General features: G+C 52.1%; 57 protein-coding genes (2 of these 57 only partly in view). 16 read left to right on the top strand and 41 right to left on the bottom strand.

What is annotated here, in order from left to right; all coding sequences use genetic code 11:
- Positions 1–328, top strand: partial view of a PA2169 family four-helix-bundle protein gene (locus tag GOC95_RS04925; RefSeq protein ID WP_194748504.1) — the 3' portion only. Its footprint begins 140 nt before the window's first position; only the last 328 of its 468 coding nucleotides appear in the window; its start codon lies beyond the left edge, outside the window; its stop codon occupies positions 326–328.
- Between the two features lie 201 nt (positions 329–529).
- Here GOC95_RS04925 and GOC95_RS04930 read toward each other — a convergent pair whose 3' ends face one another.
- A complete protein-coding gene (locus tag GOC95_RS04930; protein ID WP_275356121.1) occupies positions 530–766 on the bottom strand; it encodes a DUF2171 domain-containing protein in 237 nt (78 codons plus the stop codon).
- Positions 767–1,063: 297 nt separating this feature from the next.
- On the opposite strand from GOC95_RS04930, the gene GOC95_RS04935 reads away from it, so the two are divergent.
- Complete coding sequence (locus GOC95_RS04935) at positions 1,064–1,267, top strand: hypothetical protein (protein WP_275356122.1); 204 nt, start codon at positions 1,064–1,066, stop codon at positions 1,265–1,267.
- A gap of 117 nt (positions 1,268–1,384) precedes the next feature.
- On the opposite strand, the gene pqqA is transcribed toward GOC95_RS04935, so the two are convergent.
- From pqqA to GOC95_RS04960, 5 genes are all read right to left on the bottom strand, one after another.
- A complete protein-coding gene (pqqA, locus tag GOC95_RS04940; RefSeq protein WP_081624291.1) occupies positions 1,385–1,456 on the bottom strand; it encodes a pyrroloquinoline quinone precursor peptide PqqA in 72 nt (23 codons plus the stop codon).
- Between the two features lie 138 nt (positions 1,457–1,594).
- A complete protein-coding gene (gene nhaA, locus GOC95_RS04945) occupies positions 1,595–2,752 on the bottom strand; it encodes a Na+/H+ antiporter NhaA (protein WP_275356123.1) in 1,158 nt (385 codons plus the stop codon).
- 40 nt (positions 2,753–2,792) lie between these two features.
- Positions 2,793–3,908 (bottom strand): phospholipase A, encoded by a 1,116-nt coding sequence (locus GOC95_RS04950; RefSeq protein ID WP_275356124.1) that lies wholly within the window; start codon positions 3,906–3,908, stop codon positions 2,793–2,795.
- Positions 3,909–3,933: 25 nt separating this feature from the next.
- Positions 3,934–4,992, bottom strand: coding sequence for an aldo/keto reductase (locus GOC95_RS04955; protein ID WP_275356125.1), 1,059 nt, complete (start codon positions 4,990–4,992; stop codon positions 3,934–3,936).
- Complete coding sequence (locus tag GOC95_RS04960) at positions 4,992–5,549, bottom strand: hypothetical protein (RefSeq protein WP_275356126.1); 558 nt, start codon at positions 5,547–5,549, stop codon at positions 4,992–4,994. The genes GOC95_RS04955 and GOC95_RS04960 overlap by 1 nt, the downstream gene beginning before the upstream one ends.
- Positions 5,550–5,846: 297 nt before the next feature.
- Here GOC95_RS04960 and GOC95_RS04965 point away from each other — a divergent pair, with 297 nt between their 5' ends.
- The 4 genes from GOC95_RS04965 (at position 5,847) to GOC95_RS04980 (ending at position 9,394) form a co-directional block, all read left to right on the top strand.
- The gene (locus GOC95_RS04965; protein ID WP_275356127.1) at positions 5,847–7,283 is read left to right on the top strand and encodes a diguanylate cyclase; all 1,437 of its coding nucleotides are present in this window, start codon (positions 5,847–5,849) and stop codon (positions 7,281–7,283) included.
- A gap of 116 nt (positions 7,284–7,399) precedes the next feature.
- On the top strand, positions 7,400–7,837 hold the full coding sequence (locus GOC95_RS04970) for a hypothetical protein (protein WP_275356128.1): 438 nt from the start codon (positions 7,400–7,402) through the stop codon (positions 7,835–7,837).
- Between the two features lie 9 nt (positions 7,838–7,846).
- On the top strand, positions 7,847–8,374 hold the full coding sequence (locus tag GOC95_RS04975; protein ID WP_275356129.1) for a YMGG-like glycine zipper-containing protein: 528 nt from the start codon (positions 7,847–7,849) through the stop codon (positions 8,372–8,374).
- A gap of 162 nt (positions 8,375–8,536) precedes the next feature.
- Entirely contained in the window at positions 8,537–9,394 is an 858-nt protein-coding gene (locus GOC95_RS04980; RefSeq protein WP_275356130.1) for a DUF6279 family lipoprotein, read from the top strand.
- 219 nt (positions 9,395–9,613) lie between these two features.
- Here GOC95_RS04980 and GOC95_RS04985 read toward each other — a convergent pair whose 3' ends face one another.
- The 22 genes from GOC95_RS04985 to GOC95_RS05090 all read right to left on the bottom strand — a co-directional run bounded on the left by GOC95_RS04985 (position 9,614) and on the right by GOC95_RS05090 (position 34,204).
- Entirely contained in the window at positions 9,614–10,432 is an 819-nt protein-coding gene (locus tag GOC95_RS04985) for an energy transducer TonB (RefSeq protein ID WP_275356131.1), read from the bottom strand.
- A 6-nt stretch (positions 10,433–10,438) separates the two neighbouring features.
- On the bottom strand, positions 10,439–10,852 hold the full coding sequence (locus GOC95_RS04990) for a biopolymer transporter ExbD (RefSeq protein WP_194748521.1): 414 nt from the start codon (positions 10,850–10,852) through the stop codon (positions 10,439–10,441).
- 4 nt (positions 10,853–10,856) lie between these two features.
- Positions 10,857–11,495, bottom strand: coding sequence for a MotA/TolQ/ExbB proton channel family protein (locus GOC95_RS04995; RefSeq protein WP_275356132.1), 639 nt, complete (start codon positions 11,493–11,495; stop codon positions 10,857–10,859).
- Between the two features lie 235 nt (positions 11,496–11,730).
- Complete coding sequence (locus GOC95_RS05000) at positions 11,731–15,360, bottom strand: TonB-dependent receptor (protein ID WP_275356133.1); 3,630 nt, start codon at positions 15,358–15,360, stop codon at positions 11,731–11,733.
- A 159-nt stretch (positions 15,361–15,519) separates the two neighbouring features.
- On the bottom strand, positions 15,520–16,497 hold the full coding sequence (locus tag GOC95_RS05005) for a FecR domain-containing protein (RefSeq protein WP_275356134.1): 978 nt from the start codon (positions 16,495–16,497) through the stop codon (positions 15,520–15,522).
- A complete protein-coding gene (locus tag GOC95_RS05010; RefSeq protein ID WP_275356135.1) occupies positions 16,487–17,011 on the bottom strand; it encodes a sigma-70 family RNA polymerase sigma factor in 525 nt (174 codons plus the stop codon). The genes GOC95_RS05005 and GOC95_RS05010 overlap by 11 nt, the downstream gene beginning before the upstream one ends.
- Positions 17,012–17,180: 169 nt before the next feature.
- Positions 17,181–17,669 carry a type II secretion system protein gene (locus GOC95_RS05015; protein ID WP_275356136.1) on the bottom strand — a complete coding sequence of 163 codons (489 nt, stop codon included), beginning with the start codon at positions 17,667–17,669 and terminating at the stop codon, positions 17,181–17,183.
- Positions 17,656–18,027: a prepilin-type N-terminal cleavage/methylation domain-containing protein gene (locus GOC95_RS05020; protein ID WP_194748526.1), complete on the bottom strand. Its 372-nt coding sequence runs from the start codon at positions 18,025–18,027 to the stop codon at positions 17,656–17,658. Before GOC95_RS05020 ends, GOC95_RS05015 begins: the two co-directional genes overlap by 14 nt.
- A 3-nt stretch (positions 18,028–18,030) precedes the next feature.
- Positions 18,031–18,513 carry a type II secretion system protein gene (locus GOC95_RS05025; protein ID WP_275356398.1) on the bottom strand — a complete coding sequence of 161 codons (483 nt, stop codon included), beginning with the start codon at positions 18,511–18,513 and terminating at the stop codon, positions 18,031–18,033.
- A complete protein-coding gene (locus GOC95_RS05030; protein WP_275356137.1) occupies positions 18,513–20,489 on the bottom strand; it encodes a type II and III secretion system protein in 1,977 nt (658 codons plus the stop codon). Before GOC95_RS05030 ends, GOC95_RS05025 begins: the two co-directional genes overlap by 1 nt.
- An 8-nt stretch (positions 20,490–20,497) precedes the next feature.
- Complete coding sequence (locus GOC95_RS05035; protein WP_275356138.1) at positions 20,498–21,067, bottom strand: hypothetical protein; 570 nt, start codon at positions 21,065–21,067, stop codon at positions 20,498–20,500.
- Complete coding sequence (locus tag GOC95_RS05040) at positions 21,064–21,666, bottom strand: hypothetical protein (RefSeq protein ID WP_275356139.1); 603 nt, start codon at positions 21,664–21,666, stop codon at positions 21,064–21,066. Before GOC95_RS05040 ends, GOC95_RS05035 begins: the two co-directional genes overlap by 4 nt.
- On the bottom strand, positions 21,654–22,178 hold the full coding sequence (locus GOC95_RS05045) for a hypothetical protein (RefSeq protein ID WP_275356140.1): 525 nt from the start codon (positions 22,176–22,178) through the stop codon (positions 21,654–21,656). Before GOC95_RS05045 ends, GOC95_RS05040 begins: the two co-directional genes overlap by 13 nt.
- A complete protein-coding gene (locus tag GOC95_RS05050) occupies positions 22,178–23,086 on the bottom strand; it encodes a hypothetical protein (RefSeq protein ID WP_275356141.1) in 909 nt (302 codons plus the stop codon). The genes GOC95_RS05045 and GOC95_RS05050 overlap by 1 nt, the downstream gene beginning before the upstream one ends.
- Positions 23,067–24,755: a GspE/PulE family protein gene (locus GOC95_RS05055; protein ID WP_275356142.1), complete on the bottom strand. Its 1,689-nt coding sequence runs from the start codon at positions 24,753–24,755 to the stop codon at positions 23,067–23,069. The genes GOC95_RS05050 and GOC95_RS05055 overlap by 20 nt, the downstream gene beginning before the upstream one ends.
- A gap of 130 nt (positions 24,756–24,885) precedes the next feature.
- Positions 24,886–26,079, bottom strand: a complete 1,194-nt coding sequence (locus tag GOC95_RS05060; RefSeq protein WP_275356143.1) for a type II secretion system F family protein — start codon at positions 26,077–26,079, stop codon at positions 24,886–24,888.
- A gap of 31 nt (positions 26,080–26,110) precedes the next feature.
- A complete protein-coding gene (gspG, locus tag GOC95_RS05065) occupies positions 26,111–26,530 on the bottom strand; it encodes a type II secretion system major pseudopilin GspG (RefSeq protein ID WP_275356144.1) in 420 nt (139 codons plus the stop codon).
- Between the two features lie 59 nt (positions 26,531–26,589).
- Positions 26,590–27,405 (bottom strand): hypothetical protein, encoded by an 816-nt coding sequence (locus GOC95_RS05070; RefSeq protein WP_275356145.1) that lies wholly within the window; start codon positions 27,403–27,405, stop codon positions 26,590–26,592.
- Positions 27,406–27,487: 82 nt separating this feature from the next.
- Complete coding sequence (locus GOC95_RS05075; RefSeq protein ID WP_275356146.1) at positions 27,488–28,471, bottom strand: hypothetical protein; 984 nt, start codon at positions 28,469–28,471, stop codon at positions 27,488–27,490.
- Between the two features lie 193 nt (positions 28,472–28,664).
- Positions 28,665–32,285, bottom strand: coding sequence for a TonB-dependent receptor (locus GOC95_RS05080; RefSeq protein WP_275356147.1), 3,621 nt, complete (start codon positions 32,283–32,285; stop codon positions 28,665–28,667).
- Positions 32,286–32,622: 337 nt separating this feature from the next.
- Positions 32,623–33,675, bottom strand: a complete 1,053-nt coding sequence (locus tag GOC95_RS05085) for a FecR domain-containing protein (protein ID WP_275356148.1) — start codon at positions 33,673–33,675, stop codon at positions 32,623–32,625.
- A gap of 25 nt (positions 33,676–33,700) precedes the next feature.
- Positions 33,701–34,204: a sigma-70 family RNA polymerase sigma factor gene (locus GOC95_RS05090; protein ID WP_194748541.1), complete on the bottom strand. Its 504-nt coding sequence runs from the start codon at positions 34,202–34,204 to the stop codon at positions 33,701–33,703.
- Between the two features lie 577 nt (positions 34,205–34,781).
- Here GOC95_RS05090 and GOC95_RS05095 point away from each other — a divergent pair.
- Together GOC95_RS05095 and GOC95_RS05100 are read left to right on the top strand one after the other, a co-directional pair.
- A complete protein-coding gene (locus tag GOC95_RS05095; protein ID WP_275356149.1) occupies positions 34,782–35,924 on the top strand; it encodes a diguanylate cyclase in 1,143 nt (380 codons plus the stop codon).
- 326 nt (positions 35,925–36,250) lie between these two features.
- Positions 36,251–37,432 (top strand): EAL domain-containing response regulator, encoded by a 1,182-nt coding sequence (locus tag GOC95_RS05100; RefSeq protein WP_275356150.1) that lies wholly within the window; start codon positions 36,251–36,253, stop codon positions 37,430–37,432.
- A gap of 53 nt (positions 37,433–37,485) precedes the next feature.
- On the opposite strand, the gene GOC95_RS05105 is transcribed toward GOC95_RS05100, so the two are convergent.
- Entirely contained in the window at positions 37,486–39,393 is a 1,908-nt protein-coding gene (locus GOC95_RS05105) for an EAL domain-containing protein (protein ID WP_275356151.1), read from the bottom strand.
- A gap of 498 nt (positions 39,394–39,891) precedes the next feature.
- On the opposite strand from GOC95_RS05105, the gene GOC95_RS05110 reads away from it, so the two are divergent.
- From GOC95_RS05110 to GOC95_RS05145, 8 genes are all read left to right on the top strand, one after another.
- Positions 39,892–40,590 (top strand): GntR family transcriptional regulator, encoded by a 699-nt coding sequence (locus tag GOC95_RS05110; protein WP_275356152.1) that lies wholly within the window; start codon positions 39,892–39,894, stop codon positions 40,588–40,590.
- 102 nt (positions 40,591–40,692) lie between these two features.
- On the top strand, positions 40,693–40,905 hold the full coding sequence (locus tag GOC95_RS05115) for a DUF4089 domain-containing protein (RefSeq protein WP_275356153.1): 213 nt from the start codon (positions 40,693–40,695) through the stop codon (positions 40,903–40,905).
- A gap of 5 nt (positions 40,906–40,910) precedes the next feature.
- Positions 40,911–42,260 (top strand): AtzE family amidohydrolase, encoded by a 1,350-nt coding sequence (locus GOC95_RS05120; protein WP_275356154.1) that lies wholly within the window; start codon positions 40,911–40,913, stop codon positions 42,258–42,260.
- 14 nt (positions 42,261–42,274) lie between these two features.
- The gene (gene hpxZ / locus GOC95_RS05125) at positions 42,275–42,643 is read left to right on the top strand and encodes an oxalurate catabolism protein HpxZ (protein ID WP_275356155.1); all 369 of its coding nucleotides are present in this window, start codon (positions 42,275–42,277) and stop codon (positions 42,641–42,643) included.
- 161 nt (positions 42,644–42,804) lie between these two features.
- Positions 42,805–43,512 carry an isochorismatase family cysteine hydrolase gene (locus GOC95_RS05130; RefSeq protein WP_275356156.1) on the top strand — a complete coding sequence of 236 codons (708 nt, stop codon included), beginning with the start codon at positions 42,805–42,807 and terminating at the stop codon, positions 43,510–43,512.
- 34 nt (positions 43,513–43,546) lie between these two features.
- Positions 43,547–45,109 carry a hypothetical protein gene (locus GOC95_RS05135; RefSeq protein WP_275356157.1) on the top strand — a complete coding sequence of 521 codons (1,563 nt, stop codon included), beginning with the start codon at positions 43,547–43,549 and terminating at the stop codon, positions 45,107–45,109.
- Entirely contained in the window at positions 45,063–46,481 is a 1,419-nt protein-coding gene (atzF, locus tag GOC95_RS05140) for an allophanate hydrolase (protein ID WP_275356158.1), read from the top strand. Before GOC95_RS05135 ends, atzF begins: the two co-directional genes overlap by 47 nt.
- 28 nt (positions 46,482–46,509) lie before the next feature.
- The gene (locus GOC95_RS05145) at positions 46,510–46,914 is read left to right on the top strand and encodes an amidase (protein ID WP_275356159.1); all 405 of its coding nucleotides are present in this window, start codon (positions 46,510–46,512) and stop codon (positions 46,912–46,914) included.
- A 107-nt stretch (positions 46,915–47,021) separates the two neighbouring features.
- On the opposite strand, the gene GOC95_RS05150 is transcribed toward GOC95_RS05145, so the two are convergent.
- The 12 genes from GOC95_RS05150 to GOC95_RS05205 form a co-directional block, all read right to left on the bottom strand.
- Complete coding sequence (locus tag GOC95_RS05150; protein ID WP_194748551.1) at positions 47,022–47,240, bottom strand: hypothetical protein; 219 nt, start codon at positions 47,238–47,240, stop codon at positions 47,022–47,024.
- A 138-nt stretch (positions 47,241–47,378) separates the two neighbouring features.
- On the bottom strand, positions 47,379–47,582 hold the full coding sequence (locus GOC95_RS05155) for a hypothetical protein (RefSeq protein ID WP_194748552.1): 204 nt from the start codon (positions 47,580–47,582) through the stop codon (positions 47,379–47,381).
- A gap of 116 nt (positions 47,583–47,698) precedes the next feature.
- Positions 47,699–47,950 carry a hypothetical protein gene (locus GOC95_RS05160; protein WP_275356160.1) on the bottom strand — a complete coding sequence of 84 codons (252 nt, stop codon included), beginning with the start codon at positions 47,948–47,950 and terminating at the stop codon, positions 47,699–47,701.
- A 261-nt stretch (positions 47,951–48,211) separates the two neighbouring features.
- Complete coding sequence (locus GOC95_RS05165) at positions 48,212–48,427, bottom strand: hypothetical protein (RefSeq protein WP_275356161.1); 216 nt, start codon at positions 48,425–48,427, stop codon at positions 48,212–48,214.
- Between the two features lie 196 nt (positions 48,428–48,623).
- Positions 48,624–49,325 carry a YafY family protein gene (locus GOC95_RS05170; protein ID WP_275356162.1) on the bottom strand — a complete coding sequence of 234 codons (702 nt, stop codon included), beginning with the start codon at positions 49,323–49,325 and terminating at the stop codon, positions 48,624–48,626.
- A gap of 2 nt (positions 49,326–49,327) precedes the next feature.
- Positions 49,328–50,260: an NAD(P)-dependent alcohol dehydrogenase gene (locus GOC95_RS05175; protein WP_194748555.1), complete on the bottom strand. Its 933-nt coding sequence runs from the start codon at positions 50,258–50,260 to the stop codon at positions 49,328–49,330.
- A 546-nt stretch (positions 50,261–50,806) separates the two neighbouring features.
- Positions 50,807–52,192 (bottom strand): copper oxidase, encoded by a 1,386-nt coding sequence (locus GOC95_RS05180; protein WP_275356163.1) that lies wholly within the window; start codon positions 52,190–52,192, stop codon positions 50,807–50,809.
- A 1-nt stretch (position 52,193) separates the two neighbouring features.
- The gene (locus GOC95_RS05185; RefSeq protein ID WP_275356164.1) at positions 52,194–53,573 is read right to left on the bottom strand and encodes a TolC family protein; all 1,380 of its coding nucleotides are present in this window, start codon (positions 53,571–53,573) and stop codon (positions 52,194–52,196) included.
- Positions 53,563–54,789 carry a DUF2231 domain-containing protein gene (locus GOC95_RS05190; RefSeq protein ID WP_275356165.1) on the bottom strand — a complete coding sequence of 409 codons (1,227 nt, stop codon included), beginning with the start codon at positions 54,787–54,789 and terminating at the stop codon, positions 53,563–53,565. Before GOC95_RS05190 ends, GOC95_RS05185 begins: the two co-directional genes overlap by 11 nt.
- 569 nt (positions 54,790–55,358) lie before the next feature.
- On the bottom strand, positions 55,359–55,772 hold the full coding sequence (gene cueR / locus GOC95_RS05195; protein ID WP_275356166.1) for a Cu(I)-responsive transcriptional regulator: 414 nt from the start codon (positions 55,770–55,772) through the stop codon (positions 55,359–55,361).
- A 60-nt stretch (positions 55,773–55,832) separates the two neighbouring features.
- A complete protein-coding gene (locus tag GOC95_RS05200; protein WP_343223966.1) occupies positions 55,833–56,027 on the bottom strand; it encodes a heavy-metal-associated domain-containing protein in 195 nt (64 codons plus the stop codon).
- A gap of 77 nt (positions 56,028–56,104) precedes the next feature.
- Positions 56,105–57,671: the 3' portion of a heavy metal translocating P-type ATPase gene (locus tag GOC95_RS05205; RefSeq protein WP_275356168.1), read on the bottom strand. 920 nt of this gene lie beyond the right edge of the window; the window shows 1,567 of its 2,487 coding nt (coding positions 921–2,487); its start codon lies off the right edge, out of view; its stop codon occupies positions 56,105–56,107.

The raw sequence follows: 57,671 nt of genomic DNA on the forward strand, positions 1-57,671 counted from the left end.
GGTGGCGGCCAGCGTACAAGAGTTGCAAGGGCTGGTGCGCTCGCAAGGGGGCGAACCCGCCGCCTCAACCAGCTTGGGCGGCGCGCTGCACAGACACTGGATAGATCTTAAAACAGCCCTCACCAGCAACAATACGCTGTCGGTGCTTAATGAAACCGAACGCGGCGAGGATGTGGCGCTGAAGGCTTACCAAGAAGCCGCTGAAATGGATTTGCCAACCCATATCCGTACTGTGGTTGTTCGTCAGCTCGAAGGCGCAAAACGCAATCATGACGAGGTGAAGAAATTGCGGGATGCCGCGCAGGCAGAGGCCGATGCGCATTCTTAAACCAGGCCAGAAAGTCACACCCTGCACTGGCGCACCCTGATAGCGAAGACCTGCTTACCGCAGGTCTTTGTTTTGGCTGTGCGCGCGGCTTAGAAGCGGATGTTTAGCGATGTTTCACGTCCAACACATTGAGCTCACGGGCAAATCCAGGCAAGCGCCGTCCACGTGTGCACATCGCCTAAGCCTTGATGCAGGGCAAACTCAGGATGATGCCTCGGTGGCCCAGTCTGTGGTCATTTGCGCCAGCGTCCGGTTAATTTTCACGATACCGCCCTCAGTCGAAATCACCCAGCTCACCGGGATAAAGTGATGCACGCCAGACGTGTCTTGTTTAAGTTTGATCAGGTCGTCGCTAACCATATGATCAACCACAGCGACATGCTCGGACTGGGCGGTGGTGACGGGCATATCGGGTTTAATGTCGCGGGCATCTATCATGTCTGCCTCCTCTCAACGGTGATGGTTCATGCAGTGACCTTAAGCGGAGAGTGTGGCGGGCGAGGGTTCGCCTCACTATCGCGGCAAGACTGAGTTTGCTGTAAGAATTGTGAGCCCCGATAACGATGGTCAGCAGGCATGGGCCAGGGGACATCACAGCGAAAGTCACAGGTTAAATCGCACGAGCGTCTCGCCGGGCAGCGCGATACTTTGCTGATATTCGTACTGACACGTTCTATGTGTCTCAACCGCATGCAGACAGCCTGTTGTCTGTGGCATGTTAATCAAGGAGTGAGTATGGCCATTTTTTATATCAGCGCCTGGCAAGGCGCACCCGATGCCAGTGAGCGCGTATGGGAAACCAATGTATTGGCGCTGAGCGTAGAAGAGGCCTACCGTCTTGGCCGTAGACGCCTGGCAGCAGAACAGCCTGACTGGGACTTGACGAAACTGACCCTTCTGGCTGAAGGCGATAGCGTCACAAAATCCATAGAGATTTAAGTGCCGCGATAGCGGTTGTATTGCGCGTTGCTTTTTAGCCTGACCACAACAAAACGTCGGCCCAAAACAAAACACCCGGTTAACACCGGGTATTTTGCAATAAAACCTTGGTCAGAATTATTTGTTCATGACATACATGGTGACTTCAAAGCCAAAACGCATTTCAGTCGCTGCTGGTTTAGTCCACATAATAAATCTCCTTGAGTGATTAAGAGAGGCAATGGGCATCTCGTTAAGGATCACTATACGCTGCAGGGCAAGAAAGCACTTGCGTAGCTGGCTTAAAAACAGCTCATGATTTTACTGAGAACCACCTGCTGCCAAAAATCAGCGCGGGCTGCGACCCAGCGTCCACTTCAGCCATCCCCAGCCAAGGAGTCCAGACAGCAGCGAACCGGTCAAAATCGCCATTTTTGAAAGATTGATTGCCTCGTCCATGCCAGCAAAAGCCAGGTTGGTAATAAAAATGGACATGGTAAAACCGATACCACCCAACATGCCAGCGCCCAGAATGTGCGCCCAGCGCAAAGGCGGATGTAACTTGCACAGCCCGAAAACCACTGAAAGCCACACTGCCAGCATAATGCCCACCGGCTTGCCCACAATCAACCCAGCCATAATGCCCAGGCTGTTGCTATGCGTAAACACCGATTGCACACTGTCCGCTGCCAAATGAACACCGGTATTGGCAAAGGCAAAAACCGGCAGAATGAAGAACGCAACGGGCAAGTGCAAGGCATGCTCCAGCCGTTGCGAAAGCGAATCCTCGTCTTCGGCCAGCTGCTGAAAGGGAATGGCAAACGCCAGCGCGATCCCCGCCAGCGTCGCATGCACGCCTGACTTCAGGGTCAGCCACCACATAAAGGCCCCGCCGAGCAGGTATGGCAGCATAGACAGCACGCGCAAGCGATTGAGCGCAAACAGCAAGGCAAGCACAGTGAGCGCGGCCAGCAAGTGCGGCAGCGAGATTGAGGCGGTGTAAAACACGGCGATCATGATGGCTGCGCCAAGATCGTCAATGACGGCAAAAGCCACTAAAAAGACTTTCAAAGGTGCCGGCACACGGTTGCCTAAAATGGAGAGCACGCCCAGGGCAAATGCAATATCGGTGGCCATCGGGATACCAACGCCGGACTGGTAAGCCGTGCCATGATTCATCTGCCAAAAGATCAAGGCAGGGGCAATCATACCGCCCAGGGCGGCAATCGTCGGTAACAGCGCGTTGTTGACGCTGGAAAGTTCGCCTACGTATAACTCGCGCTTGAGCTCCAAGCCAATTAGCAAGAAGAACACGGCCATCAAACCATCATTCACCCACTCTTCCAGGCTGAGCCCCAAGCCGTGCAGATGCCAGAACGCATGATAGTGGCTGGCAAACACACTATTGGCGATCAGCAGTGCCAGTATGGTAGCCAGCATCAGCAAAACACTGCTGGCCTGCTCCGAATCTAAAAAGCGCTGAAAGGTTTTGGTGATCAATAACATTATTCAATAACCCTGCTTGCAATCTGCCCTCAGCTACTGGCTATTCGCCAATAGCAAAGCCGATGCCAAACATGTTTTGTGCCTGGTTGTAGTCCAGGAGCGAGACGCCATAGCCACTGGCCAGCATGGCATAAAACTTCACGCTCTCGTTTTTAAACGGCTTGTATTGCACATCGGTGCGTATATAGCCCTTGTTGTCACTGCGCATGTTATTACGCAAGGTCACGCTGGCGGCCAGGGTGTGGGGTTCATTGTCCCAGTGCAAGGTCACATCGCCATAGCCCATATACTTGCTGATATCCGGGTTGTCATCGTCTGACTTGTTCTCGGGGATGCGCCACCATGGCCTGACCAGCAGGCTATATTGTTCATTCAATTGCCAACCCCCTTGCAGGTAGAAGCGGTTCCAGCTGCGCGATAACGGTTGTGAGCGGCCATTCGACTCATGCATCAGGCCCAGATTGAGCATATTAGGCATGGCGGTCCACAGCCCTCCCTCTGCCGGCTTGTTGAGCCCCAGCGACAAAATCAGCTCAGGCGAATAGTTATGATCGCGCATAGGCCGAGACTGTGCTTCGTTATAGACCTGCCAGAACGATTGCTGGGTATAAGCGCCCCATAAGCGCGCGCTTTGCACCCACTGATTTTTGGGCAGCCAGTCTGACATATTCATCAGCTGGGTTTTCAGGCTGATCTGAAAATGCAGGTCGTTGTGTCCGAGGTCACGGTTTTGCGTGTTGGGGCGTGACGGCGAAACCGGGACCTCGTTAGGGTTGCTCGAATAGCTGGTGACAATGTAATTGAGCTGGTGCGTTTCAAGGTCGGTAAAATGCAACTCATCCTGGCTATTCAAATGCCACTTGCGTGACAGGTAGCCGGTGTCAGCACTCACGCTTTTGACCAGTGCTTCCTGGCTGGGCGCCAAGATAGGTGCCACCACATGGCTGGGCGCGAATTGCTCGGCCACTTTATCAAAGCACACCAGTCGCCGGCCAGCATCGTCTGCAAACTCGGTTTGGCAAGTACGCAAGGCGGATTGCATGTCGTTCACCAGGGCTGCCTGTGCTTGACCTGCCAGCAGCAGGCCACTCACCAGTAGCGCATTCAACAGCCGCTCATGTCGCCACTGGCTGCGCAGTCTGCGAAAAAATAGCATATGGATTCCCTCTATTGCGCCCAACTTAAGGGGCTGGATTCATCATGACGAGATGTTGTTGCTCGATGGCCGCCAGCACCTCTTCGCTCAGGTGGACCTGATAAGCCGCCACATTTTCTTGTAACTGTGCCAGGCTGGTCGCGCCGATAATGGTGGTGCCAACAAACCAGCGGTGATAGACAAAACTCAAGGCCAGCTGTACCGGCGTCAGGCCATGGCTACGGGCCAACTCGGCATAGGCTTTGGCCGCCGCCGGCACCGCGGGCTTTTTATAGCGCTTGGCATAGCCCTCAAACAAAGTCACGCGGCCGGGCGTGGCCGGATCATCGACATACTTGGCCGTGAGGTGCCCAAAGGCCAAGGGCGAGTAGGCCGCCAGCGCGACCCCTTCCCGGTAAAGCACTTCGGTCATGCCAAACTCCATACCGCGGTTCATGAGGTTATAGCAATTTTGCAGCACGGCAATGCGCGGCAAGCCCTGCTCGCGCGCAATACGCAAAAACTCCATCAACCCCCAGGGTTGCTCGTTACTGAGGCCGATTGCACGGATTTTGCCTTCCGTCACCAACTCATCCAGCACTTCAAGCTGGGTCTGGATAGGTACCCAGTTGATCGCCTGGCCTTCTGCATCCAGTTCCGCATGCGGGTCAAATTGATATTGGCCAAACATGGGCACATTGCGCTCGGGCCAGTGCAGATAGAGGACATCCAGGTAATCGGTTTGCAATCGCTGCAAACTGTCATGCACCGCCTGGCGGATATTGGCACGGTCCATGCCGCTCGGGCCACCGCGGATCCAGTGCATGCCGCGGCGGGGTCCGGCCACCTTGCTGGCCAGCACAAACCGGTCGCGCGGCTGTTTTTTGATCCAGTGCCCCAGCATGGTTTCGGTACGCGTCACCGTTTCTGCACGGGGCGGCACCGGGTACATTTCTGCCGTATCAATAAAATTAATGCCATTTGCCAGCGCATAATCCAGCTGGTGTTCTGCATCCTGTTGGGTGTTCTGGTCACCATAAGTCATGGTGCCCAAGGTGATTCTGGAGACGCGAATACCGCTGTCTCCCAGCGTGATTTGATCCATTAATGTAATACCTGTTTTTCTACCGGGATGTCCATTACGATACTCGAAACGGGCTGAGGTTCCTTGGCTGGCGCGGATGGCAGTGTCCAGCCTGCCTCTTTGCTGGCCAACAGCAACATGCGGCTGATCGCCAGCACCAGCTCATGGTTCACATTGATATTCACGTTGATGCCATTGGCGCACACCAGTTGCACATGATTGAGTTGATCGTTGACCGAGACAAAACGCGTTTCCACCGCCAGCAGGGTTTGCTCGGTGACCACACTTTTTGGCGCCTGATAGGCCGTCTCAAAGTCCAGATCATCCAGGGCCTCTACGGCTTCCGCCTCTTGTACAAACTGCTGGGTGGCTTCCGGCAGGCTTTGCTCAGACAAGGGCAACGGACCAGACACCGGCAAATGCGCCTCCTGATTAAATACCTTGAAAATCTGCCTTGCCACGCGGTAGGTAATCCAGACCTGGATTTCCTGTTCGTCACTCACCGCCGCACGCATGAGCAGGCGGTCTTGATGCTGGTCATAAGAAAGATTGATTTGCTGTATGGATTGCGGTTGCATGCGGATTTAACCTATCACGGGACAGGTATTAGCATACCGTGTTGACCCGCAACTGCCTACCTCTAAGCATGCAGAGTTTACCCTAGCGGCATTTAATGACATGAATCTGACAGCTTGTCATCACAAACAAGCCTCTACAACAACGATAAATTATCGAGATAACATTTACCAAACAAAATAAAAAAGGTTAAGCTTATCAGCAAATCTATTAAGATTAATTAGCGTATGATTGCTTTAAGAACCAACTTACCAAGTGTGTGACCAACTTAATGTCTGCTTTGATGGAGTACCGTTCACTTGTTAAACCATAATAAAGAGCTAGAACGTCTGGCGGCGGTTGAAAGCTATCATATTCTTGACACTCCGCCCGAAGCTGACTTTGATCAGTTAGTCGCCCTGGCCTCGACCTTCTTCTCAACACCAATTGCAAGCGTGACAGTGATGGCAGAGGACCGCTTATGGTTTAAATCTGCCAAAGGACTAGATCTCTGCGAAGCCCCGCGTGAGGATGTCTTTTGCCAACTGACGGTGGAACAAAAAACACGGCTGGTGATTGAAGACACACTGCAGGATGCATTGTTCAAGAATAATCCGCTTGTCATTCAGGCGCCGTATATTCGTGCCTATGCCGGAATACCGCTGATTAATGATCAAGGCTATGCCATCGGCACTTTTTGCGTGATGGACCATGTACCTCGCCACTTTAGCGAGGCCGAACTTACTTTGTTGACCATCCTGGCGAACCAGGCCATGAAGCTGATGGAGTTGCGCAGAGAGATCGTTCAGCGTACGGAACTGAGCAAGCAGTTACAAGTATTTTATGAACAGCAAGCCAAAAGTCAGGAGCTGTGGAAACAAGCCATGGATGCCGTCGGCGATGGGGTTTGGGATTATGACCTCATCACTGGGCATTACTTTTTTGGCCCCAACTGGCGCAAAATGCTGGGCTACCAAAGTGAGCCGCTGCTCCCGCAACTAGAGACACTACGTGCGTTGATTCACGAAGAAGATCAGGAACGCTTCACAAACTCTCTCAATGCCTACCTCTATGACCAACAGCCGGAGTACAAAATCGAATATCGGATTCGCTGCAAAAATGGCGATTACAAATGGGTACTCTCTCGCGGCATGGTGGTGGAACGCACCGCCGAAGACACCCCCAAGCGCATGATAGGCACGCATACCGATATCTCGCAATCTAAACTGCTTGAACAATCCATCTGGCAGCAGGCACACACCGATAACCTCACCGGTCTGCCCAACCGCCGATTGTTTCTGGATCGCTTACAACAGGCCATTTACAGCAGTCAGCGTGAACAGAAAAAATTTGCGCTGTTTTTTATGGATCTGGATGGCTTCAAAGCAGTGAATGACCTCCATGGCCACCTTGCAGGCGACCAGCTACTGATTGAGATTGCCAGTCGCATCCAGAAAATGTCGCGACAAGCGGACACCTTCGCCCGTTTCGCCGGGGATGAGTTCGCCATTCTAGCGATCAACATCAGCAATAGCGAAGACATGCTGTTGCACGCCCACAAAATCCTGCAAGTGGTGAAAGAACCCATCCCGCTCAATGGCTATGCTGCGTCTGTCTCCATCAGTATCGGTATTGCCATCTTCCCCGACCATGGTTGCACAGTCGATACGTTGATTCGTCACGCAGATCAGGCCATGTACGAAGCCAAGGAGTCCGGCAAAAATACCTGCGTTGTTTACCATCCGCACCGTCAATAGCCCCGCTCAGCTGTTTTAAAGATACACTCCGTTACAAAACCAAGCCCGCTCATCGGGAGGGTTTTGCAAGCCCTTCTGTCAGAATTGTTATCTACATAACGTTTTCTGGAGGGCTTATGCAACCGCTAACATCCACACTCAAAAAGATGATTTACCTTAGCCTGGGCGTCTTCTGCGCCCTCGCTAGCCAACTTGCATACGCACATCCGCCTGGCCGCGGCTGGCATGGCGGCGTTGGTCTGTATTTTGGCGCCCCTTACCCGTTTTTTCCTTATGCCTACGCACCCTACGCCTACCCTTACCCGTATGTGTACAGTCCACCGCCCGTGGTGATTACCCAGCCGCAGTCACAGGTGTATATCGAGCAGGACAGTAACAATGCCACAAATGCAGCCCCAGGCAACAGCACAGCGCCAGCCACCAGCGCCAGCAACAATAATGCCTACTGGTATTACTGCGAGGCTGCTAACGGCTATTACCCCTATGTTAAAGAGTGTCCCGCCGGCTGGAAACAAGTCACACCGACGCCGCCAACAAACACACCAGCCAAATAGGAGACTGTCATGCATCTCAATAGGCACATGACCTTGCTACTTATGCTGAGCCTGACTGCCTGCGCGACTAACCCCACAGGCCCCAGCAGCATGGCCCTACCAGGCACCGGCAAAGACTTCAACGCCTTCAGGGCAGATGACCTGTCTTGCCGGGATTTTGCGCTGACGCAAATTGGCGGCAAGACCGTTAACCAGCAATATAACGCCAGTCTCGCTACCACGACCGCTGTAGGTACTGCCATAGGGGCAGCCATTGGCGCTGCAACTGGTGGCGGCGAAGGCGCAGCGATTGGTGCTGGCATGGGTGCGCTGTCTGGTGGAGCCATCGGCGCCAATACAGCGACCGTCAGTGGCATGAACGCCCAAGACAAATACGATAATGCCTACTATCAATGCATGTATGCAGCTGGACATAAAATCCCGGTGCCTGCCAGCATGGCAAGGACCTATTCACAAGGCAGCCAGCGCGCCTCATCAGCAAGTGTTCCAACCTATTATCCACCGCCCCCACCTCCTCCTCCGGGTTATCAACGTTAGTCCAGCCATCAGGCAGTGGCGTGCTGCCTGACACGCCTCATTCCCTTGCCAGATCGAACCCGAGGAGGCAGGCCGAAAGCGCCTTTGTATTAGCACTGAAAACAGTGCTAATACAAGTAGCCAGTATCGCAAACTTAGTCCGGCAATCCTGGTCGTAGAAACATGCGAATCATCAAAAAAATTTTAATCCTCGCCCTCGCTTTTTCACTCATGAGTTGTAGCCTGGTCAAGACCGCCTACAACAACGCACCTGCACTCATCGCATGGCGGCTGGATGATTATTTTGATTTTAGTGCAGCGCAAAAAGCCAAACTCAAACCCGCCCTGCGGGACTTGCATGCCTGGCATCGTAAAAATGAGTTACCGCGGTATGTGTCATTACTGGATGAAATACATAATGACCTCAGCCATGATGTGAGCGCACAAACGGCCTGCCAGCGCATTGAATCCATCAAATCAAATGTGCAGATGCTTCAAACAAAAATCATCCCTATCATCGTCGAAGTCGCCGACACGCTGAGTGAAAAACAACTACAGCATTTCGAGAAAAAGCTGGAAAAACGCAACCAGGAATGGAAAGAGGAATGGTGGCAGGAAACGTTAGAAGAACAGCGAGAAGTGAGGTTAGAGAAATCCACGGATTTTGCTGAAAAAGTGTATGGCGATTTAAACGAAAAACAAATAACCCTTTTAAAACAGGCCATTGCCAAGAGTGACATTGATCCCGCCATCATCTACGCCGAGATTTTGCGGCGCGACGAAGATACGCTCTCTATCCTCAAGGCATTACGCAATCCAGCCTCGTCAAACGAAGAGAAATCGCAACTGGTCCGCGCAGGGTTTGAACGTATGCAAAACAGCCCGAATTCGGCTTACCAAACTCATATTGATAAAGTCACGCAGCAAACCTGTGAAACCATCGCGAGCCTACATGCCAGTACAACCGCCAAACAACGCCATCATGCGCAGCAATGGGTGGAGGATTACAAGATGCAATTTACCCAGTTGCAGAGCAAATGATATTGTGTATGCTTCTCCCAAAGCTTATGTTTATTACATTTAACGGTCACCAGCTTTACCACGATTGATCACCACTGACGCCGCTCAATGTTCACTTAAAAAAAGACCCTGTACCCACCGGAGGAAAGTGGCAGGTACAGGGGTTGGAGAGCAGACATACCTGTTAGCGAAAGTGAGGGATAAACTTTCTGAGCATGCCTGACTTCATGAAACCGCGCGTTATTCCAGCTTGAAAGAGACCGGTATTGTTATTTTGAAGCTCTTCTTTTTCAGGCTGTCTTTGACACCGAGTTGCGCAATGGCCTTTTTCACCATGCGCATGGCTTCTTCATCGAGGGGGACATGTTTACTGCTATCTGCGACCGTCACATTGACCAACTCACCGCGCACAAACTGCGCGACCACCGTGGCCTCGCCTTCGAGGTGACGGCGGATGGCAATGGCCGGATATTGTTTGCTTTTATTCACCAGTGAGCGCAGTTGTTCGCCATAATCCCCCCAGGCATCGCTATCACTTGCACTGAGTTCATCAGACTCGGTTGATGCAGCAGCGGTGGTGACAGCGGCAGCGCTGGGCTTGGCATCTTTGGCGGTGTTTTCAGCGCTTGAGCTTGTCGCATGCGGCGCACTCTCGGCCGTATTGGTGGGCGCAGGCGGCGCCGGGCTTGGCTCAACCTTGGCGGGCGGCTGTACAGGCTGCTCCTGCACGCGGTAATCTGCGTCATGGCTATTAGGCGCTGCCAATACTGGCTTGGGTGTCTCTACAGGCGTCACAGGCTTTACCATCGGCTTAGGTTCAGCCTTGGGTGGCTCAGCAGGCTTGGGCGTCTCCACGGGTGGTGACACCTGTTGCACGGCTGGGGCTGGCGCTTTGGTCGAAAAAAACTCAATTTCCATGCGCTCGGGGATGGCAGGCAACTGAATCTGGCTTAATGTTGGATACAGCAACACCACGACCAGATGCAACCCCAGCGACAGCACAACGGCCCGCCAAAGCAGTGAGTCATGCTGAGCTTGAGGATAAATCAGGGTGGTCATGGCGTGTTACTTTCGTGACTCAGGCGACATCACAAAACTGAACTTGCTGATGCCCGCGCGCTGAATCGCGGCCAGCACTTTGGCCACCACGCCATACTGCGCATGCTCATCGGCATAAATCTCCACCGCCGGGTCATGCTTCTGCTTGAGTACGCCCAGCTCTTTGGTCAAGGTGTCTAGCGGCATGTTTTGCTGGTCCAGAAACACCTCCCCGGCATCGGTCACGCTAATGTGGGCGGTTTTAGGCACAGTCACCGCCACCTCGGCACTGGCCTGCGGCAATTTGACCTTCACCGCGTTCATCAGCAATGGCGCCGTCACAATAAACACCGTCAGCAACACCAGCATCACATCGACCAGCGGCGTCACATTGATTTCGCTGACCAAATCTTCGCTCTCACCATCACTAAACATCGCCATGGCATTAACCCTCTACGCCAGATTGTGTCAGCAAGGACTGAAAACGGCTCGCCACTTGCTCCATATCGGCCCTGTGCACTTTTTGCTTGCGCATAAAATAGTTGTAGGCCAACACCGCAGGCACCGCAGTGGCAATGCCAATCGCCGTCGCAATCAGCGCCTCACCAATCGGCCCGGCAACCACATCCAACCCGGCAGAGCCCGTCGCTGTGATCGTCTTGAGCGCATTCATAATGCCCCACACCGTGCCAAACAAGCCGATAAACGGGGCGGTAGAACCAATGCTAGCCAACACCGCCACGCCGCCATCCATGCGCTTTTGCTCCAGATAAGCCTGCTGCTTGAGCGAGAGCAAAATCAGCTCCTGGCGCTCGTTGCGGCGCAACACCGAATTCGCCATCACCTCATTCATCGCCCGCATCCCCGCATCACACAAACGCGCAAAGCTGCTGTTACTGTGCGAAATAATGCGCGGCAACTCATAAATGGTTTTCACCTGCTGCCACTCAGACAAAAAACTGTTGGACTCACTGCGCAACTTGAACCACACCCAGCTTTTGACGATGATGATGGACCACACCAGCACCGAGAGCGCACCCAGCAAATACAACACGAGATCAACAATATCAGGCACCAAATCCACAGCTCGCTCCAAAAATAGACTTATCAATAAAAACTGCTCAAATGCAAATTACCGGATCAAGGCCAAGCGCAACCCAAAATTACTATCGCAAAAACCAATCGGGAAAATTCCATACACACAACGGGAATTTTTCACATTTACACCCTCTTACTTGTTTAATCGCTGGCGACGCAAAAAGCCTGACGTCGTTAACATAACTTTACTCACAGGGCGTCAAATTGAATTATTTGAGGGCTTAATCAGGCGAGAAATGCCAATTCAAACTAAACCAGATACCTCGCGGCGCACTCGGTGAGATAAAGTTTGTACTGCGCCAATCATTAGAGTTATGGTTGTAGCCATCAGGCCCAATATTGCCCAATACGCTGGGTGAAAAAGGGTTTCTACCTAACCGACCAGCCGTGAAATACTCTTTGTCAAATAAGTTGGTGACCAGTAAGGTTGCTGTCCACTCTTTATTAAAACGATAGCTACTTTGCAGGTTAAAGGTTGCATAGCCAGGCACCTTTCCTGGGTTAGTTGTCGGTGCTAATACTCGGGTATAAACTTCAGGTATAGTTGTTCCATTACCGGTGCCATCATCGACTTGTCGAATCGCGGTGAAGGTTCGTGATATGCCAACTTTATGTTCGTTGTTTTCATTCCCGCGCAGAAAGCTTTCAGAATGTGCGACCATGGTCAGCCCAACATTCCAATTGTCGGTGAGGTCGTAACCCAAGGTCGCATTTAGGCTGTGTAATGAAACACCTGGCATACGATCACCTGGCTTCACATTAATCACTCCCTCACCTAGCGGATTCAAAGTTCTTGCGCTGCTGTTATCAACGCTATACATCAGAAAATCATCTTGAAACGTGGCATCGGTGAGGCCGTAGTTCAAGCCGAAATGCAAACGATCCACATTTCCTTTAACGCCAGCTTCAATGCCACGGCGACGTGTTTTTCCTACAGTGTCAAAAAATCCGCGACCATTGCCAATAGCCACAAAATAGATATCATCCTTAAGGTCAGTTTGATAGGCATTGATATTCCATTGTGTATTCTCACCCCATACGCCTCTCATCCCTAACTCATAACTAGTTGCTTTAATTTGCGGCAGATAAGGGTCGCCAGAAAGGGTAGTTGGAAGAGTACATTGACGGTTCTCTGCAATACTTTTTGGCACTTCATAAGTACCACCATTGCCATCGTTTAAAAATACGCCAGAAGGCCCGTGATCCAGCGCGCAGCCAAGCTCAATCACACTAGGTACGCGTGTGCCCTGTGCCACGTTTGCATAAACATTTAAATCAGGCCTGGCTTGCCAACTGGCACCCAATTGCGGGTTGAAAGAGTTGAATGTAAACTTTTCTGTCTCAGCACTATCCAGTGCATTCACAATTCGTGGAGTGGTGTACTGCGTGGAAACGCCTGTACAAGCAGAGTCAGTACAAATATTGTAAAAATCAGGGTACCCAATCACATCGCCGATTTCATAGGCTCCAATGCCACGACGTGCAGCAATCTTGTTTTTTGTTTGCGTATTGTTATAACGTCCAGATATGCTGAAATGCCAGCTATCAACTGGAGTCCAAGTTTCACTAAAATAAAGACTTTTGGTTGTTTGTGTCCCAGAAAAGTCATTATTGCTAATCCATTCATCTGCACCGGTATACATGGGATGGATATCATCTGGTGCAAGATACGCATTACGGCTTGCATCCAATAGGCCCAACCGTTGTTTGTTAGCATAGGTAGCATCTGCAGCATCGATAGATGCACCTACCATCAGTTTATGATGATCTAGGTGCCAGTTTAATTGTACTGATGCGCCATTGGTGATCTGGTCAATATTGTTATCAGTAAATATCGCTGTAGGTGTGTAGTATTTTTTTCCGGTGTCAGGATCAACTTCATAGACGACACCACCAGTACCGCTACCTGCACCATCAACAGTGGCAAGAGTTGAGGAGTTAGGCGCGAAATAGGAAAACGCGCCATCTTTCGCAGATTTGTCTAGACCTTGTGTGGCTGCACAGTTATCTGCATTTCTAGGTGCAGTAAGCACCACCCAATTTTTGTAATTTACACCATTAACGGTAGAGTAATAATAATTGTCCAAATTAAAATAAACCGTTGCTCCTGGTGTAGCTACGGGAAAAGTCTGTGCCCGGAAATCCCCTACTTTATAGGCATCCTCACCGCCATCTGTTGCTCCGTTAAATTCCGGCGAGTTACCACTATAGCGATAAGCTTCTACAGCTCGATTATAAACAAGGGTCTCCCAAGAGTTTCTATAATATGTATATTGATCCTTAAAAACATTCGCATAATATTCAGGCATCTCAGCATTAAATAAAGCCCCTGTATAGTTAGCTAAGTTGCGTCCGGTCGGATCATTGGCAGCAATAGTTAAATCCGCAAGCCCCCCCAATGCGTCCAATATGAAAGTGTTACTAAACGAGTCATAAAATCCAGGTTGCGTACTGTCCTCTGCGATTGAAACAACGATGTAATCCGGCACGCCGTACTGGTTATTTGCGCTACTTGTAAACAAACAAGTATATTGCTCTGTAGACGAAGGAATGCGGCGCGCGAGGGCTCCATCATCAATCCCCATAAATACATCAGCACCAACCTGATGACGGCGGCTATTCCTGCGATAAGCTTGGCCAGTTACACTAAAAGTATCGGTGACCTGAAATGCACCAGAAAGCTGGAACTGCGCAAGGTTGTTCGTGGTTTGATCTGGACCAGTAAAGATACTAGTAGGATCTTGAGCCCACATTTCACTCGGCAGCAAGCCATTCCCGGTGAGTTTATTTTGTACCAGCAAAGTGCTCAGACTTAAATCCAGTTTGTCGCCTCTATAGCTGGCTTTACCAAACGCCTGGTTGACTCTGCTGGGAGAGTTTTGACGCCAGCCATCTTCGAGAAAGAAGTTGCCGGCACCAAATAAGCCTATTGTGCCGTTATTCCAGCCACCTTCTACCTGAAGCTGTTTACGGCCAAACGAGCCAGTCAAAATATCAACGTCAGCTCCCTTATTATTAAAGCCGTCTTTAGTTTTGAGGGAGAAGGCGCCACCCAGGGTGTTTAAACCAAAAATCGGATTGGAACCAGGGAATACATCCACGCTTGCCAAGGCATTCATAGGTAACATGTCCCAGTTCACCACATCACCAAACGGTTCATTGACACGGATGCCATCAATAAACACACTCAGGCCTTGCGGCGTGCCAATTTGCGGTCCTGCCGTAAAACCACGATATTGCACATCCATCTGGAACGGGTTACCTTGGTAGTCATTTACCGTCACTGACTGAAGCTTGCGGTTCATGAGGTCGGTGATACTTAGAGAATGCGCCTCTTTAATTTCCTTGGCAGAAATACTTTGTACGTTGCCGGGAATTTCCTCTTTCGTCAGACCAAGCCCAGGCAATGGCCCAACTTCGTAAAAGCGTTTAGCCCGAACCTCAATGCCTTCCAGCTTGAGTGCTTTATCTTCTTTTTCTGGTGCGCCGGGGATCGGTTTGGCTTTTGGTGCAGCGCGGCGGAGTTGGTAGCGGCCGGATTTGTCTTGCACGACTTCTAGGCCACTGTCTTTGAGCAATGCCTCAAAGCCTTCTTGCACGCCGTATTTGCCTTTGAGCGCGGGGCTGCGTTTGCCTTGGGTGAGGATGGGGTCAAAGCCGAGCAGGATGCCGGATTCAGCGGCGTAGTCGGGCAAGGTGTCGCTTAAGTCCCCGGCCGGGATTTGATAGCTCTTTTTAGGCAGGCTGACATTGAGTGTTTCGGCCTGTGTCTGCCAGGCAGAGAGCGCCAGGCTCAAGCCTAGCGCGAGCCAATGGGGTGTTGTGTATCCTGATGCGGTTTTATTTTTCATGTGGGTAAGCACTTTCTGCATACGCATAATCTGTGTGATTACTGCTATGCCGAACGAGAAATAAAAACCGGAAGATAAAATTGCGTTTTTTTAAAAAAACCTGCAAAGATCGCTTCAGAAAACACGTTGTGAAGCGGTCCTCCACGACGGCATTGCGGGCTAGGCAGGACTGAGGGTGGTCCAGAAGCGTGTGAAACGCTCGACTTTGACGGGCAGGGTTTGCTCCAGGGTTTGCAAAATGGCGGGGATATCGTTGAGCGGGAACGAGCCGGAGATTTGCAAATCGGCCACGGCCGGGTCGCAGCGCAACACGCCGGACTGGTAGCGTGAAAGTTCTGCGGCAAAGTCTTGCAGGCGCATGGCGTAGACGACGATGAGGCCGTTGACCCAAGCCATTTCGGTGGCTTTGAGTTTGGTTTTGGCATAGACCTGATTGGCGGAGAAGACCACAGACTCACGGGCGTTGACGCGCACCGGGGATTGTTTGCGGCCAAGCGCACGCACATCGACCATGCCGTCAAAGACACTCACTTTGGTGTAGTCGCGTTGCTGCTGTTGCCACTCGCGCACGCTAAAGCGTGTGCCCAGCGCAGTAGCCATGCCTTGCTTGGTCACCACGCTGAATGGGCGGTAAATGCGCAGGTTTTCGTGGGCGGTTTCAACCAGAATTTCGCCACGCACCAGCTCAACAATCCGGTCAGTATTGCTGTAGACCACGTTAATGGCAGAGTGGGTGTTGAGGTGCACCAGCGTGCCATCTTCGAGCGTTAACTGGCGGCGTTCGCCGACCTCGGTGCTGATGTCGGCCAGCATGCCGCGCCAGGGTTGTTCGCGGTAGGCATAATAGCCACTGCCGCTGACCATGAGCAGCAGAATCAGTTGCTTGAGCAGGCGTCTGCGCTCAGCCGAAGGCGGAGCCTGCAGCGTGACGAGTGCCAGCGCACCGGGCACTTTGCCAAAATAAAGCTGTACGCGCTCAATTTGTTGCCAGGCACGGCTGTGTTCTTCATCGGCTTCCAGCCAGGTTTGCCAGGCACGTTTGGCTTTTTCATCCATCTCGCCTGAGAGCCAACGCGCATACCAGTCGCTGGCTTGCTGCATAGCCGGGGTGACTTGTTGTGCGAGTTCAGGCCGCATGCGGAGGCTCTTGCAACAGCGTCATGCATTGCAGCATGGCGGTAGAAACATAGCTGCCTACGGTGCGCACGGAGACGCCCAGACGCTCGGAAATTTGCGGATAGCTGGCACCTTCGAGCTGGGCCAGCAAAAACGCGGTGCGGGTTTTGTGCGGCAAGCCATCGAGCATGATATCGAGTCGCACCAGCAGCTCGAGCATGATGGCGCGTGTTTCTGGCGAGCCGACTTCAGCCGGGGCCATGTAGGCCAGTGCTTCGAGGTAGGCACGCTCAAGATCCCGGCGGCGCACATGGTCTACCATCAGGCCATGCGCAACCCGGCTCAGGTAGGCACGTGGCTCGTTTAATACCGGCAGCTCGTGTTTGAGTAAGAGATTGACAAAGGTGTCTTGCGTGAGGTCTGCCGCCCAGTTGGGGCAACCCAGACGCTTTTGTATCCAGGCGCGCAACCAGGCATGGTGCTCAAGGTAGAGCCCTCGAATCAAGCCTTGCGGGTTGGATAACTGACTGGACATGGCAACTCTCTTATCGGTGTTTAGGTCTATGAGTGGCAATATTAATGCCAGCCAGCTAACAAATTGAATTGATTGGTTTTTTCAATAATTCCCGGTTGTAAAACTGGCTGCATGCAACCAACTAAAATCGTTTACAACCACCAGTTAAATCAACTTCAGTGCTAAAAGCTTAAAGCGCATTACGGCCACTGATGGGTTGTGGTACATACACAAAATACCATTCGCCATAAGTACGTTTGTCATTGAGATACTGTAACGTACCGCGATAACCCTTGGTTTTAAAGGCTTCTTTATAGGAAAGGCTATAGACCCCCATAATGCCGCCACTAGGAGCTGTTAGCACACCCCACCCTTCTGCTTGGGTGATTGGGTCTAAGTAGAGTTTGCGCAAATGCCGGCGTGGCGTTGGAAAACGCTCATCGTTATACAACGCCTCAAGTGTAGGAGGAAAGGTTTTAACTACACCCGGCGTCTGGTTGTAATAACGGCCGATGGCATCGCGGTAGGCCAGGCCGACTTTGATCAACTCCTGCTCACGCTCGCGCAACACTTGCGTCTGCCAGCGCGTGGCAGCCTCCGACAAGATCAGGCCGCTCAGCATGATCAGCATAAACATGCCGATCAGGATAAAGCCCTGCGCTCGCCTACCACAAGGCATACGGGGTCCCATCCTCTGCCAGCAGTGCCGAGCCGCTATGCACATCAAACACACTGCCCTGCTCGTCGATATTGGGCGGCAAGGTGATGACCCAAGTATCGGCACGCTCGGTGATCGGGTCGGGTGGCACAGACTTGAGGTATTGGCGCTCGACCAACTCGTCCAGCGTTTCCGGGTAACGGTTTTTGTCGTTATAAAACTTGTCGATGGCGTCACGCATGGTGACCAGGTCATGACGCAAAGTGGTCTCTTTGGCGCGCTGCAACATGTGCATAAAGCGTGGCGACACGATGGTCAGCAACATGGCCAGAATCGCCAACACCACCAACATCTCGATCAAGGTAAATCCACGTTTCATTGTCTACCACTCGCTGTAAGGTTGCTGGTTGATGCCAATGGCTGTTGAGCGCGACGAAACGTCGTAGACATCCTTGGCCATCTCGTCGATGGCACCATCATAGGCACGGATACGCCAGGTATCGGCATTGCTGAGCTGTTGGTCAGTGGCAAACGGGTCGCGCGGGATGCGGCGTAAAAAAAACATTTTCTTTTTTTTTGCATCTTTGGCATTTTCAACCCCGGCCACCAAAATCGTCAGGTTGGGGGGATATCCACTCTCTTCTGCCGTTTTTTTGATCAGTCCTTGATCCACAGCATCTTTATAGGCATCTAACGCATCACGGATTTGCCATAAAGCGCGTTTAAGCTCACGCTCTTTTTCACGCTTGCCGTTGAGTTGTAATACCGGACTGGCAGAGGTGGCCAACAATGCGAGTAACACCAGCGCCACCATCATCTCAATCAATGTAAAGCCAGCGAATGCTTTTGTAGATACCCTCACAATTACTGCCCTTGAATAATCATCGTATTCGTATTGGCTGATGGGTTTGGTGGGGCAGAATTAATTAATTGATCCGCAAAATTTGCATCGACTTTGGAGCGGTCATTTTGTATGGATGTTGGGGCGGCACTAGGCGACGGCGCTCCCACATCGGCAGATTGCACCGTACGTGCGCCGCCTGCCCCTACCGGATTCGCCATTGCCGCCACCCCCGATGGAATCAGGCTGTACACCGCATTGGCCGGGCTCAGGTTATGCATGATGCGCGGCGTGATGAGCAGCACAATTTCGTTTTTACGCTTGTCCTGATTGTTGTTGCTGAACAGCCTGCCGATCAAGGGCAAATTGGCCAGACCAGGCACTTTACGCTGGGTGCGCTGCTCGTCATCGCGGAACAGGCCCGCCAGGATTTGGGTTTCGTTATTGCGCAATTGCAGGGTGGTATTGGCGTTGCGGCTACCGATGGTGTAAGCCAGCACACCGGAGCTGGTGGTGACCTGGTCAGTAATATTGCTGACCTCCATGCCGACCTTGATGCTGACCTGGTCCTGCATCTGGATCACGGGCTCCACATCGAGCTTGATGCCGACCTCGATATAATTCACGTTCTGGCTGACAAAGCCTTGCGCACTGGCGACACTGGTCAGCACCGGAATCTTGTCACCGACATGAATCTTGGCACGGTCACGGTTCTTGACACGGATTTTCGGGCTGGCCAACAAATTGGTGTCAGTATCCTGATGCAACAAGTTCAGCACCACGGCCGGATCGTTGATGGAAAATACGCCCAGCTTGCCGTTAAAGTTGCGCAGCTCGGTCAGCGTTAATTTGCCCGCCTGTGGCTGCGTGCCACTCGTGCTGCCTGCAGCATTGCCCTGCACACCCACCCCAATCTGGCTGGGATACTGGATGCCCAGGTTTTCCAGGTTACGGCGGTTGATCTCCATCACTTCCACCTCCAGCATGACTTCCGGCTCATTGAGGTCTTGCGAGGCAATCAGTTTTTCGGCCACCTTGATGCGGTCCAGGGTGTCACGGATCACCAGCGTATTGAGCTTTTCATCCATATACACATCGCTGGCGCGCAGCACGGTTTTCATCATATTGAGCGCGCGCTTGGCATCCATATGCGTCAGGTAAAAACTGCGCACAAACAGCTCTTCATATTGCGCCGCACGCGATTGCGGGTAAATCAGCAAGGTATTGCTGTTGAGGATTTTTTTGCCTAGCTGGTGGCTGGTCAGGATCACCTCCAGCGCCTGTTCAATCGGTGTATCCCGCAGCAGCACATTGACGCGGATGCCATCACTGAGCTCCTGGTCAAACGAGAAATTCAAATCACCGGCCTTGCCCAGATATTCAAACGCCTGCTTGATCGGGGCGTTTTTAAGCTCCAGTGTCACCTTCTTTTTGAGCGATGACTGCAACGGCCGCACCACACTGCTACGCTCGTTTTTCTTTTGTTCCAGCTGTTCAAATAACTGACGCGCTTCCGGCTGCGCAGGTTGCTCGGCCAATACGGTGCGCAAGCCAAACTCGGCACCGGCCCAATCTTCGGCCGCAATCGCGCTTTTAACCTGCATTAATTGCTGGTCGTGCTGGCGGGCTTGCGTGACTTTTTGCAAGCCGTCACTGGCCGCGCGATTATTCGGTGCTGCTTGCAACACCTGTTCATAGCCCGTCATGGCGGCATCGTATTGTTTGGCCTGCAACAAGCTATCGGCTTCCTGCAATTGCTTTTGCAGTTTTTTCTCCTGCAGCAAACTGAGCCAGTTTTTGTATTGCGGCTGGCGTGGGTTTGCCTCTACCAGTGGCTGCAACAGCCGGATCGCTTCGTCATCCTGGCCGCGCGCTGCGTAGAGCCGCGCTTGCTCCAAGGCCGCATCGCCATTTTTTTCAACCGCTTGCCAGTGACTGCAACTGAGCAATAATAGCGGGCTGCCGAGTAGCCACATCCAACGCCAGCCTGTTTGTTTCATCTGTTTGCTCAAAGCATTCCCCCATTTTCCAGCATCATTTCAAAGCGCTCTCCGGCATGTTGCAGCACCAGCCTGTGCTGATCCAGCCGCGTGACCCGCCACCCCTCGGCAAACCGGTCACCTTCACGCACCACATATTGTTGTTGTCCATCACTTAAAAACACCTGCCAGCGGCCTTCTTGCAGCAAGCGGCCGGCATAGGTATACGGGTTGACCGGACCAGCTTCGACCAAGGCCTCTGCAGGCACTGCTGGCGGCGGGAGTGCCGCAAACAGGTTGACTACCGGTTCATCCATTTTTGCTTCATCGCTAGTCGGCGTATCCATCTTTGCCTTATCTCGCCCCGGGATGTCTGCATTCAACGCAGGCGGCGTAGCCGTGGCGGGTTGCGCGTCGGTCAACGCGGCATGTAATGCAGGCAGCGCCTGCGACAAAGGTTTGCGCTGCTTGGCCGCCCCGGCAGGCATGACAGTCGCAGCAGCCGGCGTGGACGCGGTCTCGTTGTCAGACTGGCTCACCCACCAGCAGGCAACCAAGGTCATGGCAAGCGCAGCCAATAAGCCGATTTGCCGGTTCATGCTGGCCTCCGTTTGCGCGTATACAGATTGAATTCAATATAGGCCTCCAGCCCGGCTTGCTGCACATCGGTGCGTTGCAGTTTGCATTGTGCCAGCGCCAGGCTGGGGTAGCGTTGCAAGACCAGCGTCAGAAAATGCCGCAGTTGCACATAATCGCCACTCAACGGCAGCTTGATGCGCTGTACATATAAATCACTTTGCGCAGTCGCGCCGGATTGAAACTCTGCGCGCTCAAACACCATGCCCATGGCATCGGCCAGGGCCAGAATCTCGGCACTGACGCGGTCGGCGTCTTCTTCACTCGGCCATTGCGCCAACACTGGTCTAGGCTGCGGTAAGGCCTGATTCGCTGAGGACGTGGACGACCTGGCCGTTTGTGTCTGGCGGCTATGTCCAGCCGCTGGTGCACGCAATCGCTGTTGCCAGTCTTGCTGCAGCCACCAGGCTTGCGCCAGCATGATCACCACTGCCAGCGTCAATACCAGCAGGCCTAGTAACCAGGGTTGACGCCAGGAGCTGTGCTGCCAGGCAAACTGCAGGCGTGCCCACACGCGGCTCAAAACCTCGCTACCATTACGCCCTGAATTTAAAACTGCCATGCGGCCTCCAGTTGCAAGCTGGTCATGCGCTCGCCATTGACCTCGGTGCTTTCACTGCTATTGAGTTTGACGGCCGCCAGCGAGGCTTGCTGACGCAAACGCTCAACCAGGGCCCAGCCCTGCTGGCGCTTGTGTGCGAGCACCGTCATCCTGACCAGTTTGCGCTTGGCATCGGGCACCAGCTGCATCCAGTAAAGTTCAGCCTGTTGCGCGCGTTCTAGGTCATGCAGCAATGGCAGCCACGGCGTGGCAATCTGCGCCTGCGCCTGCGTCAACTCGGCCTGCAAGGCCGGGCTGATAGGCGCAAGCTGCACCACCGGGGCTGGGCGGCTGGCAGACTGCCTGGCCAGCCACTGCTGCTGCAAGGCCTGATTTTGCTGGTTAAGGTGCTGATAAAGCGGTACCAGCACCAGCAATAGCAACAGCAAGATCAGGCCGAGCGCGCAAGCGACCGGGCCAGGCAGCCGACCGGCGGCATGATTAAAGTCCAAAATTGGCATGGCGGCACGCATCAGGCCAGACTCCACATCGGTTGACCCGCTGGCTCAGTCGTGGGTAAAACAATGACGTTAAACGGCGAGAAATCTTCTGGGCGCAGACCTGCGAGTGCGGTCTGGGCCAGATAAACCGGCAACTGCGTCCGCTCAGGATGCAGGGCCTGCTCACGCAACAACACCTGGCGCAAGGTATGCCGCCAATCGCTGTCAGGGGAATGGCGGTCTACCGGCAACGTGCGGATCTGCTGCCAGGCACCGTGTTGCAGGCAAGCCACTGTCAGGCTGGTTGACTCACGGCAGACGATCCAGCCAGCCGCTTCACTGCCCTGCTTTCGCATCGACGCCAGACTTTGGTTAGCCGAGAGTTGCCAGGCTGGCAGCAGTTGGCCGATAGGCAATCCTGCCGCATCAAAGTCGCGATGTAACTGTGTCAGCAAGTCCTCGGCAATCGCATTGATCAGGAACGGCTTGCCATAGCCCGGGCACTGGCTGCGTAGCTGCGATGGCTGCGTCTGAGACCCAAACGCCTGCTGCAAACCATGGGCAAAATAGGCTTGCTGATCCGCACGGCTACGGATCTGATCTTGCCAGGGCAAGGCCAGCCAGCGCACAAATTGATTAGAGAGCACGACCACCACATGCCAGCGTTGCCCGGCATAGGTTGATAACACCAGGCGCAAGGTCTCCCACAATGGCGCAGACGGGGATGCTGCATGGGCATCACTGTGATCATCCACCGCATGCACTGTGTGTTGCAGGCATTGTGCAGCGCCACCCAATCGCCCGCGCCGAGAGCACTCAAAGGCGACAATGCGGTCATGCGTGATCACAATGCGCAATTCTGGCGCAGTGTAGGCTTGCCACCAGCGGCGGCTGGCGGCGGCATGGCAATCGACGCCGGGCTCAGGCCAATGATGTAACACGGTTAATCTCCTGCAAGGTGGTTTCGCCCGCGGCCACCAGGGCCAGCCCGGATTCACGCATGGAACGGGTGCCGGTGGTGGCTGCCAGTGCCTTGATCTGGCTGATGGGGGCTTTGGATACGATGAGCTCGCGCATGCGGTCATCAAACAACAATAATTCAGCAATGCCCTTGCGGCCCTTGTAACCACTGCCATGACACTGGCCACAGCCCTGGCCTTTTTTAAACTGGTAATGGCTGGCGGTGGCCGGGGTAAGCCCGGATTTAGTCAGCAAGGCCGCATCGGGCTGGTCGTCCACCTTGCAATACGGGCAAATCACACGAATCAGGCGCTGCGCCAGAATCACATTGACCGCCGAGACAAAGCTGTAGGCATCGACCCCCATATTGGTAAAGCGGCCAATGACATCAAACACATTATTGGCATGCACCGTGGTCAGCACCAAATGTCCGGTCAGCGCCGATTGCACGGCAATTTGGGCGGTTTCGCCATCACGGATTTCGCCCACCATGATTTTGTCCGGGTCATGCCGCAAAATCGAGCGCAAGCCACGGGCAAAGGTCAGGCCTTTTTTCTCATTGACCGGAATTTGCAAGACACCGGGCAGCTGGTATTCCACCGGATCTTCAATGGTGATGATCTTGTCCTGGCCCTGATTGATCTCGGAGATCATGCCATACAGCGTGGTGGTTTTACCGCTACCGGTGGGGCCGGTTACCAGTAACATGCCATACGGCGCCTCGGCCTGGGCGCGGATTTGCGCAAGCAAGGCCGGGGCAAATCCAAGGACTTCCAGGCTGATGCCCTGCGCCTCGCTGAGGGCTTTGCGGTCGAGCACGCGCAACACCGCATCCTCGCCCAGCACACTGGGCATGATGGACACGCGCAGGTCGATGTCGCGGCCCAGCGCATGCACCTTGCAGCGTCCATCTTGCGGAATACGGCGCTCGGCAATATCGAGCTCGGACATGACCTTGATGCGCGAAATGGCCTGCTCGGCCTGCATCACGCCATTCAAGCCACCAACTTCGGTGAGCACGCCGTCAATGCGGTATTTGACGCGCAAGCCTTGCAGCGTTGATTCGAGATGGATATCACTGGCCCCGGCCTTGAGCGCGTCGTACAAGGTAGAGCGGACAAAACGCACCACCGGGCTACTGTCTTCGCTGATGGATTTGAGCGAGAGCTCTTCCACCGGCGCCTCTTCTTCATGGCTGGTAGCATCACCCGCATGCACCTGATCCATCGCCCGCATTTGCGCCTCGTGAAACTGCAAACAGGCCGCAATATCATTGCGATGCGCCAGTGACCACTGCACCGGTTGCCGCACCAGATGCTGCAAGCGTACCTGCAAGGCCTCATCAAACGGGTCGGCCATCAGCATGTGCAAAGACTGATCCTCCGCTTGCATCAGGATCACGTGCCAGGCATTGGCGTCATTGAGGCCCAAGGTGTCAAACATGGGCTGCATGGCATGCATGGCCAGCGCCGTCTTGACCGGATAGTGCAGCCAGCGTCCTAAGGCCTCGACAAAGGCATCGGCGGCCAAGCCACTCAGTGATTCCAGCACCTCGACCAGCGGCCGGCCGCTTTGCGCGGCCAATAGTCGCGCCTGCTGCAGCAAGTCGCCGGACAACACGGGGGCCTCGCCCAGGGGCTGCTCCAACATGGATAAATCCTGCATATTCATTTTAAGCTTGCATCCCGTCTACAACCTCTATCCTCTGACACGCCTACTAAACCGCACCTCTTTTTTGGGGGCTCATTATTCAATCGAAATTTTTCATTTATGGTGCTGATTATTCAATCGCGCCGGCCAACTCAAAAATCGGCATATACATCAACACCACCACCAGCCCGACAATGAGGCCGATGATGACCATCAGTGCCGGTTCCAGCAGCTTGCTTAACCACTCGACCCGGCGCGCGGTATCCTCGTCGTAAAACACCCCAATCCGCCCCAGCATCTCGTCCAGCTGGCCGCTGCGCTCACCCACGCGCAACATGCGGTTGGCGATGGAAGTGGTCAAACCATGCACCTCCATGGCACCAGACAGCGGCTTGCCTTCACGCACGTCAGCGATCACCTGCTGCAAGGCGCGTTGCATCTCTAGCGGTAACAGAGACTGCACCATGCCCAGGGCCGTCAACAAGGGAATTCCTCCCTGTAACAACATCCCCAGCGTGCGGTAAAAGCGGGCCAGTTGATAAATGCGCAAGGCCTCGCCCAAACTCGGGATCTGCCAGATTTTTTTCATGATCCAGGCCTGGCAAGCCGGACGCGAAAACACTAACCACAGCATCGCGATACCACTGATAGTGCTCAATAACACCAGCTCGCCATGCCCTTGCAGCAACTGCCCCCAGCGCAGCAGCATCTGGCTGGCCCAGGGCAGCTTGTCGCCACCACTTTCATAAATCGTGCTAAAGCGCGGCACCACATAGCCCAGCAGAAACAGCACCACCAGCCCACCGACCACGATGAGCAATACCGGATAAATCGACGCTGAAATGATTTTTTTGCGGATGGCATCGACCTGGGCCTGATAAGCAACATGGCGTTTGAGCGCCTGCGCCATATCGCCGGTGCGCTCGCTGGCACGGATCAAGGCGACATACAAAGGGCTGAAGACCGCGGGTTGCAAAGCCAGCGCCTGCGACAACGGCAAACCCTCATACAAGGCTGTCCGTAAAGCGGTCAGCACGGCTCTTGAGGTCTCTTGCTGCTCTTTCTCGGCCAGTCCCTCAATCGCCTCTATCAAACTCAGGCCAGACTCCAGCAGCGCCAGCAACTCCTGGCTAAACAAGCTGAGCTGAAAGCTGCTCTTTTTGATCGGCCATTGCGGAAGCGCCCATGCCCGACGCGGCTGGCGCACCTGCAAGACGCCATAGCCACGCGCCTGCGCCTGCTGACGTGCCGCCTGCGGGTCGGCCGCCTCCAGCGACATCCAGCTGACCTCGCTGCCCTGCAATACCTTGAGCTCAAACTTCATGACGATATGCCTGCTCTACAGGATGGCTGCTTTACCAGTTACCCACATCGCTATCGGCGTCCTGGCCACCCGCCGCGCCATCGCTGCCCAAGGTCCAGACATCGTAATCGCCATGCTCGCCGGGCGCGCGGTATAGGTAAGGCCGCCCCCAAGGATCAGCGGGTACGCCTTTGGCCAGATAAGGCCCCTGCCACTTGGTCTCGCCACTCGGTGCCTGATTCAATGCCGCCAGCCCTTGCTCAGTCGATGGGTAATGCCCGGTATCCAGCCGGTAGGTGTCCAAGGCACGTGACAAGGCCTCAATCTGCGCTTTGGCGGTTTTGGTTTCAGACTTGCCGATCTGCGCAAAGTACTTGGGGCCGACATAGCCAGCCAGCAGACCGATAATCACCATCACCACCAGCAGTTCCAGCAAGGTAAAGCCAGCCGATTTTTCTTGTTTAGTTAACATGTTTCCCTCCAACCAAATGGCTAATCACTCTTTTTATTTTTAGGGTTAGCACCACCCAATTAATCCAACGTTGCACCCGCAGGCACTAATCCCGGCAAAACAACTTCAAGCTTTTTTTGCCCATTCTGACCAGTGGTGCGAAACCGGATCGCGCCCTCTTTTTCTTCTGGTTCTTTTTGATCACACTTACTTTTGATATAAAACATCGCCGTCATTTTGCGCGTTGTGCCATCGGGATCATCAAAATTCACGTCCGTGGTAAAGTCCACCCAACCCTCGTGATAAGGGGCGGCTTTTAGATCAGGCAATCCAGGCTGGCTCACCGAGGTAAAGGTGCGGCCCGCACGATACAGCGCCTCCGGCATGCCATAACTTGCATTCGGTTTGGGATTCATAAAATAGGCCACCGATACCGGTCTACCAGAAAAGCCGCCACGCACAATGTCATTCACCTCCCATTGTTCGCCATGACTGAGCTTTGCTTCCTTCATGAGCACATGCGTCCCAAAAATGCACTCTTTTGTGTCTTTATTCCACCAAATGGTGTCGGTCAAAGTGGCAAACTCTTCATTATCATTGCCCTCAGGAGCCGGTGGCGCCACACCGCGCGAAATCATCCCGACCATATTGAACCCCTCTAAAGGCGCATTCATCGGGCTGGTCAGCAACAACTCATTGCTCACAGCACATGCATCATTTTGTTTTTGAGCAATCTCTGGAACAGTGCTCTCTTGCAGGCCAAATAAGCCTGTGGTGTTACAAGCGACATAAGATGAGGTTTTGTTTGGCAACAACTCAACAAACCCTGCTTGACAGGCTATTGAGATAAAGAAGCCCAATAATGACATTAATTTAAAATGCTTTATTTTTAACACGTTACGCTCCCAAAGCTGGGTAACTGCCAGCGGCAAAATGCACCGCCGACAGTTGTTACACGATTAACAAACTAATTAAAAATTAGAAGTTTGCATTTGCACCACTACGTGTCACACCATTGGTGACCACAGTGACCCATGGTTGAGACTCTTGGCCAGTCTGGCGAATACGTACAGTGTTATTAGTGGTTGGGAATGCTGTTGCTTCAGTACCTGAACCGCAACCAGCACGTACATATAAGAATGGGCTATCTTTAGCAGTCGTACCATCTTCATCCACGCCGCCGGTAACATCTACAGTAAAGTCCACCCAGTTGGTACGAATCTCAGCAGTTTGTTGAGCTGCTGTTGGTGTGCCTGGACTAACCAATGTTTGACCAACACCATTAATTTCTGTGCCAGATGCAGGCGCAGGACTATTCACTGGACGGCGAACATAACCCGTGTTCAACGCAGTCGCAGCGTCAAAGTCATTGCCTTGAATTTGCACTGAAGTGAATGAACGCCCCATTCTAAATACTGGGGAGTCAGTATTGGCTGAATGGTAGTAGCCAGCACTCACATCAGTTGTGCCACTAAAACCACCCAAGACAAAGTCGTTCACTTCTAAGCGCTGGCTGCCTGTTAAATCCGGGTTGTAGTCAAATGATCCTGTAGTGGCCATGACAAAACGCTTTTCAAATACGCACTCTGTCGCCGCAGAGTTTCTATAAACACGTTGACGCATAGTTGCAAGCGTTTCGCCGTTGGCTGTAATAGTGACACTTCGCTTAGCTGTAGACAGCGTAACATTGGTAAACCCTGATACTGGAGTACCTGGATCGTTGCCTCCAGATGGAAACACCGCGCAAGTATTATCAGTCGTTGCTGTCGGTGCGTCGTAATCTAAGCTCCCATACAAACCAGTCGTATTGCACTCACGCCAACCGGTTGTGCCTGCTGCCTGGTTAGTTCCCGCAGTTACCGTAAAACCTGCTGCTGGCAGGCTCTCCAAGCCTGTAGCAAAAGCTGTGGTTGATAAACTGAATACGCTAATAACAGCTAACTTCAGTAAGTGATTTCTCATTACATGCTCCTAGTAATTAAGGTTAAAATGAGCAGGCATTTGTGGCTGCCTGCATACTGCTTCACCAATTCATCACACTCTGTTAGCGCCTTGTGAGTTCTAATCTGAATGCGGTTGAATACTGATGACATTAGGCATTGCAGTTCACAAATGCCCATTCCATAAAAATCATTAGCCAAACTTATGAACATCTCTACTTGCCTACATCAAAGTCATAAGTGAGTGTGATGAAAGCAGATCTCGGTGCCCCAGGCGCAAGGAAGGTTGTTGCTAACCAGTCATTGCTGTTGTAATTGAATCCACCAGGGCCGATTGCACCGTTGATAGAAGGTGAAAACGGATTGACACCTAAACGACCAGCGCTGTAATACTCTCGGTCAAACAGGTTGTTAATCATCAAGCCTGCCGTCCAGTTCTTGTTTAATTTATAGGCAGTTTTGAAGTTAAACACTGCATAGCCTGGTACTTTGCCTGGATAGCGAAAGTTAGGACTTTCGATTTGCGTTGCACAGCTATCGTTACCATACTGAATCCCATCAATCACCGTCGGATCAGTACAGCTCAAATAACGTATGTTCGGCGTATTAGGTCGGTGTTTATTGTTCTCGTTACCACGCACAAAACTTTCTGAATGCAGTATCCCGGTCAGGCTCACAGTCCAATCGGGTGTGATGTCATAACTCACAGTGGCATTCAGGTTATGTAGAGGCACACCTGGAATACGATTGCCGGGGGAGACAGTAATCTGCTCGTAGCCATTGCCACGCCCAGACACATTGCCTGCACTGCTGTTATTAGGGCTTGCGACTGTAAAGCGGTCTTGAAAGGTCGCATCAGTCAGTGAGTAGTTGACTCTAAAGCCTAGCTTATCGACCTTGCCTTGCAACCCAAGCTCAATCCCACGGCGGCGAGTGTCCCCTATGTTTTGGAAGAAACTACGGTCAGCAGTAAAAGAAACGAAGTAAATATCATCTGTCAGTTCAGTTTGATAGGCAGTGGCATTCCACTGTATGGTTGGAGTCAGATAGCCGCGTCCACCAAACTCAATCGTCTCAGAACGTACTTGTTTTAAGTATGGGTCACCAGATAAGGTGCTTGGTAAGCTACAAAAACGTCTTTCAGCCAGAGAACGAGGTCCGACGTAGACGAGTTCGCCTGTATTAGGATTTGTGTTGTAGACTGGTGTATCGTCAAACGCACAGCCAAGCTCAATCACACTGGGAGTACGAGCACCCTTATTCCAGTTGCCATAAAGGTTAAGTGTCTCCGTAGGCTGCCAGGTGGCCCCTAAACTTGGATTAAACGAGCGATAAGTAAACTTCTCTGTTTCTGGTTGGCCAAGATAGCCTAGCCCGCCTGCAAGCTCCGGACTAAACGGCAGCACACTCACCGCAGGACACTCCTCCAGCTCTAAGGTACCGTTTCCATTGCTATCAGGGCAGAGTACCGTATCTTGATAGAAGTTTTTAAATGCAGTGGGCCCTGACAAACCCAAGATGTTATTAATTGCCAGTTGATTCTTGATCTTTGTATGGTTGAATCTACCGGCGGCGGTAAACGCCAACTCTTTGGTCGGCGTCCAGGTTTCGCTGAAGTAAATACTCTTGGTGGTACTGTTGCCTGCAAAGTTATTCAGGTCTATGCGATGATCAGCCGCATAAAACTCGTAGCCAAGCTGGCTTGGGTCTAAGTAAGACCGGCGGTTTGCATCAAACAAACCCAAGTATTGACCACTCTGGTAGGTGGCATCTGCGGCGTCGATCGAAGTCCCTAACATGAATTTATGCTTATCAAAATTCCAGTTGAGCTGCATCGATGCACCATCGGTTGTCTGATCAATCTCGGTTTGGGTAATCAGTGCGGTCGGCGTGCCTTCGACATAACCAGAGCATTTGCCTTGCCCGATCTGCCCGGAATTACAATTAGCGCCATTGCGATCAATTGGTGTCCCATTCGAATCAGTCACAATCAACCCCAGCGGCTTGTTGATCCCGGGATTACTCCCTGAAAATACCCGAATTAGATTTGCACCTGTAACGGGGTCTACTGCTGGCACAGAGTAAGAATCACCCCCAACAATAAAACCATTAACATCCTTATATACATAAGTTAAATCTTGAGGATCAAAGCGCTGCCCATCGGTTCTTGGATCTGGCACCGAAATTTGGCGCAGCTTCCAGGCATTCAAAGCATATTGATAAAATTCAGGAGTAAATGCTGGTGCAGTAGTAGGATTCTGCGGATTAAGCGTCCAGATTGGATTCCCGCTTGCATCTACAGATTGCCCTGTCACAGCAGTCGAATTTGCATTACTACCTATGGCTAATCGACTTAAATCATATCCGGAGGGGGACGATGAATCGTATGCAGAGAATGCGGAATTTAATAAAACATTTCCACTGGAATCAATGCCAAAATACTCTGGTTCGCCATTAATATCCAACATTGCCAGAATAGTGCCACCATTTCCATCCGGCACAGTCTGTGCAGCCACATTCTCAATCGATAAACTACTAGATTCAATATCTGGCAACCCATCCCCATCAAAGTCAGGCACTCCATTCGCAAGTTGTTCACCTGGGTTAGGTCGCCTAGTCGCACTACCACCAAAGTTTTGGTTTACATCGCCGTTACTGGCATTTCTGCGGCTCTTACGTTTGTAAACTTGTCCGGTGATGTTGAAGGTGTCACTGACATCCCAGATGCCGTTGAGCTGAAATTGCAGCAGGCGGTTTTTGGTTTCGTCCGGGCTGGTGAAAATTTGACTGCCATCTTGTTTAGCCATTTCAGTGGGGAGCAAACCGTTACCGATGAGTTTGTTGCCTGCATACAGCATGCTTAAGCCCAGTTGCACACTGTCATTCCGCCATTCGCCTTTAGCAAATATCTGGTTGACCTCACTGGGGGAGTTGACCCGCCAACCGTCTTCTCTAAAGATGTTGGCCGCGGCAAAACCCGCCACCACGCCGTTGTTGCCACTCACAGAGCCTTGAAACTGGTTACGCTTGAAAGAGCCACCGAGGTATTCCACGGTGCCTTCGTTGCTGTCGAAGCCGCTTTTGGTTTTCATGCTGATGGCGCCACCTAACGTACCTAAGCCAAACAGCGGGTTAGAGCCTGGGAAGACGTCCAGGCTGTTGAGCGCGTTCATGGGGATCATGTCCCAGTTCACCACATCCCCAAACGGTTCGTTAACACGGATGCCATCCAGAAACACGCTCAAGCCTTGTGAGGTACCTAATTGCGGGCTGGCGGTAAAGCCACGGTAGGTGACGTCCATCTGGAACGGATTACTTTGGTAGTCGTTAACGTTCACCGACTGCAACTTGCTGTTCATGAGGTCAGTCAGGCTGACTGCTTTGGATTCTTTGATCTCTTTGGCGCTAATGCTTTGTACGTTGCCGGGGATTTCTTCTTTGGTCACCGCAAGACCACGTAAAGGCCCCACATCGTAACGACGCTTGGCGATGGTCTCGATTTTTTCGAGTTGAATGTCTTGCGGCTTGGCCTCTTTAGGCGCTTTTTGAATAAAGACATTATTGCCCTCAACCTTAGGCATTAACCCGCTACCACTCAACAGCTGCCGCAAGGCTTCTGAGCTGGTCATACGACCCCGCACCTCTGGGGCCGTTTTACCCGAGACCAGATCGTTAGGGAATGAAATATTCATACCAGTGGCTTTGCCTAGGTCATGCAAAGAGTTCGCCAAAGGCTGTTTTGGTATATCCACATTCACTGGCACGCTAAAAATCTCCTCTTGCTGCTTTGGCAATTGGGTATTCAGTGCTTCCGCCCATAGGGGCTGTGATGCCATCACGCTCAATGCAGTGAGGGCGGTTTGTATTCCTCTTCTAGGATTTTTTGTATTTTTGTTCACAGATTCTTCTCCTGTCCTATTGACTCATCTGTGAGCGCGGCAAAACCCTGACGTTGTTAACCTAACTTTACATAAAGGGTTTGATTATGTTTTTTTGAGGGCTAGTAAATCGCTTTACTAAAAGCCGATGAGAAGAAAAATATGGCGCGATTGGGGATCAGGAATTGGCGAGAAGGCTCAATCTTTTGCTTATTTGCAAAGACTCATTTACTGCGAGAAAAGGCTGAAGTAACGTGATTGATTACACCCTTACTCAGCATCCCGCATCAAGTGATTAGTGCGTGCTATTGAGCAAAGTATATTGCGGCGTTTCTTGCAGTTTGACCGGGGCAATATTGGGCAGGCCGCGCAGGAAATGGTCGATATCCTGGATATTGATATCCGCAGAAATATTGCGCACCTGCTTGCCTTGTGCTTGCACGGGTTTAACGCGGTAGCGCGAAACGGTGTAGGCGATTTCGTCGATATCGGCGCGGTCAAATACCAGGCGGCCTTTCATGAAGGCAAAGGCGTCCGAGGCGGGGCGATTGACCAGTGCCATGGCGTGATTGGGGTAGACCTCGAGCACCTGGCCGTTGGTGATCTCCCTGGCGATGGCGGGCTGGCCTTCAGCGGTTGAGGTGGCCAGTTCAGCTTTAGAGTCGAGATTTGGTTCGACCTTGACCCGGCCATGATCCACGCTGATACGAACCAGTTGTTGCAGCCGGTTAACTGCAAAGCGTGTGCCTAACACAGTGACTTTGGCGGTATCGGTTTCAACAATAAAGGGGCGCTCTGGGTCTTTGGTCACTTCAAAAATGGCTTCACCTTCTTTGAGCAGCACATGACGCTCGTGGCGATAGTAAGTGACTTGCATGTCACTCTTGGCACTGAGAGTGACTTTACTGCCATCATCCAGCGTTTTGGTGACGATTTGACCTACCGGGTTTTGCGCGGCCATTTGCATGACGGGCTGGGCCTGCCAAACCTGGTATTGCTGATGTGAGAAATAACCCATGATACTGATCATGCCTATCATGAGCAGTTGGCCGAGCCGGCGCTGCCGGGTTTTGCGTTTGGCCTCGTTGGCTAAAAACATTCGCTGCTCGGCGGCATCGGCCAAGCTAGAGAGGCTCTCGGCTGAATCCAGTTGCCGCATGGCACGGGCAATGCTGTCGTATTCAGCTGCATGGCGCGGATCATCGGCCAGCCACGCCTCAAACGCTTGCTGCTCGCTACCACGTGCATTTTTCTCCTGCTCACGCAACCGTAAATACCAGCGCGCCGCCATCTCGCTCAAGGTGAGCGATTTGGCATTGAGTGGCTTGGACTGGGCGGGTTTTGACATGGCAGCAGTTGAGGTCAATACGCCTTTAATGGTTCAGGCTTTGCTGAAATGCACGGATGTCCAGCATGGCACGAATCAGGTGTTTTTCTACCATGCTGGTACTGATATCCAGATGCAAGGCGATTTCGCGTTGCTTCATTTCATCGACGTGATAGAGCCAGAATACCTGGCGGCACTTTTCTGGCAATAAATCCACAATACGTTGCAAGTGATGCAGTTTTTGCCGAGTTTCATACAGCTGCTCTGGCGTGCAGTCGAGGATCAGGGCGGTTTCGTCCATCTGCTCCTCATCGACAAAACGGGTTCGGTATCTGAACTCATCGACCAGCAGATGATTCACGATGCCGTTTAAATAGGCCTGTGGCGACTCTTCACGTGCCGGATGGCTGGAGACGGCAAAAAACACCAGCGCATCATGCAAAATATCTTTGGCCCGCTGTACACAAGCTGTTCGCCGACCAATGCGACGCAACACATCCGTGTAAGCCCATTTTAAATCGATCCCGCACCATGCCAGTGTCTCGCTCATATCCTGCCACCCTACTTTTAGATTTATATTCATAGAGTGCAAAACGCATGCCACATGACACAACCACGTATAAGAGACTGATTCTCAATTATAAAAAAAATGAATAGGGAAAATTTCCCGACATAAAACAGGTTTAAAACAACCATATTCGATCAAAATTGGCTGATAAAAACCAATTTGGTTATGAAACATCCAGCGACCGCTCCGCTGGATCGTGAGGGCTGCAACGCTAACACTTGTTTATCCGTCATGAATAGGCATCGAATCATGCTGGCATCACAGCGGGAAGCGCCAAACAGCCAAAATATTGGCGGCACGGCCATACCCCAAGCTCACAATAAATTGCAAAAATTAGCGATAAATTGAATCTATGCTCTCCCCCTAGAAGCTCAAAGTTTTCGATAATAGCGCCAACTAACTGGCATCCATCGCCTGAACAATGGATGCGGGTTCGGACATGGCTGCTTTCATCTGAAGTAAAACGCTTAATAAAGAATAAAACAAAGCGATATTTTGATGATCAAGCCGGTTGCCTCTTGCATAAGATAAGCTATTCCTGAAACCTGTACCGATTTTAATGTCACTGCTCCAGAAACCTGATGCTAACTTATTGCGCGCCCGCTACCACAGCCTGGTAAACGACGTGCCCGTGGTCATTTTTACCGCGATTAGCGCATTGACGATCCAAATGGTGGCGTTGCAGGGTGAGATTGATTGGAAATTTGCCATTTTGCCACCCATGTTGCGCTTGGTGATAGGGGTGGTCTTGCTGTGGTTCTGGTACAAGCACAGGCATGACCAGCCGCCGATCGAGAATATCCGCAAACGCCTGGATACCGCCTCTACCTTGCTGATACTGGCAGGCCTGTTTACCTTCTGGCGCAGTTTGTACCTGTTTCCAATCACGGGCAGTTTTTCGCATTATTTCTTAATCGTGCACAACACGCTGTATGGCTTGTGCTTTGCCTTTATCCTGAGCAAATTGGGGGCGGCGGCTTATGCCTACAATGTGTTGCTGATTGGAGCGGCGGTGACCTGCGTGTTTCGCGGCGACATTGAACATCCCTATTTGGTCGCCATGCTGATTCTGGTGTTTGAAGTGGGCATGCTGTTAACCATGCGCGCCAGCAACAAGACCTTTGACCAATGGGTGAATGCAACCTTTGAAACGCAAAGCCTGCTTAAGGAAAATCAGCGGCTGGCACAACAGGATGTGTTAACCGCGCTGCCTAACCGGCGTCAGTTCTTTCTGCAAGCGGCACAACAGCAAGCCGAATCCAGCCTGGGTGAGCATTGTTTTGTTGTTGGCATTCTGGATCTTGACCACTTCAAACCGATCAACGATCAATACGGTCACCATATTGGCGACCTGGTGTTAAGCGAGGTGGGCAAGCGGCTGGCTGCGATTCACACAGCTGACGTGCAGTTTTACCGACTGGGTGGCGATGAGTTTGCATTTCATTTATTGTCTGATTGCGAGCATCTGCGCCTCAAGCAAGTGTGTGCAGAAATCAGCCATGCACTGTCTCAAACCATGCATATCGACGAACGGGTACTGACGGTGAGCGCATCTATCGGCGCCTGCTCCACCTGCGACGCCAAACTCTCTGCGCAAACCATGTATGAACACGCAGACCAGGCGCTGTATCAGGTCAAGCGTGCCGGCCGCGGTCACTTGCAGATTTACAGCGAGCCCCTGGACCTTAAAAAAATGGCATAACTTATACTAGCCCTACCCTTTTGTCTCAATGCACTTTCTAATCTTGCTAATGCATCATTATTGACCGATCATCGCCGCATGCGGTGGCGTTACTAACACTTTTCCCGCCTCAAAATTTGGCTATTTATAACCAAACCAGCACATTTCCGTTTGTTTTCAGCCAAAACCATGTTCAGTTTTTAAGCAAATTACATTACCATAAAACTTTACTCAGTCTAAACAGCCCAATGTGTTGAGGTTTATTCTCAGCGAACCCATTTAGTTTCACCCCTGCAACACAGCAACAACAAGAACGGCAATGAATGCCGATAAAAGGAGGTGGTGCAATGAGTACAAATACGCTATTGATTCTGGATGATGATGTCACGCTGACGACCCTGATGACTGCCGTCGCAAAAGATCTGGAATTTGAGGTCAAACACTGTGAAGATGGCAGGCAATTTATCGATGCCATCCTCGCCTGGAAGCCATCGCACTTGGCCATCGATTTGGTCATGCCGAGTATTGATGGCATTGAGATTCTGAAAACGCTGGCGCGTATGGACTGCCAAAGCAGCATTATCCTGACCAGCGGCATCGGTTCAGCGCTACTGCCACTGGCGCAACTGACCGCCTTGGAACATCAATTGAATATCCGCGGCATTTTGCATCACCCGGTCTTACCGCATCTGCTGCAAAAATTGCTGGCGGACCATCCTTCCGTCGATTTGCATGCCACGGATCATACAGAAGTCATCAAACCACTCAGCATAGACCACGAGAGCATAAACGAGGCGATCCGCCAGCAGCAATTCGTCGTCTATTATCAACCACAAATCGAGTTATTTACCGGCGAGGTGATAGGCTTTGAGGCCTTGCTACGCTGGCAACACCCACAGCAGGGCATCCAGTTACCCGAATTATTTATTCATGTAGCAGAAGACACTGGGCAAATAGAAGCCCTGACTGAATACGTGGTTGTGACAGGCATCCAGTTTATCCAATCCATCAGTTCAACCCTATGCTTGTCGGTCAACATTTCAGCCAAAAGCCTGCACAATGACCATTTGATCCAGATGCTGGAACAAGTCTGCCAACGGTTTGCCTTCGATCCCGCGCGCATGATTCTGGAATTGACCGAAACCGCCACCATGCTGGATACGCAACAGGCGGAAAGAATCCTGACTCACTTACGTGAACAAGGCTTTAAGCTCAGTATTGATGATTTTGGCACGGGCTATTCTTCGATGTCACAATTAGCGGCGCTGCCATTTACCGAGCTCAAAATTGACAAGTCATTTGTCACAACCATGGAGGCCTCTTCCAAATCACGCAAGGTGATTGCCTCAACGCTCAAACTGGCAGAAAGCCTGGGGCTGGAGACGATTGCCGAAGGCATAGAAAACAGTATGGCCGCCATCGGTTTACGGGAGCTGGGCTGTCGCTTCGGGCAAGGCTATTTTTTTGCAAGACCCATGGATGCGGCCGCCAGCAAAGTCTGGCTCAGCCACTGGAACGGACAACGCTGACCACAGCAGCTGGCCCCGGCATATGGCCAAGGCAGCGCCTGACCCGATGCCGGTCAGGTACGCAGGTAACTGACGATCTCGGGTTCAACCATCGGGCTGGCATAGTAAAAGCCCTGGATAATCTTGCAGCCCATGGAGGATAGCAAGTCGACTTGCTGCTGTGTCTCGGCGCCTTCCACCACGCAATCAACGCCAATGCCATGAGACAGGGCCAGAATGGAACGCACGATCATTTTGCTCTTCGGATTGGTTTCCATATCATGCACAAAGCTGCGGTCCACCTTGATTTTGTTAAGCGGCAAACCTTGCACGTGACTCAGGCTGGAATAACCGGTCCCAAAATCATCCAGCGCCAGGGAAACGCCTGTCTGCCGTAACAACTCGATATTGTTTCTGCTGACAATAAAATCCTGGAGCAGCGCAGTTTCAGTCAACTCAAAGGTAATCCGTGCAGGATCGACACCACTGGCGGCGAGCATCGCCACCAGATCTTGCACCACCTTATCACTGATAATATCAAACGCCGACAGATTAAAAGACAAGCCAATCTGGGCAGGCCAGGCCTGCACGGCCTGCAAGGCCTGAGAAAACAAAGTCAGCGTGAGGCTGGAGATCATGCCTATACTTTCAGCCACCGGGATAAATACGCACGGGCTGACCATCCCCAGTGCCGGACTGTTCCAGCGCGCCAGACATTCAAAGGCGATGGTGCGGCCAGAGGGGATATCCACCATCGGTTGAAAGACCAGAAAAAATTCCTGCACCAGATCCGCAGAACGTAACGCCCGCTCAATTTGCAGGCGGCTTTGCAACCGTTCAAGATGACGGGCCGAAAACAGCTCGGTATGGCTGCGCCCCGTGTTCTTTGCATGGTAGAGCGCATAATCCGCATACTCATAGAGTTTCTCAGACGTATCATCCACCTCAGGAAACACCGCAATACCGATAGAGGCGCTCAAATTGAATAACATCCCCTCTACGGCTACCGGCTCTTCAATCAGCGCAATCAAAGACTGACCAAGCTGCTTGAGCGCCGCTTCATCGCCAGCAAAATGCTTGTGAAAGGCAAATTCGTCGCCGCCCAAGCGGTAGAAGTGAATAGGATGCTGACATCGCGGGTAATGCTTGAGACGCCGACCGACTTCCACCAGCACAAGGTCACCAATGCGGTGCCCATGTGCATCATTCACCTGCTTGAACTTGTCGAGATCAATGATGCCAATCGCAAATTTTTTGCCTTCTGTTTTCAGATGCTCCAGCGATTGCGCTTTAATCGTGGCAAAAAACTGGCGGCGGTTTGGCAGTTCAGTCAGCATGTCCACATTGGCCAGGCGCGCATTTTCGGCGGCCAGATTTTGAGCGTGTAACGAACTGTAGACCAGGGAATCAAAGCTCTTGTTGCGGCGGTACATGGCAATCAACATGCCAATCTCAAAAATCAGGATCATGAATGCAAATGAATGGCTATATTCAATGTCGGCATACAGCACATAAGCAAGCGTGGTGACGATCAGCATCAGATTGTAAAGGTAGGCCGGCCGGCCAAGGCTGACCAGCAGAAACGGAAAACAGATGCCATATAGCGTCATCTGCACGACCAAAAAGTAGCGGCTGTAGCCAGATGAGTCTTGCAGCAGATGCAGGTCGCAAATCACAGTGGTGATGCCCGCCACAAGCAGCAAACTGGCGAAAAACTGCAAGCGTTTGCGAACCACATCGGTGTGCGGTTTTTCCTTGCGGTGAATAAACCAGTAGACAAACACTGCGGCCGAAACCAGCGTGAGCATGGCAGGCACGACAAAAGACCAGACAAAGGGCTCATTACGGTGAAACACCGAGATTTGTGTCAGCATCGCCACCACTGCAGCCACAATCACTACAGGCACATAAGGCAGCAACGAAAAGTATCTGGCGTAAAGGATGTTTTCGTCAAAATGACGGTAATATCGTAGGTCAATCATGGGTAACACATCAAAATCTCAAAATTCGGCCCTGCCGGAACAGCCGCAAACACGCCCTATTTGCAGCAGGTGAGTATATTGGCAAATAGGCCGGGGGTTTTGTTAAATAATGCAAAAATAGAGAGGATCAACCGCGGTTGATCTGGATGCATCCTGCGCGGCAACTGCTTTTGCCATGCTGGACACGACTTGCTATGTTTATTTACCGAAGATTTCGTATCACGAATGTCCGGTTTTTTTGAGAATCAGGCAACAAGCGATGCAACCCTGGCCATCGAAGCCGTTGCAATCAGCCCTGTTCCCTTGATGAATGACCAAACCCGAATTAACGCCTGTCATTATAAAAGCGATGCCCGCAATTACTCATAGCCCAATCGGACTATTCAAGCCAGGTGCACGTAAAATGCAGGCGTAGTGACCACGCATACGTAGTGTAACGGTTGCCGAAAGGCCATTATCCAAGTATCTTTAATCGCATCCCCAGTCAGATTCAAGGTCATGATCAAAAAAGAAAAACCTGCAAAAAGCTCTACTGTCGACGCTTTGTATAGCCAGCTCAAGCAAAAAATTATTTCTTTTGAGCTCTATCCGGGCACGCGCATTACCGAACTGGCGCTGGCAGAGATGTTTGGTGTCAGCCGCACGCCGATCCGGCAGGCGTTGCAACGGCTGGAAATAGAGGGTTTTTTGAGCATACGTCCCAAGCAGGGTTGCTTTATCCGTGAGCTGGATGTGAACGAACTGATGGAGTATTACGAGGCACGCATCGCTCTGGAGTTGCTCATCGTCGAATCTGCGGTCAACGCCATGAGTGACAAGCAAGTGGAGCAGATGATGGCACTGTGGCAGCCGGAGAAGCATGATGCGGAATTACAGATGGGTATAGACCTTGGTGAAAAAGATGAGTCTTTTCATGTCGGGCTGGCGCTAGCCAGTGACAAACCGGTGCTGGCCTCGATTTTAAAAAACATTAACCACCGCATCCGCGTCATTCGTCGCCTGGACCTAAACGCTGACAATCGCAGCCAGCGCACCTATAAAGAGCATTATGAGATACTGCAGCTCATTAAAGAGCGCGACACGACCAAGGCCAAACAAGCCATGAAGCGACATATCCAGCGCAGTCGAGAATTCGCCAAAACCCTGACGCTGACTGCCTTGGCGCGGCAAAAGTTCTTATCCCCCCCCTCTGCCTGACCGCCTGAAAGCCACCCAGTACGCGGCACTGGTACGGCACTTGCTTGGGTTTTGTTGTATACAATATTGCATATCAAAAAAAACCTCACCAAGGAGTTTGCTTTGTCACACGCCATGCTACAAGACACCGAAATCACACCGGCATTTGTTGCCAGCCAATTGCAATTACAGGGTATCACGCTTGACGAACAGGACCTGCTGCAAACCACGCAACATTACCGCCTGCTATTCAGCCATGCCGAACGCGTCATGAGTTGGCCGCTGGACGAGCACATTGAGCCCGCCCCAGAGTTTCGCCCACAGGCAGAGAGCTAAGCGCCATGGATGGAAGTCAGAATGCAATCGACATTGCCAACGCAATCCGTCTGGGAACAGTCTCTGCCCTGAGCGTGACCGAGGCGGCGCTGGCCGACATTGCGCGCCATGATGGCCGCTATAACAGCTTTACCACCGTAACTGCGGGGCGTGCGTTGCAAGAGGCCGCAGCCGTGGATGCGGCACGTGCCCGTGGCGAGCGCTTGCCACCGTTGGCGGGTGTGCCGTATGCGGTGAAAAACCTGTTTGATATTGCCGGGTTGCCTACCCTGGCCGGTGCCAAAATCAACCAAAGTCATGCCCCCGCCAGCACCGATGCGCCTCTGGTGCAGGCCATGCAACGAGCGGGGGCCATCTTGCTCGGCGCGCTCAATATGGATGAGTATGCCTATGGCTTCACCACAGAAAACCACCATTTTGGCCCCACCCGCAATCCGCATGATCCGACGCGTAGCGCTGGTGGCTCGTCCGGCGGCTCAGCCGCCGCCGTCGCAGCTGGTCTGGTGCCACTCACGCTAGGCTCAGACACCAATGGCTCCGTACGGGTGCCCTCGTCCATGTGCGGCCTGTTTGGCCTCAAACCGACGTATGGCGCCCTCTCCTTACAAGGCATGTTTCCGTTTGTGCACAGTTTTGATCATGCCGGAATTTTTGCGCGCTCCGCGCAAGACTTGTCGCTTTGCTTTGACGTGCTGCAATGCAACACCAGCGCGGACTCAACGCCACGATTAGTCTCAGACACGCCACGCCTCGCCCGCCTGGGCGGCTATTTTGAGCAAGGCGATGCGCAAGCACAGGCCGCCGTCGCCACCGTGTGCAAGGCCTTGCAGGTGACGCAAGTGGTCGAACTGCCCGAAGTGGCGCGCGCCCGCTCAGCCGCCTATCTGATTACCGCCAGCGAGGGCGGCAACCGCCACCTGACCCGCTTGCGCATGCAGGCCGCTGACTTTGACCCGCTGACCCGCCCCAGGCTGGCGGCAGGCACCACGCTACCAGCCGCCTGGTATCTGCAGGCACAACGTTTACGCCGCTGGTTTTTTGAGCAGGCCATGCAAGTGTTTGCGAGCACGGATGTGCTGATTGCACCGGCCACCCCTTGCTGCGCGCAACCGCTGGGGCAAGAAGACATGGTGATCAACGGCAACCGTATGCCGTTGCGACCCAACATGGGCATGTTTACCCAGCCGATTTCGTTTATTGGCTTGCCTGTCGTCGCGGTGCCTGTGCATTTGCCCGGCCAGCTGCCGATTGCGGTACAACTGATAGGTGCGCCCGGCAAGGAGGCGCAGCTGCTGCAACTGGCACACCATTTACAGTCTTTGTCGGTCTGCCAGTCTCCCGTGGTTAGAAACTGATACAGAGGTGACCCATGCTGATTAATCATCCCCCTGTCCTCGCCGAAGTCACAGCGGTATTTGCTGACTACGAACGTGCCCTGGTCAACAATGACGTACAAGCCCTGATCCATTTCTTTTGGCAAAGCCCCCTCGCCGTGCGCTATGGCGCTGCCGAAAACCTGTATGGCTGGGAGCAGATTGTCGCCTTCAGAAAACAACGCACGCCCCCGCCGCCACGCACCCTGTTTAATACGGTCATCACCACTTATGGCCTTGACTATGCCAACACCAGCACCGAGTTCAGGCGCGACAATGGCACAGGCCGGCAAAGCCAGAGTTGGATACGCACTGAACAAGGCTGGAAAATCGCAGCGGCGCATGTGTCCCTGATGCCAGACTAATGCGCTCGCTTGGTGCGAGCCGCACTCTTTTGGCGAGCGCTGGCCGATTTTCCGCAGCCAGACCAAGCAGATTAAAAAAGAATTCCCTTGTTTTAAAAGCCTTTTTTTCAACCAGGCATAGACGCAACTCAGGCATGTGATTTGCTTTGTTGTATACATTGATGCATTTTATAAAGTCATTCCAGATGATCTCCACCCTGCAAACAGTCACCGTCGCAGCCACGCCCGAAGCTTTTGTCTTTGATCCCGCACGCACTGCACTCATGCTCATCGATATGCAACGCGACTTCATTGAAGAAGGGGGCTTTGGGCAAAGTCTGGGCAATGATGTGCGTTTGCTCAAAGCGGCAATTGCCCCCTGCCAGGCCGTGTTGGCGGCGGCTAGGGCGCAGGGCATGCTGGTAATCCATACCCGTGAAGGCCACCGACCAGACATGTCAGACGCCTTTCCAGCCAAAGTGGACCGGGGCGCGCCAAAACTGCGCATCGGCGATCAGGGACCCATGGGGCGCATCCTGATCCGTGGTGAACCGGGGCACGAGATTATCCCGGCGCTGTCACCCATCGCTGGCGAACCCATTATCGACAAGCCAGGCAAAGGCGCCTTTTATGCCACCGACCTCGAACTGCTATTACGCAAGCGCAACATTGAAGCGCTGATTGTCTGTGGCGTGACGACCGAAGTCTGCGTGCATACCACGGTGCGCGAAGCCAATGACCGCGGTTTCCGTTGCCTGATTCCTGGCGATTGTTGCGCCTCATACCACCCCGAATTTCACGCAGTCAGCCTGCGCATGTTTGCCGCCCAAGGCGCGATTTTTGGCTGGGTCACCGATAGCCAGCCACTGGTACACGCATTGCAAAAATAATCAGGCATCCCGCCATTTGAGGAGAATCCCCATCATGAAAACCGCTTCAGGCATCAAACTCTGGTCACCGGGCGACTGGAACGCGCTCTTTGGTTTTGGCACCAATATTCTGGTCAATCTGCTGGTGCTCACCGGCCTGCTCAGGTTTGTGCTCAAAATGCCAGACGAGATGGTGTTCGGCCGCATCTTGCCGGCCACCGGGCTCATGCTGTTTCTGAGCACCATGTATTACGCCTGGCTCGCCTATCAACTCGCCAGGCAGACCGGTCGCAATGATGTGTGTGCGCTGCCGTCTGGCGTCAGCGTACCGCACATGTTTGTGGTGGTGTTTGTGATCATGTTGCCCATCTCGCTGGCCAGTGGCGACCCGGTCAAAGGCTGGGAGGCCGGACTGGCCTGGGTGTTTATCCAGAGCTTTGTGCTGATGCTGGGCGGCTTTATTGCGCCGGTGATCCGCAAAATCACCCCACGTGCCGCCTTATTGGGCACGCTGGCAGGCGTCTCCGTCGCGTTTATCAGTTTGCGCCCGGCGCTGGAGATGTTCATGACGCCCATGGTAGGCGTGGTCTGCTTCGCCATTATTCTGACCAGCTGGTTTGGCGGCGTGCGCTATTTCAAAGGCATCCCGGCCGGGCTGGTGGCGATTGCCGCCGGGACGCTCATCGCCTGGGGTTCTCACCTGTTCGGGCTCGATTATGCCCACATGAGCCTGAATCACGTCAGCGCCGCCCTTGCCAACTTTGGCTTTTCCATCCCGCTACCCGCCATCAACCATGTGTTTTCCGGCTTTGAATTTTTAGGTGTGATTCTGGTGACCGCCATCCCGTTTGGCATTTATGACCTGGTTGAGGCAATGGACAATGTTGAGAGCGCAGCGGCAGGGGGCGACAGCTTTCCGACAACTAGGGTGTTGACGGCCGACGGCGTGATCAGCCTGATTGGCTGCCTGATGGGCAACCCATTTATCAATGCGGTCTACATCGGCCATCCCGGCTGGAAGGCCATGGGCGGCCGCATCGGCTACTCAGCGGCGACCGGCATCATCGTTTTGCTGCTTTCCTGGCTGGGCATCATCGCCCTCATGGCCTCCTTGATTCCGGTGGTCGCCATTTCGCCTATCTTGCTCTATATCGGCATGCTGATTGGCGCACAAGCATTTCAAGAAACGCCCAAGAGCCACGCGCCTGCCATTATCCTGGCCTTTTTGCCACATGTCGCGGCCTGGGGGAAATTGCAAATTGACAACGTCCTCGCCGTCGCTGGCACCAATGCCGCCACCTTGGGGCTGGATAAACTCGGCCAGGTGGGCGTGCTCTACCATGGGCTGGAGGTGCTGGGTGGTGGCGCCATTTTAGGCGGATTGATGCTGGGTGCGATTGCCGCCCTGGTCATAGACCGCAAACTGGCAAAAGCCGCTGGCTTTGCACTGGCAGCGGCGCTGTTTACTTTTTTCGGCCTCATGCATGGCGAGGCGATCGGCATTGGCCAATCGTTGCCGATTGCCGCCAGTTACCTGGTGGTGGCGATCATGCTGTGGCTAAGCAGTAAATATGCGCGTATTGAGGCCTTGCCCACCGGCCTCAGCAGCCAGCACTAACCCCGTGCCAGCCACCCTGACCAACACCGGAGCCATGCCCCACATGAATTTGAACATTTCGCATCTGAGCGCCGCTTATCGCGCTGGCAGCCTGAAACCCAGCCAGCTGGTCCGGCAGCTGGCAGAAAAAATCCATGCCGAGGATACGCACCATGTCTGGATTGACCGGGTCAGCCTGGAAGAGATGCTGATCTACGCCTGCCAACTGGAGGCGATGGACCCGACCAGCCTGCCTTTGTACGGCATCCCGTTTGCCATCAAAGATAATATCGACCTGGCCGGATATCCGACCACGGCCGCTTGCCCGGACTTTGCCTACACGGCCGACCAACATGCCACGGTGGTCAAAAAACTAATTGCCGCGGGGGCGATCCCGGTCGGTAAAACCAACCTCGATCAATTTGCCACCGGCCTGGTCGGCGTACGCTCGCCGTATGGCGCCTGCAAAAACAGCATTGATCCTGACTACATTTCCGGCGGCTCCAGTTCGGGTTCTGCCGTGGCAGTTGCGCTGGGCATGGCCAGTTTTAGTCTGGGCACAGACACGGCAGGTTCTGGACGGATCCCGGCCGCGTTTAACAATCTGGTTGGCATCAAACCGACCTGCGGCCTGCTTAGCACGCATGGGGTGGTGCCGGCCTGCCGCTCACTCGATTGCGTCTCTATTTTTGCCGGTACCGTCGAAGAGGCACACGCCGTGTTGCAAGTCGCGCAAGGAGAAGACCAAGAGGATGCCTATTCACGGCGGGCACCCGCGCAAGCAGTGCATTCTTTTCCACCCCGCTTTCGCTTTGGCGTGCCCCGGACTGAGCAACTGAATTTTTTTGGCAACCCCGAGACGCCCGCGTTATTTGCCCACGCCGTACAAGCACTGACCGCGATAGGCGGGCAAGCCGTCGAAATAGATTTTTCGGTGTTTCTCAACACGGCGCGCTTGCTTTATGAGGGCGCCATCGTCGCCGAGCGCTATGCCGCCATCCGGCCCTTTATTGAATCACACGCAGAGGCCATGCACCCGGTGACGCGTAGCATCATTCAGGGGGCCAGCAAATTCAGTGCAGCAGACGCCTATGCCACGCTATACCAGCTCAAAGCCAACCAGGCGCAGGCCCAGCAATGCTGGGATGAGGTTGACCTGCTGGTCACGCCGACGGCAGGCACGATTTACACCATACAAGAAGTGGAACAGGACCCGATCCAGACCAATAGCAACCTGGGCTATTACACCAACTTTATGAACCTGCTGGATTTGTCTGCCATTGCCCTTCCGGCCGGATTCCAGCACAACGGCCTGCCGTTTGGCATTACGCTCTGCGCCCCGGCTTTTCATGACCTTGCGCTGCTTGAACTGGCGCAACGGCTAGGCCGCTAACCGCGCTAAAAAATACAAGGAAACCCGCATGTCCATGATAGAAGTTGCCGTCTGCGGCGCGCATATGCAAGGCCTGCCACTCAACCCGCAACTGCTGGCATTGCAAGCCATTTTTGTGCGCGCCACCCATACCTCGGCCGACTACAAACTCTACCACCTGGCCGGCTTTCACCCACCGCGCCCCGGCCTGATCAGAGTCAATACAGGCGGCAGCGCAATCGCCCTGGAGGTTTGGCAGCTGCCGCTGGAGAACTACGGCAAACTGGTTGCCAGCGTCCCGGCCCCGCTCGGCTTTGGCACCCTTACGCTGCAAGATGGCCAACAAGTGGCTGGCTTTTTGTGTGAAGCCTACGCCAGCGCAACCGCAACGGATATCTCGGGCTTTGGCGGCTGGCGGGCTTATCTGCATGCACAAAGCCAGGGGCAGCAATAAATAGCGCCCGCCTCCAGGCCGCATGAAAAACCAATTCATTTTTCATCTGGTCGTAACGGCGAATCAGTGCAGATCAAGCCATTGATTTAACCGGGAGATTGGCACACTCAATGTTCTTTTGCCATTGACTGATGGCATTCGTCGGGCGCTGCTCGAGCAGTCCGTGCCTGTGGCTCTATCCAGGTAATGTGCGCGCCGCTGGTGTGCGCAATCTGATCCAGTTGCGCGATCTCGTGTGCGGAGCGTTGCCGGCGGTTAAGCTTGAAGCCCAATCCGGCCTTCAAGATGCGGATTAACTGTGTGGTGGGCTGATGATCAAAGCGCATGGCATGGGCCTTTCATAAGCGCGTGCATGAACATAAGCAGTATCCGTCGTATCGCCAGTTGGCCGCATACGGAGACACCAGCGTCAGCAATCCCGCCTAAGCGGGATTGTTGCGGTCAGCATTGCATAAATGCCTGACTCATTTTTCATGGCAATTGCAGGCAGACTGTGTTTTCTGCTGGGCCGAGTTGCAGGCTTCCATCGCTTTTTTTGCACTTTCTTTGGCTTCTGAAACATTATTTTTATGATAGCTCTCTGATGCATTCAGATGATGTTTGGCGGCCGCTTCATGATCAGTCGCTGCTTGTTGATGTAATCCACTGGCTTGATTGGAAATTGACATGGCGTAAATCCTTTATGTGGTCGATCTGTGTCTGGCCGTTGGAAATTCAACAACCAGTCTTTGCAGTCTACCGGGCACGCAAGGGGCTGTTTGTTCGCTAGCCAACACGGTCTGGCTTATTCAGTCGTGACCCCGTCAAAGGGCAGCTTCGAGACATCTGCATACACGCGCAGATGACAGACGGTGCCCTCTTGATGACTGGGTGGCGAGTAGAGGCTGTGTAGTTTCAAGTCCAGTTTGCACGTATTGATCAGGTGATGATGGCCCCCGGCTGGCACCATCATCGCGTATCCTTGTTCAACTGCTGTGGTAACGCAATTGATGATGTGTCCCACCCCTTTTTCCACGCGTAAAAACTGGTCTTGCATCTATCCTTCAAAGCCGGTTTCCTCGCCCGGTTTGAGTGAGTCCAGAAGCAACTGGCCATACTGTCCTGTGGATACCACCCGCCTGAAGTCTGTATTCATTAAAGTGACTTAATAAAAATTCTGGATATATCCATGCATCACGATTTCCTAAGCGCGGCGTTATGCCACAGAGGGTGAGCAAGAGCTCGCCGAACTGGCCCACTTCAGGAGGCAGATCACGAACAGGTGGCCTTTACCAGTTGAAAGACCAGGTCATGCGGTTCAATGGTGTTTGATCTCCTGTACCGACTGGGCAAACGCATTGATTTGCTGATTGGCCTCTTGCTTGTTGATGCCGTAAATTTGCTGCAGCTTCTCCAGGAGAATCTCCCGCTTGCCCGCAATGTCATAAATATTGTCCTGGGTCAGGCGCCCCCATTTGTCGAGAATCACCGTTTCCAGCGCCTTCCAGTCCGCTTGTATCTCGCTCCATTCCATACTCGCTCTAGACTTTATCCAGCATGAATAGGCGATACACCTCGATTTGAGACTTCAGAATGGGGCGCTGAGCGATGGAGCTCGCAATAAACAAGGTTGACATACTGCGCGAGGAGATAATGCCTTTGTAGTCATCAACCACCATTCACAAAACACTCAAGGCGCGCTCGATGCACGCACTTAAGCTAGGCATGTGTTATTCAATATACTGATTTTTGTCGGCACTTTGGCAGACGCTATTACGCCATTCTTTTGACAAGTGGCGCCGATTGCCAGGATAGTGATCTTCAAGGCCACTGATCTCCACAATACGATCCACCAGAAAGATTCTAAATGCCTGATGTAACTCACACCACGCGGCAATGGACCAACGCGAATCGACGAACCCTAAAATAAGCGGCCAGATCACATACGCCAAAGTGTCACCCGTTTTGTTGATATAAGCCACTTTGAGTTTTTTTTGCTCGCGCATGGCATAACGCACTACGCCTGAATCAAAATCTACGACAAATGGTCTTTCGCCGACATAAAGCATGTCATCCTCCATGAATAGTTTCATGTCCGCAGGAATGACTGCTCCAATCTTTGCCAGTGCATTTTGAGCCCCAAGCGCGAGCGCTTGATCTGTTTGTTGACTCACCCATTGCGCACCTGCGACCAAAGCTTGCAATTCGTCTTCATTGAATGTCATCGGCGGCAGCAAAAATCCAGGCTTTAACATGTACCCTACGCCTGCTGCGCCATCAATTTTGGCACCCATGGCCTGCAACGTTGCAATATCACGGCGAATTGTTCGCAACGAGACATTGGTTTCTTGCGCCAGCATTGCGCCGGAAACACTCCCGCGATGTCGACGCAACACTTGCATCAGTTCGTTGAGGCGATGGCTACGAGACATTGTTACTCCATGGCGATAACACCTTTGCCCCCTATTTTGAGTCCACCCTCAATTTCACTCATCAGATTTACACCATCGATGAGCGATACGATTCTGCCAATCGGTAATTGGAGCTTTCCGAGTTCCGCCGCTTTTGCGACCTTGCCCAAAGTATACTCGCTCGGACTGCCTATCAGCACCTGATAGTTTTTCGAGAAAATCGCCCGCAGGAATTTCATTGGTTTCGGGTCAAGGTCAAGAAATACACCATTTTTCTTGAGCAGCTTCATCCCTGTGCTTGCGGAAATGGTTGTTGAGGTATCGTAGACAATATCGAACTTTTGCGTCAGGGCATGCAAATCCACTTTTCGATAGTCGTACACATGGGCTAATCCCATTTTTTGCATTTTTTCCATGTCTTCACGGCGGCAGCTGCCAGAGACGATGGCCCCCAGCATCTGCGCGATCTGAATCGTTGCTATCCCAACAGCCCCGGCACAACCGTTCACAAATACATGTTGACCAGCCCTCAGGCGGGATTTCTCCACTAACCCTCTCCAAGCCATAATGCCAGGCGTCGCCAAACAGGCTGCATCCTCAAACGAGACTGTATCCGGTTTGTGTGTCACAAAGGACTCATTGGTGACTAGCATCTCGCCGAACGCGCCGGCCTGTTTCAGTCGTGCCATGCCAAACACATGGTCGCCTGGAGCAAAGCGTGTCACCCCTCTACCAGTTGAAATCACCGTCCCCGAGAAGTCCAAACCCATTGCCCGAGGGAAGGTGTTTCCGGTCAGGATTTTCATCGTGCCATTGCGTAACTTCCAGTCGATGGGGTTGATTGCAGCATATTTCACCTTCACAAGTAGCTGGCCCTTGCCGGGAGCTTCCACTTCAAACTCCTCCAGGCGCATCATACTTGCCCCGCCATATTGATGGTACTGAATGCGCTTCATGCGGACACGCTTTGTTTCTGGATAGTTATACACTTGTTCATATTCATTTCGATGGAGTATTGAAATGCTTACTATAAACAGTGCACATGCCAGATTTTGTCACCATCTTCATCCAGACACATCCAACGTTCTGTCGTTAGTTATTCGAGTCAAGATTCAGCAGCTTTTTTGAAATTAACTTGAGAGATAACTCAGGGATTGGTATTCGCAGCGTAACTGCCCCAGCCAGAATGACACAGGGGTCTGATTTTGCACGAAATCAATACATGCGTGAGATGAGAACCCCTCAATGAAAAAAGGGTTACGATCCTCGCAACCCTTTTTTAGGCCAACATGCGTGTGACTGACGAAGTCAAACGCATGTGCATGATCGTTGAGCATCTACACTGTTTGTGTCGTCTGCAATTTAACTCAAAACTTAACATCAATATAAATCAAAGACTTAGAAAAAGTCTTGTAAAGCCCTAATTCAAGCCATATGCAACTTAAGTTGAAAGTTAGCAGAGTGCATCCCGTTTTTATTAATGCATTGGAGTAGGTCATCTATTAGTGACCAGAATGGTTAGTTGGCTTTCTTACATTAACCTCTGCTTCACTTTCAAAATGAGAATTCTGACGCTGGATCTTAGTTGTATCCACCTCGATTGCATGTGCAACCGAGCCACTTGGGTGCTTGTAGTCGCCAGGATTTTGATAATCATTCTTCGCAAGCCCCTCCCGGACCTTGACAGTGGTAAACATGCCGCCCATTTCCAATGAGCCGTATTGTCCATTACCCATCATCATGGGCAATGTGTTTTTCGGCAAGGGCATCTCCATCATTTCGTTCATTTCAGACATCCCCGTCTCCCCCATAGGCATGTAATCGGGCACGAGATTGGTGATTTTCTTCATGAGGTCACTTTGCTTGACGCCTATCATGGTTGGAAAGTCGTGGCCCATGGCATTCATGGTGTGATGACTCTTATGACAATGGAATGCCCAATCACCAGGCTCATTAGCCACAAATTCAATTGCACGCATTTGACCAACGGCTATGTCGGTAGTCACTTCCGGCCAGCGTGCCGTTTTTGGCACCCAACCGCCGTCGGTACCGGTGACTTCAAACTCGTGACCATGCAGATGGATAGGGTGATTGGTCATGGTGAGATTGCCGACGCGGATGCGCACGCGGTCATCTTTACGCACGACAATCGGGTCTATGCCTGGGAACGCCCGGCTGTTCCAGGTCCATAAGTTGAAATCGAGCATAGTATTTACCTTGGGCGTAAAACTGCCCGGCTCAATGTCGTAGGCATTTAGCAAAAACACAAAATCACGGTCCACCGGCATGAATTTTGGGTTCTTGGGGTGCGTGATCCAGCTGCCCATCATGCCCATAGCCATTTGCAACATTTCGTCCGCGTGGGGATGATACATAAAAGTGCCCGGCCGCTTGGCCTGAAATTCATATACAAAGGTTTTACCGGGCTCAATCGCAGGTTGAGTGAGACCACTCACCCCATCCATGCCATTAGGCAAACGCTGGCCATGCCAATGCACACTGGTTTTTTCAGGCAGGCGATTGGTCACAAAAATACGCACGCGATCTCCCTCAACCACCTCAATTGTCGGCCCAGGACTTTGCCCGTTGTAGCCCCAAAGATTTGCTTTCATGCCTGGCGCAATTTCTCTCACCACAGGTTCTGCAACAAGGTGAAACTCCTTGACACCATTGTTCATCTTCCAAGGAAGGCTCCAGCCATTCAAAGTAACTACCGGTTGATACGGGCGCCCTGTACCAGGATAAAGCGGCTCTTGTGTGTTTACCACCTCAGAGGTGATGATTTCCGGAATAGCAGCTAATGCAACCTTGCTAACAGCACTAACGGCAACGCCAGCCATGCCTAAACCAGCATATTTAAAAAAGTTTCTTCTATCCATTGTTGTCATCTTATTGACCTTCCATCAAACGAGGACTGGCGACTAAAGTAGCTTGCAATTCTGCATCAGCTAACCAAAAGTCGCGTAATGATTCGATATAGCCTTTTACGCTTTGTACTTGCGCTCTGGCATCGCCAAATAATTCAAATGGGCTTGTGAGCATGCCGTTATAGCGCAGTTGATCCTCGTACAATATGCGTTTGCGTAATGGCACAATCTCATCGCGAATGTGACGAGTGACATCATGTTTGGTGCGATAGGTGTTATACCGTTCTCGTATCTCAGATTGCGCATTGGTCACCAACTGAGCAGTTTCCTGTACCGACTGCATGTAAATTGACTCCGCCCGTGGCACCTTGGCCTGGCCCCAGTCAAACAACGGTATCTCGAAAGCGATATCGATACCTTTCTTATAAGGCTCACTTCTTCTGCCCTCCAATACTCGTGCCGGGCCTAACTCAATCACATTGATGAATCGTGTGGTTTTGGTGAGTCCTAGCTGCTTAGCCAAAGCATCCATTTCAGAGCGCTTAACCAGCAGGTCCAATCGTTGTTCATAGGCATTTTGTTCAAAGGCCTGTAACGCTGAAAGAGACTTAGGCAGATCAGGTAACCGAGGTTGGATTGTGAGTTGTGACGCTTTCACACCTAATTGCCTGGCCAAAGCCTCATATGCCCTAACTTCAGCATTCTTTGCATTAGCATATTCAAGTGCGGCATCGGCATAGAAGCTTTGCTCACGTGACTGCTCCAAGCGATTCCAGTTGCCGGTTTCATGCAGTCGTTTAGCCAACTCAGCACTGGCTTCTGCAGACTCTTTCACTTGTGCGCTATATCTAGCCAATTCCGTAGCGGCAACCGCATTAAAATAAGCGGTACGTGTCTGATAGGCGAGTTTTAGGACCTCAATGGCGGTAGATGCTTGTGTCTGGGCAAAACGTCTTTTTTCAACTTCTACCGCTTTAGGCATGGTGATCAATGAGAAGACGTTGAACGTGAATGCCTGCTCGATCTTATACTCACCACCATCACGCGCATAAAGCATAGAGAAACGTGGATTAGGCAATCGGCCTGCCTGTACAAGATCAGCTTCTGAGATGCCCAGCTCGTAGAATGAAGCTTGTAGGCCTTTATTGTTATAAAGCGCCACCTGTACTGCGCCCTCTACATCCAAGGGTTGTGCAAGTAATGCCTGAGTCTTGTCCTGCAGGGACTTTGTAGACGCTTCTGTCTTAGCCCATTCATACGCTTGCTTCAGGTGGGGTTGAGTTTGTTTTTGTACCTCATTCATGCCGCCATCTTTGGAGAAGGACGCGCACCCACCTAATAACAGGCTTACAGCAACAAGAATGGCGCTGCGTGCTCTGAGATTTCCAATATTAGTGCTCATGTGAATCTCCTCCAGAGGATGCATGTTGATGATCTGAATGACTGTCCTGAGCCGGTATTGCTGATTCACTTGCTTCACCATGGTGGTGTCCCGCATGATGATGGCCACCAGATGCAGGCAAAGATAGAACACCAATGCCATGGCGATAGACCACTTCGCCACCCAGCCATGCCGTTATCGCGACAGCCATGGATAGTCCTGCCAGGCAAACTAATACTGGCATTGACATCGGGCTGTCCTGACGGGATTTCGACGAATTCCAGATTGCAACGAGCACTAATCCAACAGCAGTAGGGATTGCCCAGGCTCGATGCAACAACATGGCAGCATGGCCGGCATCATCGTGATTCATGGTTGAGTTGAATGCCAGCCAACCAAAACCAACAGCAGTCACAGCACTCACAGCAGCTAGTATCAATACGTAATATCCTGTGGCGGCCAATGAAGTGGATGATGCAGATTGGCGGCGCAACCGAGCAGCTAGGCCTAAAATAAATGCCACCATCGTCAACGCAATTGGAAAATGTACGACTGCCGGATGCAAATTTGGAATAATTTGGAAACCGGTGTGTTCTGAGGGCATTTCTGATTTAAGGGCTTCTGAAGCCTCATGGATATGGCTTGAGTGATCATCTTCCGCAAGCACACCCTCCGAATTTCCATGCTCATGGGTTATGGATACAGCCTTTTCACCTTCACTTCCTGCATGGTTCATCATTCCATGGTCGTGAGTGTGTGCCGACATTTCAGATGAAGATGATTTGTGATCCATGCTTGCCATGCTGTGGCCCATGTCCTCAGCCTGATTATTCATGTCATGCATTTTGCTATGGTCCATCACCGGCATGCTGTTATGGTCCATGCCTTTCATATTGCCCTGATCCATGGGTGGCATCTGAGACTTTGAGTCATGTAAAGCATGCTTATCGCCATGAGACATACGATGTCCCATCGCTTCATGATGCATTGGTTGATCCGAGGAGTGCTGCATCCCCGGCATTTGATGGCCTTGGTCTGCAATCGAAGAATCTAGCGATTTCCAATCTGTTTGATGGTCATTATTTGTCGGCTTGTAATCATCAAAGGTGGACTGGTATGGCGCAGAGCTTTCTTCCGCAAATGATGCACCAATACCCAATCCTAATGTCATCGCAATAAAGAATAAGTATTGATAGAAAGAGGCAAGCCTGACGCTCTCTAGGGTAGTAAATTTCATATAAACCTCTCATTTAGAATTCCCAATATCCATTGGAAATACATTCTTTCGCCTGCCGCGAGCATGCAAAAGCATAAATGTGCTAGCCAAAGACCTGATAGGACTTTAGCCAATGTACTAAATGAGGGTAAAGCGCGGAGGTCGCTCAGGACCGGTGGATATATGACTCGTGAAATCTGGGACGATAAAACCGATTGCCGTACCTGCAACGATCAAATGATGCTTGAGATAATCACTCGAAGCCGCAAAGGCGAAGCCTGAGCAACAGACTGAACATTTGGAACAATGGTTACAAGCGTGTTTAGTATCATCTGGATGTTTGTGAGCATGACTATCTGCAGCCCCCTCGTGGTGTTCATGGCTATGCCCACTGACACTTTCATGGATGTGCTGGCTTTGTGGCTTCTCACAATTGACCATGCTGACCGCTGCAAATCCCTGCACCGGTAGAATGATTGCAATGAGCCAAATAGTGAAAATCTTAATTAGCTTTCTCACGATGAGCTTATGATAACCCTAAATTAAAAATGATTCAGTGACATACTTAAATTTCTTGTGACGGAAATACCCTATGGGTGGATTTCTTGATTTAGCGCAAGTTGCTCCAGGATCGGACATTCTGGGCGATCATCTCCATGGCAACAATGAACAAGCTTTTCTAGCTCCGACTTAATCGACACCAGGCTTTGAATCTTTTGGTTTAAGGCTTCAACATGGGCGTTTGCCAATTCTTTCACTTTACTACTTGGCCGAAGCGGATCTTGCCATAGGCTTAATAATTCCTCAATTTGCTTGATAGAAAAACCTAAATCACGGGAGTGTCTAATAAAGCTTAGCGTATGGATATCTTTTTCAGAATATTGACGATATCCAGAAAAGGTTCTTGATGCCGCAGGCAACAAGCCAACACTTTCGTAATGCCGGATCATTTTGGTCGATATGCCAGACGCCCTGGCAGCTTGCCCGATGTTAAATAGACTCATTGCTTATGTCCAAATAATAGGTAAAAAAGCCTGCTGATCTAGCTCAGCAGGCAGAGTGAATTATTCACTCGCAGGTGAAAAACCTGCATTTATCAAAGCGGAAACGATCTCGTCTCTTGCAACCATGGTTTCAACATTGACTGTTCTGGTTGGAGGGTCGGCTGCAATGCTTGCTGCCGGATCAACGGCTTTAATGGCACTTGTGACACCTCTTGCACATCCACCACAAGTCATATTCTCAATATGAAATTTCATCATCCACTCCTTCGGCAATGATTGGTCGTCATCATTAGAATAAAGCTTCCAATAATGGCAAGGTAAAGCGATTTAAGTCAATGTGTTGACGATTCGATCATGGGCGGAATGAATGTACGTAAGCGCAAGGCATTCCCTAAAACAAATATACTGGACAAGGCCATCGCACCCGCTGCAAAGATGGGTGAAAGCAACAGTCCCCATACAGGGTAAAGTGCGCCAGCAGCAACCGGAATCAAGGCGGTGTTGTAGGCAAATGCCCAAAACAGGTTTTGATGAATATTGCCTATCGTTGCTTTGGATAGGGCAATCGCATTCGGCACCCCTAGCAAATTACCAGACATCAGAACGACATCTCCAGACTCTATGGCTACATCCGTACCTGTGCCGATTGCCAAGCCGACATCCGCCTCTGCCAGTGCCGGCGCATCATTAATACCGTCTCCGACAAATGCAACCTGCCCATACGTCGCTTTTAAACGCCGGATGGCTGCTACTTTACCTTCTGGCATCACCTCGGCAATCACTATATCAATCCCAAGCTGCTGGGCGATTGCGTGTGCGGTTTTGGCATTATCACCAGTAATCATCGCCACTTTGAGGCCAAGCTGGTGAAGCGCTGCAACCGCGCCCGGTGTCGAAGTTTTAATGGGGTCAGCAACGGCAATAATACCCGCCAGCTGGCCATCAATCGCGGCATATAATGGAGACTTCGCTTCTTTGCCCAATCGTTCTGCTGCCTCCGCAAAAATACTGACATCAAGCCCCAGCTGACGCATAAACCGATCGGCCCCGACTTCGACGAGTGAACCCGCAACCTTGGCTCTCACACCCATGCCGGTCACCGCTTCAAATTCAATTAAATCCGGTAGTGACTGGCCATCCTCAGTCGCAGCAGTGACAATTGCCCGCGCTATCGGGTGTTCGGATTTAGACTCCACGGCACCTATTTTTGCTAGTAACTGGTTACGGTCCAATGTTTCCGCAATTTCCAAATCGGTCAGAACGGGGCGCCCTTCCGTAAGTGTGCCCGTTTTATCCAAGGCAACGACTTTGACATCTTTAAGCAATTGCAGCGCTTCGCCTTTTCTGAACAAAATACCTAGCTCAGCCCCGCGCCCAGTGCCAACCAAAATAGAAGTGGGTGTCGCCAATCCCATGGCACATGGGCATGCAATGATCAACACTGCGACTGCGTTCACCAGTGCAAAAGTCAATGCAGGTGTAGGACCAAAAATGATCCAGGAAATAAAGGTGAGTAATGCTACACTCATGACAGCAGGCACAAACCACATCGTCACTTGATCAACCACGGCCTGTATCGGTAGCTTGGAACCTTGGGCTTGCTCAACCAAGCGTATAATTTGTGCCAACATGGTTTGACTACCTACCGCTGTAGCACGCACCGTGAAGACACCCTTTTGATTAATGGTACCGCCGACTACAGCACTACCCAAAACCTTTTCCACAGGAATGGGTTCACCCGTAATCATGGATTCATCAACGAAACTGTTACCATTGGTGATTTCACCATCTACAGGCACTCTCTCGCCGGGTCGCACTTCGAGTTCATCATTGAGAAGGACTTCATTGATAGGGATGTCTAACAAACGCCCCTCTCTCATGACATGGGCCTCTTTAACC

Source organism: Methylophilus sp. YYY-1 (assembly GCF_029132825.1).
GTDB lineage: Bacteria > Pseudomonadota > Gammaproteobacteria > Burkholderiales > Methylophilaceae > Methylophilus > Methylophilus glucosoxydans.

Bases quoted from the DNA above. Each gene is read 5' to 3' on its own strand.
- GOC95_RS04930 (WP_275356121.1), bottom strand. From the start codon at position 766: ATGATAGATGCCCGCGACATTAAACCCGATATGCCCGTCACCACCGCC.
- GOC95_RS04935 (WP_275356122.1), top strand. From the start codon at position 1,064: ATGGCCATTTTTTATATCAGCGCCTGGCAAGGCGCACCCGATGCCAGT.
- nhaA (WP_275356123.1), bottom strand. From the start codon at position 2,752: ATGTTATTGATCACCAAAACCTTTCAGCGCTTTTTAGATTCGGAGCAG.
- GOC95_RS04950 (WP_275356124.1), bottom strand. From the start codon at position 3,908: ATGCTATTTTTTCGCAGACTGCGCAGCCAGTGGCGACATGAGCGGCTG.
- GOC95_RS04955 (WP_275356125.1), bottom strand. From the start codon at position 4,992: ATGGATCAAATCACGCTGGGAGACAGCGGTATTCGCGTCTCCAGAATC.
- GOC95_RS04960 (WP_275356126.1), bottom strand. From the start codon at position 5,549: ATGCAACCGCAATCCATACAGCAAATCAATCTTTCTTATGACCAGCAT.
- GOC95_RS04970 (WP_275356128.1), top strand. From the start codon at position 7,400: ATGCAACCGCTAACATCCACACTCAAAAAGATGATTTACCTTAGCCTG.
- GOC95_RS04975 (WP_275356129.1), top strand. From the start codon at position 7,847: ATGCATCTCAATAGGCACATGACCTTGCTACTTATGCTGAGCCTGACT.
- GOC95_RS04980 (WP_275356130.1), top strand. From the start codon at position 8,537: ATGCGAATCATCAAAAAAATTTTAATCCTCGCCCTCGCTTTTTCACTC.
- GOC95_RS04985 (WP_275356131.1), bottom strand. From the start codon at position 10,432: ATGACCACCCTGATTTATCCTCAAGCTCAGCATGACTCACTGCTTTGG.
- GOC95_RS04990 (WP_194748521.1), bottom strand. From the start codon at position 10,852: ATGGCGATGTTTAGTGATGGTGAGAGCGAAGATTTGGTCAGCGAAATC.
- GOC95_RS05000 (WP_275356133.1), bottom strand. From the start codon at position 15,360: ATGAAAAATAAAACCGCATCAGGATACACAACACCCCATTGGCTCGCG.
- GOC95_RS05005 (WP_275356134.1), bottom strand. From the start codon at position 16,497: ATGCGGCCTGAACTCGCACAACAAGTCACCCCGGCTATGCAGCAAGCC.
- GOC95_RS05010 (WP_275356135.1), bottom strand. From the start codon at position 17,011: ATGTCCAGTCAGTTATCCAACCCGCAAGGCTTGATTCGAGGGCTCTAC.
- GOC95_RS05015 (WP_275356136.1), bottom strand. From the start codon at position 17,669: ATGCCTTGTGGTAGGCGAGCGCAGGGCTTTATCCTGATCGGCATGTTT.
- GOC95_RS05020 (WP_194748526.1), bottom strand. From the start codon at position 18,027: ATGAAACGTGGATTTACCTTGATCGAGATGTTGGTGGTGTTGGCGATT.
- GOC95_RS05030 (WP_275356137.1), bottom strand. From the start codon at position 20,489: ATGAAACAAACAGGCTGGCGTTGGATGTGGCTACTCGGCAGCCCGCTA.
- GOC95_RS05035 (WP_275356138.1), bottom strand. From the start codon at position 21,067: ATGAACCGGCAAATCGGCTTATTGGCTGCGCTTGCCATGACCTTGGTT.
- GOC95_RS05040 (WP_275356139.1), bottom strand. From the start codon at position 21,666: ATGGCAGTTTTAAATTCAGGGCGTAATGGTAGCGAGGTTTTGAGCCGC.
- GOC95_RS05045 (WP_275356140.1), bottom strand. From the start codon at position 22,178: ATGCGTGCCGCCATGCCAATTTTGGACTTTAATCATGCCGCCGGTCGG.
- GOC95_RS05055 (WP_275356142.1), bottom strand. From the start codon at position 24,755: ATGTTGGAGCAGCCCCTGGGCGAGGCCCCCGTGTTGTCCGGCGACTTG.
- GOC95_RS05060 (WP_275356143.1), bottom strand. From the start codon at position 26,079: ATGAAGTTTGAGCTCAAGGTATTGCAGGGCAGCGAGGTCAGCTGGATG.
- gspG (WP_275356144.1), bottom strand. From the start codon at position 26,530: ATGTTAACTAAACAAGAAAAATCGGCTGGCTTTACCTTGCTGGAACTG.
- GOC95_RS05075 (WP_275356146.1), bottom strand. From the start codon at position 28,471: ATGAGAAATCACTTACTGAAGTTAGCTGTTATTAGCGTATTCAGTTTA.
- GOC95_RS05080 (WP_275356147.1), bottom strand. From the start codon at position 32,285: ATGGCATCACAGCCCCTATGGGCGGAAGCACTGAATACCCAATTGCCA.
- GOC95_RS05085 (WP_275356148.1), bottom strand. From the start codon at position 33,675: ATGTCAAAACCCGCCCAGTCCAAGCCACTCAATGCCAAATCGCTCACC.
- GOC95_RS05090 (WP_194748541.1), bottom strand. From the start codon at position 34,204: ATGAGCGAGACACTGGCATGGTGCGGGATCGATTTAAAATGGGCTTAC.
- GOC95_RS05095 (WP_275356149.1), top strand. From the start codon at position 34,782: ATGTCACTGCTCCAGAAACCTGATGCTAACTTATTGCGCGCCCGCTAC.
- GOC95_RS05100 (WP_275356150.1), top strand. From the start codon at position 36,251: ATGAGTACAAATACGCTATTGATTCTGGATGATGATGTCACGCTGACG.
- GOC95_RS05105 (WP_275356151.1), bottom strand. From the start codon at position 39,393: ATGATTGACCTACGATATTACCGTCATTTTGACGAAAACATCCTTTAC.
- GOC95_RS05110 (WP_275356152.1), top strand. From the start codon at position 39,892: ATGATCAAAAAAGAAAAACCTGCAAAAAGCTCTACTGTCGACGCTTTG.
- GOC95_RS05120 (WP_275356154.1), top strand. From the start codon at position 40,911: ATGGATGGAAGTCAGAATGCAATCGACATTGCCAACGCAATCCGTCTG.
- hpxZ (WP_275356155.1), top strand. From the start codon at position 42,275: ATGCTGATTAATCATCCCCCTGTCCTCGCCGAAGTCACAGCGGTATTT.
- GOC95_RS05130 (WP_275356156.1), top strand. From the start codon at position 42,805: ATGCATTTTATAAAGTCATTCCAGATGATCTCCACCCTGCAAACAGTC.
- GOC95_RS05135 (WP_275356157.1), top strand. From the start codon at position 43,547: ATGAAAACCGCTTCAGGCATCAAACTCTGGTCACCGGGCGACTGGAAC.
- atzF (WP_275356158.1), top strand. From the start codon at position 45,063: ATGCGCGTATTGAGGCCTTGCCCACCGGCCTCAGCAGCCAGCACTAAC.
- GOC95_RS05145 (WP_275356159.1), top strand. From the start codon at position 46,510: ATGTCCATGATAGAAGTTGCCGTCTGCGGCGCGCATATGCAAGGCCTG.
- GOC95_RS05150 (WP_194748551.1), bottom strand. From the start codon at position 47,240: ATGCGCTTTGATCATCAGCCCACCACACAGTTAATCCGCATCTTGAAG.
- GOC95_RS05155 (WP_194748552.1), bottom strand. From the start codon at position 47,582: ATGTCAATTTCCAATCAAGCCAGTGGATTACATCAACAAGCAGCGACT.
- GOC95_RS05160 (WP_275356160.1), bottom strand. From the start codon at position 47,950: ATGCAAGACCAGTTTTTACGCGTGGAAAAAGGGGTGGGACACATCATC.
- GOC95_RS05165 (WP_275356161.1), bottom strand. From the start codon at position 48,427: ATGGAATGGAGCGAGATACAAGCGGACTGGAAGGCGCTGGAAACGGTG.
- GOC95_RS05170 (WP_275356162.1), bottom strand. From the start codon at position 49,325: ATGTCTCGTAGCCATCGCCTCAACGAACTGATGCAAGTGTTGCGTCGA.
- GOC95_RS05175 (WP_194748555.1), bottom strand. From the start codon at position 50,260: ATGAAGCGCATTCAGTACCATCAATATGGCGGGGCAAGTATGATGCGC.
- GOC95_RS05180 (WP_275356163.1), bottom strand. From the start codon at position 52,192: ATGACAACAATGGATAGAAGAAACTTTTTTAAATATGCTGGTTTAGGC.
- GOC95_RS05185 (WP_275356164.1), bottom strand. From the start codon at position 53,573: ATGAGCACTAATATTGGAAATCTCAGAGCACGCAGCGCCATTCTTGTT.
- GOC95_RS05190 (WP_275356165.1), bottom strand. From the start codon at position 54,789: ATGAAATTTACTACCCTAGAGAGCGTCAGGCTTGCCTCTTTCTATCAA.
- cueR (WP_275356166.1), bottom strand. From the start codon at position 55,772: ATGAGTCTATTTAACATCGGGCAAGCTGCCAGGGCGTCTGGCATATCG.
- GOC95_RS05200 (WP_343223966.1), bottom strand. From the start codon at position 56,027: ATGAAATTTCATATTGAGAATATGACTTGTGGTGGATGTGCAAGAGGT.